Below are 45,999 nucleotides of genomic sequence, written 5' to 3'. Positions count from 1 at the left end.
TCGGCGGGGGGCGTCGGTGTACACGCGGTCCCCCGCCCTGCAAAACCCAAACAAGCCACCCCCCCGCGGCGCGCCCCCCCCCCGCGGCCCCCCCCCGCGGGGGGCCCCCCCCGCCCCCCGCCGCGCCCCTCCCGGCTCTTCCGGCCCCCGGCCCCCCGGCCCCCGGCCCCCGGCCCCCGGCCCCCGGCGTCTCCGCCGAGAATTCCCGCCGCCCGCCATGGAGTTCCCGAACCGCCCGATGGGCCGTCACACGCCGTTCACGTCCCGGTCGCTGACTTTCGGATGAATGAGGGCCGCCCACAGTTGTACAGCCAACTGCCGGGCCCTCCCTTCCCCAGCCTCCGTGACCAGCCGCGCGCGGACCCGGCGCCGACCCCCGGCGGACCGGGCCCCGGGCGGCGGACAGGACAACCGTGGCCGCAGGCAGCGCCCTGACCCTCACCTCCTCCGCCAACCCCACCGAAGGCGACCGGCTCACCTTCCACTGGACGACCGACGCCCCCGACGCCAAGAACTGGGTCGGCGTGTACGACGGCGACCGCCAGCCCGGCAACGGCGGCTCCCTCCTCTGGAAGTACGTCCCGGGCACCTCCGGCGACCTCCAGCTCGACACCTCCGCGCTGACCGGCGGCCCCTACACCGCCTACCTGCTCGCCAAGGACGGCTACGGCGTCCTCGCCCGGACGGCCCCGTTCAGCTTCCGCGCCAAGCCGGCCGTCGTCCGCCCGCACAGCGCCGTGGACGCCCTCACCACCGCGCCCGTCGCCCCCGGCGCGGCGGTCTCCGTCAAGCTCGGCGGCCTCTGGTCCCGCCCGGTCGGCAACCCGGCGGGGATCGCCGTCTTCCGCAAGGTCAGCGGGCCGTCCTGGCTGAACGTCACCGCCGACGGCACGCTCACCGGCACCGCGCCCGCGGCGGGCAAGAGCCCCGAGCTGGCCGTCGTCGGCGTCAAGGACAGCGCGGGTGCCGTCGACACCGTCACCGTCCTCATCCCCGTGGTCGACCCCGCCGCGCCGCCGCGCCTCAAGGCCGCCAGCTGGAACCTGCACGACGCCGGCGCCGGGTACACCGACGCCCTGGAGAAGCAGCTGCGGGTCGTCCTCACCCAGGGCCTGGACGTCCTCGCCCTCCAGGAGACCGCCGGTGAGCGGGCGAAGACCCTGGCCGACGCGCTCGGCTGGTACGCCTACCAGAGCCCCGGCAGCGTCGGCATCCTGAGCCGCTACCCGCTCGCCGACGTCACCCCGCCGACCGCCGACCTGCCCGCCGCCGGGGCCACCGTGCAGCTCCCCGGCGGCCGGACCGTCCGCTTCTGGACCGCGCACCTCGACGAGGCCGGCTACGGCCCGTACGCGCTCCAGGACGGTCGGACGGCCGCCCAGGCGGAGGCCGCCGAGACCGCCTCGCTCCGCCTGAAGCAGGCCAAGGCCCTGGCCGCCGCGGTGCGCGCGGACATCGCCCGGCGCACCCCGGTGGTGCTCGCCGGCGCCCTCTCCTCGCCGTCCCACCTGGACTGGACGGCCGCCACCGCCGCCGCGCACGGCGGCGTCGGGGTGCTCAACTGGCCCGTCAGCGTGGCCCTTCAGGGCGCGGGGCTGACCGACACCTTCCGCGAGGAGCACCGCGACCCGGTCAAGTTCCCCGGCGCGACCTGGTCGCCCACCCGCAAGCAGCGCGGCGCCAAGCCCGAGCCGCAGGACCGCATCGACTACGTCCAGTACGCCGGCCCGCTGAAGCTGGTCGAGGCGCACACCCTGGTCGCCGACTGGCCGCAGCCCGAGCCGAACACCGCCGCCAACGAGTGGCCCTCCGACACCGCCGCCGCCGTCGCCACTTTCCAGCTCTGAGAGGCCAGTTCGTGATGTCCGAGCTCTCCCGCCGCACCTTCGTCGGCGCCACCGCGGCCGTCGGCGCCACCGCCCTGACCGGATTGGGCGCCGCCCCCGCCGAGGCAGCCCCCGCCGCCGCCCCTGCCGCCTCCGGCCGGCTGACGGGCACCATCAAGGACGTCAAGCACGTCGTCGTGCTGATGCAGGAGAACCGCAGCTTCGACCACTACTTCGGCACGCTCAGCGGCGTCCGCGGCTTCGGCGACAAGCAGGCGCTCCAATTCCCTTACGGCGCAGACGTGTTCCGCCAGCCGGACAGCCGTCGCAGCGACGGCGGCGCCATGCTGCCGTACCGGATGGACACCTCGAAGTACAACGCGCAGAACGCCGGCGGCCTGCCCCACGACTGGGCGACCGGCCACCAGGCGATCAACAACGGCGCGATGAACAAGTGGATCGCCGCCAAGGGCGAGCGCACCATGGGCTACTTCACCCGGGACGACATCCCCTACCAGTACGCCCTGGCCGACGCGTTCACCCTCTGCGACGCCTACTTCACCTCCCTCGCCGGCCCGACCGACCCCAACCGGCTCTACCTCTGGACGGGCACCTCCGGTCCCGGCCGCGACGGCACCACCGGGCCCTGGATCGACAACACCCCGGTCACCGACAACCCCGTCGCCGACTGGACCACCTACGCCGAGCGCCTGGAACAGGCCGGCGTCAGCTGGCGGGTCTACCACAACCCCAGCAAGGACGACCGCACCGGCGACTACGACGACAACGCCCTCTCCTACTTCAAGCAGTTCCACAACTTCCCTCCCACCGACCCGCGTTACATCAACGCGATGACCAAGTTCGACCCGGCCGCCTTCGACCGCCACTGCAAGGACGGCACCCTGCCGACCATCTCCTGGCTGGTCGCCCCCTACCTCTTCTCCGAGCACCCGGAGGCCGGCCCGGCGTACGGGGCGCACTGGGTCGACCAGGCCCTCCAGTCGCTGATGTCCAACCCGGCCGTGTGGCAGCACACCGTCTTCCTGGTCATGTACGACGAGAACGACGGCTACTTCGACCACATGGTCCCGCCCACCCCCGAGCCCGGCACCCCCGAGGAGTTCACCCAGGGCCGCGCCATCGGCCTCGGCAACCGCGTCCCGCTGTGGGTCGTCTCGCCCTGGTCGCGCGGCGGTTGGGTCAACTCCCAGGTCTTCGACCACACTTCCGTGCTGCGCTTCATGGAGCTGGTCACGGGCGTCGCCGAGCCGAACATCTCGGCCTGGCGCCGGTCCGTCTGCGGTGACCTCACCAGCTGCTTCGACTTCGCCGCGCCGAACCCGTCCGTCCCGTCGCTGCCCGACACCACGGCCCTGATGGCCAGGGCCGACGCGGGCACCAAGCTGCCCGGCGTCGCCCTCCCGGCGGTCGGAGCCCAGGCGATGCCCGTCCAGGAGCGCGGCGAGCGCCCGCACCGCCCGCTGCCCTACCAGCCGTGGGCCGACGTGGAGGTGGACCGCAAGACCGGCAAGGTCACCTGCACGATGAGCAACGACGGTTCGGTGGCCTTCCCGTACACCGTCTACCCGAACATCGCGCTGCCCTTCGCGGGCACCCCGTACACCGTCGCCCCCGGCGCCACCGCCCGGTACGTCTGGGACGCCGCCGCCACCAACGGCCGCTACGACTTCACCGTCCACGGCCCGGACGGCTTCGTCCGCCGCTTCGCCGGCACCGTGGTCCGGGACGGGCAGGACGGCCAGAACGACATCGGCGTACCGATCGTCACCGCCGACCTGCACGGCAGCGTGCGGCTCACCTTGCAGGTGGCCAACGACGGCATGACCGACGTCTCCTTCACCGCCGCGCCCAACGACTTCGCCGGCACCGCGCAGACCGTCCGGGTCAAGCCCGGGCAGCAGGCGAACCTGTCCTGGCCGCTGGACAAGCAGGGCCGCTACGACGTCGTCGTCACCGCCCACACCGGCCTGCGCTTCGTACAGCGCTACGCGGGCTGGGTGCACTGACCCGGTGGCGGCGGGCCGCGGGCCGGGGGCGCCGAACCGGTGACCCCCGGCCGTGGCTCGGCCGTCCGGGCGGGGCCCGGGGCTACCGTCGGGCGCATGCAGAAGATCACCACCTTCCTCTGGTTCGACGACCAGGCCGAAGCGGCCGCCACCTTCTACACCTCGCTCTTCCCCAACTCCCGCATCACGCAGGTCACCCGCTACCCCGAGACCGGCCCCGGCGGAGCCGGCTCGGTCATGACCGTCGCCTTCGAACTCGCCGGGCGGGAGTACGCGGCCCTCAACGGCGGCCCCGAGTTCCACTTCACCGAGGCCATGTCGCTACAGGTGGAGTGCGACGGCCAGCAGGAGGTCGACGAGCTCTGGGCCAAGCTCACCGCCGACGGCGGCCAGGCGGGCCCGTGCGGCTGGCTCAAGGACCGCTTCGGCCTCTCCTGGCAGATCACCCCGCGCGTCCTGCTCGACCTGATCGCCGACGAGGACCGGGCCAAGGCCGGCCGGGTGATGGCGATGATGATGCGGATGCAGAAGATCGAGGTCCAGCCGCTGCTCGACGCGGCCAGGGGCTGACGCGATGGCCGCGCCCGCCCTCCGCAGCACCCTCTACCTGCGCGCCACCCCCGAGCGGGTCTGGCACGCCCTCACCAACGCCGACGAGTCCGGCCTCTACTGGGGCCACCGCAACGTCTCCACCTGGCTGCCCGGCGCGCCCTGGGAGCACCAGCGCGCCGACGGCTCCGGGACGGCCGACGCGATCGGCGTCGTCGAGGCCGCCGACCGCCCGCACCGGCTGGTCACCACCTGGGCGGCGCCCGGGGAGCGGCGCCCGGGCGGTCCCTCCAAGGTCACCTTCGAGCTCCGGGGCTGGCACGACCTCACCCGGCTCACCGTCACCCACGACCAGCTGGCCGACGAGGCCGAGCGGGCGGACGTCGAGCGGGGCTGGTCGGCGGTGCTGTCCAACCTGAAGACCTACCTGGAGACCGGCCACCCGCTCCCGCAGGAACCCTGGTCGATGCCCTGAGCCCCCAAGCCCCCCAAGCCCCCGCCCCCCGGAGTCCGACGCGGGCTCAGCGCCCGGCCCGCACCGCCGGGCGCGCCCGCTCGCCCCGGACGAACCGGCGCAGCCCGGCGAACCGCGAGAACCGCTCCCGGCTCGCCACCGAGGCCCGGTCCAGCTCCTCCATCAGCCGCCGGCTGCGGTGCTCCAGGTCCAGTTCGTCCAGGATCCGGTCCACCTCGGCCAGTATCGAACCGTGCAACTGCCACGCCTCGGGGTGCTCCCGCACCTTCTGCAGCAGCACCTGGGCGACGTTCTCCCGGCAGGTCCAGGCCGCGGCCAGCTCGGCGGTCAGCCGCCGCTCCGCCTCCTCGGCGCTGCGGCTCACCTGGGTGGTGACCAGCACCGCGAAGCTGACCATGGCCCCGCCGACGTGCGCCAGCAGTTCCTCCAGGCCCACCGCGACGTCCGGCGGGAACAGCCGCTCGCCGGGCGCGCGCCGCTTGGCCAGGTCGGTCAGCGAGCGCGCCAGCACCCGGATCACCACCACGCAGATCTCCAGGGTGTCCAGCCCGGTGCGCAGCACCAGCCGGGACAGCAGCCCGTCGTTGATCCGCGGATTGAGCCGCAGGCTGTCCTCCGCCTGGCGCAGTGCCACGTCCACGTCGGCGATGGCGTGGTCGAGCCGGCGGGCCTCGTGCAGCTGCTCGGCGGCCCGGGCGACCGGGGTCGGACGGCCCAACTGCTCGGCGATGTCCAGCAGCAGCTGGCGGGCCCGCCGGGCGAGGTCCTCGATCGATTCCCCGGCGGTGTCCACCCAGACCGGCGGGGCGAACAGCAGGTTGAACAGCAGGCCGACGGCGGCGCCGATCAGTGTCTCCAGCACCCGGTCCCAGGCCTGCGAGGCGAGCCCGCTGACGCCGAGGATCAGCATGGCGCTGATCGCGACCTCCTGGACGAACTCCTCGACCCGGACGAACCGGCCGACGACCAGCGAGGCCAGGATGATCAGCCCGAGGCTCCACCAGGAGAGCCCCACCACGGCGCTGAAGCCGGTCGCGATCAGCACGCCGACCACCACCGAGTTGACCCGGCGGATGCTGGTCTTGAGCGTCGAGTAGACGGTGACCTGCACCACCAGCAGCGCGGTCAGCGGGGCCGTCAGCGGGGCCGGCTCGCTGCTGAGCCGGGTGGCCACCGCGAAGGCGAGGGTGGCGGCCACGGTGGCCCGCACGGTCTGGACGACGAAGGGTTCTCGGGCACCGCGGCGGATCAGGGCCGTGAGGGACTCCGGGAGAAGGGCCATGTCGCCCTTCTTTCCCCGTGGTCGCCCTTCACACCGCCGAGCCGTCCGACCGGCACCCGTATGCCCGGGCCCTGGCTCTGACCCGGGTGAGGGTCACGGCCCGGTGGGCTACGGCCTACCGCGGGTCCTGGCGGTTCAGCCGCAGCTTCCAGGGCGCCAGCGCCGACTCGACCTGCACCCCGATGCTCATCTTCGACGCGCCCTCGATCCGCTCCTCGAAGCGGATCGGCACCTCGCGGATCGTCAGGCCGCGCTGGACGACCCGGTAGTTCATCTCGACCTGGAACGAGTACCCGCTGCTCTGCACGGTCGGCAGGTCGATCGCCCGCAGGGTGCTCGCCCGCCAGGCCTTGAAACCGGCGGTGGCGTCCCGGACGCCCAGGCCGAGGATGGTGTTGACGTAGAGGTTGGCCCAGGCGGAGAGGGCCTTGCGGTGCCAGGGCCACTCCGCGGCGGTCGAACCGCCGGGCACGTAGCGGGAGCCGAGCACCACGGCGGTGTCGTCGGCCAGCAGGGCCTGGACCATCGCGGGTATCGCCGAGGCCGGGTGCGAGAGGTCGGCGTCCATCTGGACCACGACGTCGGCGTCCTCGTCCAGGGCCCGGGCCATGCCGGCCAGGTAGGCGCGGCCGAGGCCGTCCTTCTCGGTGCGGTGCAGCACGCCGACGGTGCCGCCGGACTCCGCGGCGAGCTTGTCCGCGATCTCGCCGGTGCCGTCCGGCGAGTTGTCGTCGACCACCAGCAGGTGCAGGCCCGGTACCGGGAGGTCCGCGAGAAGACCCGCGAGGACCGGAAGGTTCTCCCGCTCGTTGTACGTGGGGACGACGACAACGACCTTCGGGGAGGCCTCGACCATGTTCTGTTTCCCTCGTGCCCTTTCCGGCCGGCACCCGTGCCACGCCGGACGGTTGTCCTTGACGACCTGCTGTGGATGAGACCGTGTGAGTGTATCGGTGCGGCGGACGGTTCCTCGCCCCGGGTGACGGGCTGGGCACGGCCGGCCACGGCCCGGAAATCCGTTCGACCGCGATGCGTGCCCGGGGCGCCGCGGCACCGCCCCGATCCGTCGTTCCGGGAAATTTCTGCGACGGCCCCTCGCAGACGGTCCCTCGCAGCCCCCGACGGGCTACGCCCCGTCGTAGACGGTCGCGAGGTTGTCCCGGGCCGGGTGGGTCAGGCCGGCCGGGCCGGCGGCGAAGGTGCGCAGGACGTTCTCGGTGACCCGGCGGACCAGGTCCCCGGTCCGGGCGTCGATCCCGTGGTCGGCGCTGCCGCCCCCGGGCCCGTGCGCGTCCAGGGCCTCCACCCAGCGCATCGTCCCGGAGGCGAACACCCCGGCGCCGCCCGGCACGGTGTAGTACGCGGTGTCGGAATGCGAGCGGCGGCCCTCGCAGACCACGGGGGAGTGCGCGATCACCTCGATCGGACGCGGGGTGGGGAAGGCGGTGTCCACCCGGTCGTACTCGACGCCGACCAGGTGCGGGAACGACGCCCCGGCGGCGACGCCGGTGCCCTCGAACGCCCAGTGCTCCGGCGAGCCGACCACGTACGGGGCGTCCACCGGGTAGCCGTCGTAGATCACGCCGAGCATCGAGCTCTCCGGGTCGGCGCCCGGGCCGGCCCGGAAGTCGGTGGTCGCCGGGGCGCCGGCCTGGTGGCCCGGGTCCTGCGCCCACGCGTCCTTGTAGCAGACCACCGTCCGGTCCGGGCCCAGCTCCGAGGGCTCGAAGCGGACCCGGCGGAAGCAGCAATTGGCCCCCAGGACCGCCAGGTTGGTGCCGACGTCCCGGGCCGCGACCACCTGGGCGCGCTGCTCGGGGGACCAGTACTCGTCGTGGCCGAGGGAGAGGACGGCACTCGCGCCGTGCAGCAACCCGGGTTCCCGGGCCACGTCGATCCCGGTGGTGTAGGCGAGCGGCAGCCCGAGCCGCTCGGCGAGCGCGACCAGCGGCGCCTCGTACACCAGGAACAGCCCGGCGCCGTGGTCGTAGTCGTAGGGCCGGTCGAAGACCACCCGCAGCGAGCGGGTGGCCAGACCGCCGGTGGGGCCGTTGTAGAGGCTGTACCCGCCCCACTCGTTGTACGCCTGCCAGGTGGCGGGGGCGCTCATCACGACCGTCCGCCCGGCGGTGGCGGCGGAGCGGACGGTGAGCGGGACGTAGCGCTGGCCGGAGCCGTCCTCGGCGTCCAGGCGCAGCAGGTAGGCGCCCTCGGGCCAGCCGGTGGTGTCCACGGCGAGGGTGCGCTGCCAGCCGGTCAGCACAGTCCTGGTCGCGGGGTCCACGCGCGGGGCGGGCTGCCGGCCGCCCGGGACGTGCTCGCGGCGCCAGACCAGGCGGGCGCGGGCGCCGTCGTACCAGCCGGTGCGGTAGGCGGAGACGGTGAAGGCGGCGGCCGGGGTGGAGACGTGCAGGCCGAACTGCTCACCGGGCAGCACGCTGACCCGGTCGGCGAAGCCCTCGATGGCGTCGGCGGGGCCGGGGTCGGTGATCTCCCAGTCGGGCGCGCCGGGTAGGGACTGCTCCGGCGGGACGCCCACGTGCTGGGCGGCGGCGGTCGGGGCGGCGTCGTCGGGGGAGGGGCGCGGGGCGGGACCGTCGGACGAGGAGTGCGGGGCGGGGTCCGGGCGGTGGGTGCCGCAGGAGGCGGTGGCCGCCGCCAGCAGGCCCAGGCCCAGGATGCCCCGCCGACTCGGTTCCGCCACCGCTGCCTCCCTGGTGTCCGTTCTCGGCAAACCTGCACGCATCCGTCGATCGCGCGGATATCCTCGCCCGTTCCGGGCAGTGCGTGCGGCCCGCCGCGCCGGGACGGCCGGCACGACGGGGCGCCGTCCGCCACCGCTGAGGGCCGTCCGGGGCACCCCTGGCGTGTCCGGACGCGCTGCTCCCCGGCGGCACCGGTCCGGTCCCCTAGCCTGACCAGGCCCGCCGTCCGGCGGCCTTTGGGGGGCCGGAGCCGAGCGCGGCCGGCCGACTGGTGGACAGGGGTGCACGTGGTGTCGTCGGGTTCGGCCGATCCGGGGGTGGCACCCGCGACCCGCGGCGCGAGGTTCCGGGCGTGGATGCTGGAAGGCCTGTCGGACATGGCCAAGCAGCACCCCGGCCCGCATGCCGAGGCGCCGTACGTCAAGGGCCAGCGCTGGTGGCGGGTGATGTGCCTGACCGGCCTGGACTACTTCTCCACGCTCGGCTACCAGCCCGGCATCGCCGCCCTCGCCGCCGGCCTGCTCTCGCCGCTGGCGACCATCGTGCTGGTGATCGTCACGCTGCTCGGCGCCCTGCCCGTCTACCGGCGGGTCGCCCAGGAGAGCCCGCACGGCCAGGGCTCGATCGCCATGCTGGAGCGGCTGCTGTCGTTCTGGCAGGGCAAGCTCTTCGTGCTCACGCTGCTCGGCTTCGCGGCCACCGACTTCATGATCACCATCACCCTGTCGGCCGCCGACGCGACCGCGCACCTGGTGGAGAACCCGCATCTGCACAGCCTGCTGACCGGCAAGCAGGTGACGATCACCCTCATCATGGTGGCCCTGCTCGGCGGGGTCTTCCTCAAGGGCTTCAGCGAGGCGATCGGCATCGCCGTCGTCCTGGTCGCGGTCTACCTCGCGCTGAACGTCGTGGTGGTGACCAACGGACTCTGGCACGTGCTGAAGGCCCCGCACGTCGTCGGCGACTGGACCGACGCGCTCACCGCGGAGCACGGCAACGTGATCGCGATGATCGGCGTCGCGCTGATCGTCTTCCCGAAGCTGGCGCTCGGCCTGTCCGGCTTCGAGACCGGCGTCGCCGTGATGCCGCACATCGAGGGCGACCCGGACGACACCGAGGAGAAGCCCACCGGCAGGATCCGCGGCGCCCGCAAGCTGCTCACCACCGCGGCCGCGATCATGAGCTGCTTCCTGATCACCACCAGCCTCATCACCACCCTGCTGATCCCCGCGGACGCCTTCAAGGCCGGCGGGCAGGCCAACGGGCGGGCGCTCGCCTACCTCGCCCACCAGAACCTCGGCAACACCTTCGGCAGCGTCTACGACCTGTCCACGATCGCCATCCTCTGGTTCGCCGGCGCCTCCGCGATGGCCGGACTGCTCAACCTGATGCCGCGCTACCTGCCCCGCTACGGCATGGCCCCGCACTGGGCCCGCGCGGTGCGGCCCACCGTGATCGTCCTCACCCTGATCGCCTTCCTGGTCACCTGGCTGTTCGACGCCAACGTGGACGCCCAGGGCGGCGCGTACGCGACCGGCGTGCTGGTGCTGATCAGCTCGGCCGCCATCGCCGTCACCATCGCCGCCCACAAGTCAGGGCAGCGCCGCAGGACGGTCGGCTTCGCCGCGATCGCCGGGGTCTTCCTCTACACCACGGCCGTGAACATCGCCGAGCGGCCGGACGGCGTCAAGATCGGCGGCTGCTTCATCGCCGGCATCATGCTGGTCTCCTTCCTCTCCCGGCTCAAGCGGGCCTTCGAACTGCGCGTCACCGACGTGGTGCTCGATGTCGTCGCCGAACGCTTCGTCCGGGACTACACGTACCGCCCGCTGCGGCTGATCGCCAACGAGCCGAACAGCCGGGACCTCGCCGAGTACCGCGACAAGATCCGCCAGATCCGCGCCGACAACGACATCCCGACCGAGGACGACCTGGTCTTCGTCGAGGTCACCGTGCTCGACCCGTCCGACTTCGAGGCCGAACTGACCGTGCGCGGCGAGGTGTTGCACGACCGCTACCGGGTGCTGACGCTGCAGAGCTCCAGCGTGCCGAACGCGCTGGCCGCCCTGCTGCTGCGGGTGCGGGACCTCACCGGGCAGCAGCCGCACATCTACTTCGAGTGGACCGAGGGCAACCCCTTCGCCCAGTTCCTCAGGTTCTTCCTCTTCGGCCAGGGCGAGATCGCCCCCGTCACCCGCGAAGTCCTGCGCGAGGCCGAACCGGACCGCAGCCGCCGCCCGGCCGTCCACGTCGGCTGACGGCGCCTCCCCGCCGAACGGGTCGGCCGCCTCCGCCTCCTGCCACCGGCGGTCCGGGGCGGCGGCAGCCCGGGTCGTCCGGGTCAGCGGCTCGGGTGGGACTTGCTCCAGGCCGGGGCGACGAAGGCCACCAGGGCGACGGCGAAGCCGAGTTGGAGAAGGTGTCGGATCCAGTCGATGCCCGAGGTGTGGCGGACGCCGATCCATCCGGAGACGGCGTTGCCGAGCCAGGCACCGGCGGCGCCGAGCAGCATCGTCAGCCACCAGGGGATCGACTGCGGCCCGCGCAGGATCAGCTTGGCCAGTACGCCCAGCACGAAGCCGATGAGCAGAATCCACAGGAGCTGGAACATCGCAGTCCACCTTCCGGGCGCGGCCGGACTGACACCGGTGCGCCGAATCGCCGAGACGCGGTTCGTCCCATGATCGCCCGGATCGGCCGAACGGGCACGTCGGGAGCTTCTACGGCTCCGGCCGCGCCTGCTCGGTCCCGAGCCTCACCGACGACTCCTGGCAGCGAAGCGCGTCTCCTGACGGCCGGCCCTCAGCGCTCCAGCGCCGCCTCGACGGCCTCGCGGACGTCCGGGTGCGGGTCGTTCGCGAGGCCGTCGAGCAGGGCGGCGACGCCCGGGGTGGACCAGCCGGCGACGGCCCACACCAGTTCCTCGCGCACGGCCGGGTCCGGGTGGGCGGCCAACCGGGCGAGGCGGTCCAGTGGGCCGCGGCGGCGGCGCCCGAAGCTCTGCAGGGCGGCGAGCAGTTCGGCGGGGTCGCCCGGCTCGCCGGCGGCCTCGATCCGGGCGAGCAGGACGGGCACGGGCGGCGGCGGGGCGTCCAGCGGGTGCTGGTGGCGCTCGCGCAGCCGACGGCTGCCGTACCCGCCGACGGGCTGGCAGCCCATGCAGGGGCACGGCCGGGTGCCGTGGGCGTTCGGCTGGTAGCGCCAGCCGGCGACCTGCGGCACGCCGCGGATCCGGTGGACCTCGCGGGCGCCCACCGCGCGCGGCACGAACACCTCCCAGCCGCGCGGGTCCGCCAGTTCGGCGACCCGCCGCACCGCCTCGGCGGCGGGCACCCACTGCTGGGCGCCCCTCGCGCGGTCCCGGTAGTGCCCGGTCAGCACCTGCTGTGCGTCGTCCAGCCGGAGGTGCACCGCGACCAGCGAGCCCCCGGTGCCGAACCGGGCCAGTTCGCGCAGCCACTGGTGGGTCAGCGGGTACGAGGGCAGTACCGGGAAGCAGTACAGCCCGCGCACCCCGCCCTGCCCCCGGCTGTCGGCCCGGATCCCGGCACGGCGGATCCGCGGCGCGTTCGCCGCGGTGGTCAGGTGCACGAACATCGCCATGGTCCGGGATGCTAGCGGCTGACCGAACGCAGGCCCATCGGATTTCCTCGCGAGGCGCGGCGGGGCAGGTGGCGTCAGGCGGTGCCCGTTCGGCGGGTGATCAGGGCGGCGAGGCCGTCCAGGATGCGGTCCAGGCCGAAGTCCAGGGCCTGGTCGCGCCCGTCCTCCCCGGTCATGGCGGCGGCCAGGGCGGGGTAGCGGTCGGCGTGCTGGTGCACCAGTGTGCCGAGGGCGGTGAGGAGTTCGGCTTCGGGGGAGCCGTCGGGCCCGGCGGCGCGGGACTGCTGGGCGATGCTGCGGACGTGTCCGGCGAGCAGGACGGCGGCGTCCATCCGCTCGGGGCCGGTCAGTCCGTGGCCGTCGAGGGCGGTCACCACCCGTTCCAGCCAGGTGAGTTCCTTCGGGCCCATCACCCGGGGGCCGACGGTGGCATCGAGCAGCCACGGGTGGCGGCCGAACGACTCGGTCAAGTGGTGTGCCCAGGCGGTGAGTTGGGCCCGCCAGTCGTGGGCGTGCCGGCCCTGCGGGGGCTCGCCGACGGCGGCCTCGACCATCAGGGCGACGAGTTCGGCCTTGCCGGGCACGTAGCGGTAGAGCGACATCTTGGTGAAGTCGAGCAGCCCGGCGACCTTCTGCATCGAGACCGCGCCCAGGCCTTCGGCGTCCGCGATCTCGACGCCCGCCGCCGCGATCCGCTCCAGGCTGAGGGCCGGTTTCGGCCCGCGGGTGGGCTTGGCCGGGGGGCCCCAGAGCAGCCGCACCATGTCGTTCGCCGCCTCGCTCACAGTCCGCTCCCGTTCTGGGGGTTGCTCGTCCGACCTAACTGCGTCTACCGCACACAGCAGAAAACGGTATCCACCGGACACAGTTTCTCGACCCTCTCGGACGGAGTGGTTCCCATGAGCACCAAGGTCCTGATCTCGGGCGCGAGCATCGCCGGCCCCGCCCTGGCCCACTGGCTCGGCCGGTACGGCTTCGAGGTCACCGTCGTCGAACTCGCCCCGGCGCTGCGCGGCGGCGGCCAGAACGTCGACTTCCGCGGCCGCACCCACCTGACGGTGCTGGAGCGGATGGGCGTCCTCGACGAACTGCGCGCGCTCGACACCGGCGGCAGCCCGATGACCTTCCTCGGCGCAGACGGCCGTCGACTCCTGCACCTGCCCGCCGAGTTCGCGGGCGGCGAGCTGGAGATCCCGCGCGGCGAACTCGCCCAGCTGCTGTACCGGCACAGCCGCGCCCGCGCCGAGTACGTCTTCGGCGACTCCATCACCGCCCTGGAGGAGACCCCGGGCGGTGTGCGGGCCGCCTTCCGGCACGGCGCGCCGCGCGAGTTCGACCTGGTGATCGGCGCCGACGGGCTGCACTCCAACGTCCGCCGGCTCGCCTTCGGCCCCGAGCAGCGCTACGTCCGCCACCTCGGCTACTACGCGGCCACCTGGCAGTTCCCCGACGACCTCGGCCTGGCGCCCGGTTCGGTCGGCCTCAACGTCCCCGGCCGGCTCGCCTCGATCGGTGCCGACCACCGCGACCCGGCCCGCGCGGGCGCCTTCTGCCTCTTCGCCTCGCCCGAACTGCGCTACGACCGCCATGACCCGGAGCAGCAGAAGGCCCTGGTGCGGGACGCCTTCGCGGGCCTCGGCTGGGAGGTGCCGCGCCTGCTGGAGAGCCTGCGGCACGCCCCCGAGCTCTACTTCGACTCGATCAGCCGCACCGACGTCCCCACCTGGTCCAGTGGCCGGATCGCCCTGCTCGGCGACGCGGCCTGCGGCGCCACCATCGGCGGCATGGGCACCGGCACCGCCGTGGTGGCCGCGTACGTCCTGGCCGGCGAACTGGCCCGGGCCCGCGGCGACCACCGCACCGCCTTCGCCCGGTACGAGCGGCTGCTGCGCGGCTACGCCGAGGGCTGCCAGAAGGGCGGGGACCGCACCGGACCGTTCCTGGCGCCGCGCACCGCCACCGGCCTGCGTGTGCGCAACGGGCTGCTGAACCGGCGCTGGGTGCTGAACCGGATGCTGGAGCTCGGCAAGCAGGTCTCCAGCGTCGAGCTGCCGGACTACGAGCTGCCGAAGAGCGAGCTGCCGGGCAACGAGCTGCCGAAGAGCGAGCTGCCGGAGTACGCGCGCGAGTCGGCCGGCCGGTTCAGCGCGGCGGGCTGATCCGGGTGCCGCCGTCCAGGGCCGCCTCCACCTGGACGGTCGCCCGGGCCGGGCGCTCGACGGCCAGCGTGTGGTCCGGGACGGGCCGGTCGGCGGACCAGTCCGGGCCCTTGACGGCGAGCCGGGTGACCCGCCGGCTGCCCGCCGCGAGCAGGAACTCCGCTCCCTGCGGGGAGCGCCACCAGGCCCAGCCGACGACGTCCTGCTCGAACCGGCTGCACGCCCGCCCCGGGCCGCCGCCGGTGCGCTGCGGGCCGCGGGCGGTCGGCAGCAGGACGGCGGTGGCGGCGCTGCCCTCACCGGTCCAGCGGTCGGCGCGCAGGCAGACCCAGGACGCCGAGCCCGCGTTCTGCGGCAGCGGCTGCACCGCGAAGGCCCACAGGTTGAGCTGCTTGACGCCCGGCGTGCCGTCCGGGACGGCGCAGCCCGCGCTGGCCCAGGCCAGCAGCGCGTCCTGGCCGGTGGCCTCGCGCGGCTCGCGGGCCGGCTGGGCGCGGTCCGGCGGCGGGGAGTAGGTGAGGTGCGCGGGGACGAGCCCGCCGAGGTCGGTCAGCAGGAAGGCGTGCTTCTCGGCGATGGCGGGGGAGGAGTGCAGCTGGAGAACCGTGGCGCCGTGGCAGTCCGCGAGCCCGCCGCCCGGGACCGCCGCCGTGACCCCGTCAGGGTGGTCCAACGGCCGCGCGGGGGAGTCGGGTTGGTCGATCCGGCGGGTCTCGGCGGCGTCCACCCAGGGGGCCAGCAGATAGCGCACGGCGGTGCCCTGGCGACGCAGCACCACCGCGCCCGCCGTGGTCACGTCCGAGTCGTCGGCCCGGGCGAGGTCCAGGCCGCCGTCGCGCCCGTCGGCGTAGCGGGCGAGCCGCCGGCCGTCGAACAGCACCACCAGGGCGGTGCCGTCGACCGTCCCGGCGAACAGCAGGGCCGGCGGGGCGACGGGCGGCGTGGCGTCCACGCCCGGCTCGCCGCGGGTCTGCGGGCCGGGCCGCTCCCAGGCGGCCAGGGCGCGGCCGAGCAGCGCGCCGTCGTCGCGGCGGTCGCCGCGGGCGGGCCAGGCGGTGAAGTCGACCCGCGCGGTGTGCTGCCACCGGTCCGGCTCGACCCGGGTCAGGCGGGCCGGGTCGGCCGCGGTGCCGGACGGGGCGGGCGCGGGGCGGGCCACGGGCGCGGCCGGCCCGGAGTCGGCCACCACGGCCGCCGTCGTGCTGAGTCCGAGCAGGCCGACCAGCAGCGCGGCGCTCCACGTCCGGCGGCGGCGCAGCAGGTCGGTGGGCTGGACCCGCACCGCGCACGGGTCGAAGGCGGGGGGCTCCGGGTCCGCCCCGGCGGTCACGCCGGCCGCCGCCGCGACGGCCTCCTCGGGGTGCTCGACCCCGGCCCGTCGCAGCGCCCCGGCCGTCTGCTCCGGCGTCAGCCCCTCCACCGCGCGTAGGGCGAAGGCCGCCCGGGCGGGGGCGTCGAGGGCCGCGAGTGCGCGGTCCAGCGCCGCGTCCTCCTCGCCGCCGTGCGGGGTGAACAGCCGCAGTCCCCAGATCCGGGGAGCGGGCAGCCGCCGCGCGGGGTGCGGCCGCAGCGCGGCGCGCAGCACCCGCAGGCGCAGTGCGGCGTACACCGGGTCCTCGTCCGCCGCCGGCGGACCGGCCGGGCGGGTCCAGCGGGAGGGCAGGGCGCGCTGGACGGTCGCGTGCGCGGCCAGCACCCGGCTGTGCCGGTCCCGGTCGGCGGGCAGCGCGAGGTACGCCAGCCGGGCCAGCCGGCGGTAGTGGCGCACCAGCGCGGCTTCGGCCTGGGCCACCGGGCGCGCCGCGGCGCCCTGCGCCGACGATGCCGCGCCCATCGTCCGTCCTGCCAACGTGCCCTCCCCGGATGCCGTTCGTGCTGTCGTGGTGGACGGTCCAACGAGTCGATCATGTGATGGTTGCGCCGTCCGGGTCACCGGGTCGCCGGATCGCAGGGTCGGTGGTTTCGGCGAGGCGCCGGGCGGGCGGTGGTTCGGCACGGTGTCGGATCCGCGTTCGGCGGGCGGGCCCAAGGTCCCACCCGTTCAGCCCCTTGGCCCCTGGCGGCCCGTGCCACCGGGCGCGATGCTGCCGGTACCGGTCGGGACGATCCGCGCCCGGCCGCAAGAGTGTCGTGGACGAGGTGAACCGGCGTGCGGCATGCCACCGTCGAATCTGTGATGACCAGCCCCGTGGTCCGGGTTGCGCCCGAGACCGGCTTCCGGGAGATCGTCGCGCTGCTGACCGAGTACGACATCACCGGGGTGCCGGTGGTGGACGCGGAGGGGCGGCCGCTCGGGATCGTCTCCGAGGCCGACCTGCTGCGCACGCTGGCCGCGCAGGAGGATCCGGGCGCTCTGTTGCCAGCCCCCGAGGCGGCGCAGGCCGGCCCGGGCGGTGCCGTGACCGCGGCCGACCTGATGACCGGGCAGCCGGTCTGCACGACCCCCGGGACCAGCGTGGTCGCGGCGGCCCGGTTGATGAGCCGGCACGGGCTGAAGCGGCTGCCGGTGCTGGACGAGGACGGGCGGGTGACCGGCATGGTCAGCCGCGGGGACCTGCTGCGGGTCTTCCTACGCGAGGACGTGGTGATCCGGCGGGAGATCGTCGAGGAGGTGCTCGGCCGGATCGACGGGGTGAGCCCGGCGGAGATCGGCGTCGAGGTCGATCAGGGCCGGGTGGTGCTCAGCGGTACGGTGCCCGAGCCGTACCTGGTCCCGATCGTGCTCAACCTGTGCCGCTCGGTCGACGGCGTGGTCTCGGTCACCGACCGGCTCGGTGCGGGCGGGACGGCCGCTCCGGTGGGCTGATCCGTCGATCCGTCGATCCGTCGATCCGTCGATCCCGAGATCCTGCGATCCGACCGCTGCGCGCTGCTCCGGCCCGGGCGTTCCGCTCCGCATACTGCGGAGCGTATCGGGTAACTCACCCTGTGTGCCTGGCGGGTCGAACTGCCGGGGCGCCGGAGCACAGGGGAGGCGGCCGTGGCGGTCGTGTTCGACGCGGACTTCACTTCGGCCAGACAGTGGACCGCCGGGCGCAGCAGTGCCTACCCCCGGATGGGGCCGACCAACCGGAGCGACCACAAGCTCGACTATCTCGGCCGCGGCTACTGCCCGGGCGGCGTGTTCAGCGCCACCCGGCGGCTCGTCGGCGGGCTCTGGACGTGCAACCTGCTCACCACCGAGGGCAGTCCGGACGGCTTCCAGGCCCGCACCGGCGACCAACTGTCGGCACGCATCACGCTGCCCGTCGGGCTGGGTGCCTGGCCGGCCGTCTGGACCTGGCGGGGCGGCGGCAACGAGGTCGACCTCTTCGAGTACCACCCCGACCATCCGGACCTGTTGGAGTTCTCCAACCACGTCCGGGGCGGGTACCGGTACTGGCACGGCGCCGGCTCGGGGATCGCACCCGGGGCGACCTTCGACCTGCGGGTCGTGCTCGGCGCGAACTCGGTGGACTGGTACGTCGGGGACGAGCTGGTCTACGCGGACCTGCACGGGGTCGGTCCCGCCTGGCAGGCGTACCTGATCGTCAACCTGTCGGTCGCGGACGGCACGTACCACGACCGGCCGCCGCTGCAGGGGCCGGACCGGCTCAGCTGGGTCTGCCACAGCCTTCAGGTCGAGCGCTGAGCGTCCCGTCTCACGGGGCGAAGGTGGCGGTGACCGGGCCGCGCGGGCCGGAGCGCTGGAACCAGACCGTCCGGCGGTGCGCACCGATGTGCGCGGGGTGGGCCACGTACAGGTCGTCGCGCGGGGCGCGTTCGTTGCCGGGGGCCAGGGCCGCGTCCACGGCGCGTGCGGCGATGGCGCGCAACAGGGCGGTGGCGGTCGCTTCGGCCGCGGGCGGTGCGATGGCGAGCACGGTGAGTTCGGCCCAGAGCGCGGTGGAGACGTAGCTGATCGGGGAGTGGCCGAGCGCGGGGTGGGGGCGGTGGTCCCCGTGGCGCCGCAGCACCCCGGCCGCGACGAGCTGCTCGGGCGAGCGGTCGTCGGCCGGCGGGTGGTGGTTCATGGGCGGCAACGCTACCCCGGTGGGCCGGGCGCTGAGCGCCGGAACGTTTTCTCAGGCTTTCTTCAGGGCGCTTCGGTCCGGTGCGGGCGCACGATGGTGGTGAGGCGCTGGTCACCTCGGCGGGCCCCGGCTACGGGGCCGGAGGAGGAGGTCCCGATGAGGTACTGGCACGGACACGGCCACGTTCTGGGTGGCTGGGGCATCGGCGTGATGGCGATCTTGACTCTGCTGGTCCTGCTGGTCCTGGTGCTCGCCGCCATCGCCCTGTTCCGGTACGTGTCGCGGTCGCGCCGGCCGCTGCCGCACGGCCCGGCGGGTCCGGGTGCGGCGGCTTCGGGTGCGGCGGGGCCGGGGTGGGGCGCGCCGCACGGCGCGGTGGCCGGGCCGACGCCCGAGCAACTGCTCGCGGAGCGGTTCGCGCGTGGCGAGATCGACACCGAGGAGTACCGGCACAGGCTCGACACGCTGCGCTCGGTGAACGGGCCGGGTGACGGCTGAGCCGGGGCGCGGGCGGGCCCGCCACACGGTGGTACGTGTGGCGGGCCCGTCTGTGGTGGCGGCCTGGCCGGCGTTTGCGTAGCCCGTTCGGCCTACTCGGCGTGCGTGGCCTGCTGGGCCTATTCGACGACCAGCTCGACCGGGATGTTGCCGCGGGTGGCGCGCGAGTACGGGCAGACGTCGTGCGCCTGCTTGACCAGCTGCTCGCCGGTCCCGTCCGCGAGCGCCTCGGGCAGTTCGACGCGCAGCACGACGGCCAGGCCGAAACCGGCGCCGTCCTTGCCGATGGACACCTCGGCGGTGACCGAGACCTCGCTGGTGTCGACCCGGGCCTGGCGGCCGACCAGGCCGAGGGCGCTGGCGAAGCAGGCCGCGTAGCCGGCCGCGAACAGCTGCTCCGGGTTGGTGCCCTGGCCGCTGCCGCCGAGAGCGGGCGGCATCGCCAGCGCGAGGTCCAGCTGCCCGTCGGAGCTGACGGCGCGGCCCTCCCGGCCGTTGGCGGTGGCGGCTGCGGTGTAGAGCGCGTCCATGGTCGGTTCCCTTCGTGTGTTCCGGCGGCCGCCCGGGCCGCCCTCTGGAGATAAGTAGAGCACGCAATTCAATTGCGCACAACTAAATGGCGTGAGGGTGATCGGTACCATGGAGCCATGACCACGCTCCCCGGCATGGCGGACGAGGAACTGCTCCGCCTCGACCAGCAGATCTGCTTCTCGCTGAACGCGGCCTCCCGCGCCTTCGGCGGCGTCTACCGGGTGCTGCTGCGCGACCTCGGGCTCACCTACCCCCAGTACCTCGTCCTGCTCGTGCTCTGGGAGGACGGCGACCTGCCCGTCAAGCGGATCGGCGAGCGCCTGCGGCTCGACTCCGGCACGCTCTCCCCGCTGCTCAAGCGGCTGGAGGCGGCCGGACTGGTACGGCGCGAGCGCAGCCCGGAGGACGAGCGGTCGGTCACCGTCAGCCTCACCGCCGAGGGCTCCGCCCTGCGTGAGCGGGCCGGACAGGTGCCGCGCCGGCTGTTCGACGCGACCGGGCTGCCGGTCGAGGACCTGGCCGCGCTGCGCGTACTGCTGGAGCGGGTGACCGCCGCGCTCGACTCGGCGGTGGTGGAGCCGGCGTCGTAGTCGCGGCATTCGCCCTGTCAAGTCGGACGGCCCGCAGCCTGTGACGTGGGTCACGTGCGCCTGGGTCCCGGGCTCCTGTCGGGGCCGAACCGGCAGGTCAGCGCCGGTGTTCGAAAGTGAACGGAAACGGTCGCCAATTGTCCGCCCGATCCGGTCAACAACCCGGGCCGCCCGGACGGTTACACCACGAGCCCCCAGGGGCCGTCGGCGTGCCACCCGGTGGGCCGGCCAGCTGACCCACGAAAGGGGGGCGCGTGTGCTGAACACCCCCGGGCCGGGCGAGAAGCGGGACCTGCGGGCGGACCCGCTCGGCGCGCTGCCGGCCGACTTCGAGGCCTTCTTCACCCGCGAGCACCCGGGCTACCTCCGGTACGCCCAGCAGCGCCTGCGACATCGCGAGGACGCGCAGGACGCCGTCCAGAACGCGGGCGCCACGCTCTACAAGAACTGGCGCCGCGCCCTGGCCAGCGCCGACCCGCAGGCCTTCGCCTTCAAGATCGTCAAGGACGCGGTGGTGGACCTCCTGCGCGAGCGCCGCCGCGCCGAACGCAAACGGCTGCGCGTCATCGCGCAGCGCCGGCCCGACACCAGCCAGGACGAACTGGACCAGCTCGCCGAACTCGATGCGCTGGACTGGGCGATGGAGGAACTCGCGCGCGCCGCCCCGGTCCAGGCCGACGTCGTCCGGCTGCGCCAGGCGGGCCTGTCCTACCCGGACATCGGCCGCAGCCTCGGCATCGCGCACACCACCGCCCGCACCTACTACAGCCTCGGGCGACGCCACCTGGAGTACCTGCTGGAGCAGCCGGACGACGGGCAGGCGCCGTGAAGGTCACCGAACTGCTGCGGGCGGACGCCGCCCTGCTGGAACGCGAGTTCCGCGACCACGACCCGGCCGCCTTCACCCGTCGGCTGGCCGAGCGGCTCGCCGCCGCCCGCCGGCCCGCGCCGCCCGCCCGCGAACGCCCGGCCCGCCCGCCCGCGAACGCCCGGCCGCCGCACGCCTTCGGCGAACCCCCGTGGGCCGGCGGCCGGACGGAGCTCCGACGCGACCTGCGGCACCTGTGCGCCACCGTGGCGGGCGCGGTGGAACCGGGCGAACTGGCGCTGGACCTCGAACTCGCCGAGAAGACGGCCTTCCGCACCCTCGGCTGCCTGCTCTACGGGATGGGCCGCACCGCGGACGGCGTCTTCTGGTGGCGGATCGCGACGCAGTACGGCGACCGGCTGGCCGTGCACTGCCTGGCCGTCCACTACGCGGCCGAGGGCGAGACCCGGGACGCGGCCCGCTGGGCCGCCCAGGCCGAGGACCTCAGCGCCCCCGGCCACCTGCCCGCCCTGGCCCCGGACGCCGGGCCGGGCGGTGCCGCGCAGCTGGCGCGGGAGCTGGCCGAGCGCTACGACGGCGAGATCCTGCTGACGCTCAGGGACGTGCTGGCGGTGCGCCCGGGGACGGACGGCGGACGGCTGGGCCTGCGGTCGGTGCGGGGGAGAGGGGTGGTGCGCATCCGGTGAGCCGGGCGCTGGTGGGTGGAGGGCTGTGGTGGTGTGGGGCCCGGCGGCTCTGACAGCGGGCCGGCCGCCGAGGGGCGGCTCACGCGAGCCCGGTGATGAGGGAGGGCTCACGCGAGCCCGGTGATGGCGTCGCCGACGTACTCGGCCCCGATCACGGCCAGCACGGTGGTCGTGATCGCCGTGCTGTGGGTGGCCAGCCAGGCCTTCCACTCCCCGAGGGTCCGCGCCGAGCGGTCCCCGCGGAGCAGGTGGACCCCGAGCGGAAGCAGCGTGCACAGCGAGCCGATCAGCACCATCAGCGCGGCGGCCACCACCGTGCCGCCGATCCCGGCCGTACTGGCGGCGATCGAGGCCGCGCCGCCGACGGCCAGTGCCAGGTTCTTCGGGCCGGTCGTGACCAGGGCCACCGCGAGACCGGCCGACCGGCCCGCGCTGAAGCGGCCCACCTCCCGCATCCACCTCGGCGGCGCGGTGACGCGCCCCGCGCGGGGCCGGTCGCGCCACCGCTTCCAGGTCATCAGGACGAACAGGACGCCCAGCGCGAGCTCCAGCCAGTACGGCCAGTCCGGCCGGCCGCCACCCGAACCCAGTGCTCTGCCCGCCGCCACCACGACCGCCACCACCGCCGCCAGGCCGGCCGCCCAGCCGGCCGCGAAGGCGAGCCCGATGGTCCGCCCGCGCGGTGCGGCCAGCATCAGGACCACCGCGACCAGCGCCGGCGGGCTGATCGCGATGCCCACCGCCGACGCCAGCATCGAACCGACCGCCTCGCCCATCCCGCTCCCGCCTCCTCGCCGTCGCCCGGGCTCGCCCGGCGGGGCCGCCGTCCGGGCCCGCCTCCGGTGGAGCCGCTGCCCGGGGCGTCCGGTGAAGCCGTCGCCCGGGCCCTGCTCCCGCCGGGCACACGTCTGCCCCATTCAGCTACGCCCGGGGCCGCCGTGCACGGCCGGGGCCGCTGTGCGGGTGAGGCCCGGAGGGCTCAGGCCCGGAACGGCCGCAGCTCGCCCGGAACCGCCGAGGGCCGCCGCACCGGTGTGGTGCGGCGGCCCTCGGACGTGGTCACGGCAGCGGATCAGTCGTTGCCCGACTCGATCGCAGCGCTGTCGAGCGCGGTGGACTTGGCCGCCAGCGCCTCGGCGTCGGGGCCGGCGGCGGCGATCGGTGCCGCCCCGCCGGGCGCCAGCTCGCCGATCAGGCCGCTCCACGGCGCCAGCTGGCCGTGCACCGCGTACTGCTCCAGCTTGCTGCGCGAGTCGGCGATGTCGAGGTTGCGCATGGTCAGCTGGCCGATGCGGTCGTCCGGGACGAACGCGGCGTCGACGCTGCGCTCCATGGACAGCTTCTCGGGGTGGTAGCTGAGGTTCGGGCCCTGGGTGTCGAGCACCGAGTAGTCCTGGCCGCGGCGCAGTCGCAGCGTGACGCTGCCGGTGACCGGCTGGCCGACCCAGCGCTGGAGGCTGTCGCGGAGCATCAGCGACTGCGGGTCGAACCAGCGGCCCTCGTACAGCAGCCGCCCGAGCCGACGGCCCTGGGTGTGGTAGGTGGCGACGGTGTCCTCGTTGTGGATCGCGTTGAGCAGCCGCTCGTAGGCGGTGTGCAGCAGCGCCATGCCGGGGGCCTCGTAGATGCCGCGACTCTTGGCCTCGATGATGCGGTTCTCGATCTGGTCCGACATGCCCAGGCCGTGGCGCCCGCCGATCCGGTTGGCCTCGTGCACCAGCTCGACGGCGTCGGCGAACGCCCGGCCGTTGATGCGGACCGGACGGCCGAACTCGAACTCGATCGTCACGTCCTCGGTCTGGATCTCGACCGCCGGGTCCCAGAAGGCCACGCCCATGATCGGGCTGACGATCTCCATCGAGGTGTCCAGGTACTCCAGCCGCTTGGCCTCGTGGGTGGCGCCCCAGATGTTGGCGTCGGTGGAGTAGGCCTTCTCGGCGGAGTCGCGGTACGGCAGGTCGCGCTCGGAGAGCCAGGCGGACATCTCCTTGCGGCCGCCGAGTTCGGTGACGAACCGCTGGTCCAGCCACGGCTTGTAGATCCGCAGGCTGGGGTTGGCGAGCAGGCCGTAGCGGTAGAACCGCTCGATGTCGTTGCCCTTGTAGGTGGAGCCGTCGCCCCAGATGGAGACCTCGTCCTCGCGCATCGCGCGGACCAGCAGGGTGCCGGTCACGGCGCGGCCGAGCGGGGTGGTGTTGAAGTACGTCTGCCCGGCGGAGCGGATGTGGAAGGCACCGCAGGCGAGGGCGGCCAGGCCCTCCTCGACCAGCGCCGCCCGGCAGTCGACCAGCCGGGCCTGCTCGGCGCCGTAGGCGCGACCGCGGGCCGGGACGTCGGCGAGGTTCGGCTCGTCGTACTGGCCGATGTCGGCCGTGTAGGCGTAGGGGACGGCGCCGTGCTCGCGCATCCACGCGACGGCGACGGAGGTGTCCAATCCACCGGAGAATGCGATGCCGATCCGTTCACCGACCGGCAGCTTGCTCAAGACCTTCGACATGCATGCACCCTTGACCCGCGAGGCGCGGGCTCCTGACTTAGCGACGTGTGAGGGGATTCGGCGTATCCGATGCCCGCACTCTGGCATAGGTTTGCAGAGTATCGCAAGAGCATACGATCGGCTCGGCGAGGGGTGGCCGCTCCTGTTGCCGCCCCTCGCCGTGGCCGATCGGTGGTCGCCTGGCCTCAACCCGGCTTTCTCCCAGGCGCGTTGGGTGGCCGGACGCCGGGGAGAGGAGTCAGGAGGCGCTGTCGGCGTCCGGCCCCTGGGCGCGCAGGCGGCGGACGTTCTCCAGCGACTCGCGCAGTTCGGTGAGCCAGGTGTCGGAGTGGCGCTGCACCAGGCGGACGCACCAGGCGAGCGCCTCGCTGCGGCTGCGGGCGACTCCCGCCTCCACCAGGGTGTCGAGCACCTGCCGTTCGGGCTGGCGCAGCCGGGTCATGACGGGGGCGGAGACGGTGGTGAACATGCCCCTCAGGTCGCCGCACTCGGCGCCCCAGGAGACCTTGCGGCCGTAGCGGCGCTCGGCCTCCCGGGCGACGGCGATCCGGGCGTCCCTGGTCCGGTCGCGGAACTCGGCGATCCGGCCCTCGGACGCCGCTTCGCGCTCGGCGTCCGAGGCCGTCCGGTCGAGGGTGGGCTCGGTGATGCGGCCGACGACGGTGATCTCCTCGCGGTCCGCGGTGATCTCGACGAGATCGGTGAACAGGTCGGCGGGGAGGCGGCCGGTGAACCACCCCCGGAGCTCTTCGGGTGAGGTTGTAATCATGTAATCAGCATTACTCGGGGTGGGGGTGATCGCAAGACCCCGGGGAGGAGCGCCGGGGGGAGTGTCGGAGGGCCGTCAGCGTGCGGCGGAGACCGGCATCCGGGCCCGGGCCCGGATGCGCAGCCAGGGCGTCCGGGCGGCCAGTGCGCCGAGGCCTAGCGCCACCAGGTGCCCGGCGTCGGCCAGTTGCTGGTCCAGCGCCCAGGTCACGGCCAGCCCCAGCCCGAGCGCGGGCAGCCCGAACCGGCGCAGCGGGGCCGGGCCCAGGGCCAGCAGGCAGCCGGCGGTGCCGACCAGCCCGTAGCTGATCCCGACGTCACGCGCCCGGGACAGCGCCCCCGGGATCCGGGCGGTGAGCATCACCCACATGGCGCCCTCGGTGAGCAGGGTGGCGCCCAGGTGGCCGAAGACGAAGACCGCGCCGGCCCGGGCCGGGCCCCAGCGCCACTCGGCCAGGCCCAGCACCACGGCCACCGCCGCGATGCCCGCCCAGGCGGGCACCCCGTCGACCACCAGCCCGCTGGTGAACATCGTCCACCACTTGCCGACCTCCATGTGGTGGACGTTGCTGCTGTTGTGCCGGACGAACCGGGCCCGGGCGCCGTGGCTCTGGCCGGCCAGCCAGCAGGCCGTCGCGGTCAGCAGCAGCACGTACACCGTGGTCAGCCGCAGTCGGTCCGCCACGCGCAGCGCCGGGTGCCGAGCTCCGGGACCGGCGTCGATACCCGCAGGTGCGGTCGTCGTGCCGCGCTCGCTCATCGTGCCCGTCGCCCTCGCTGTGCGGTCCCGGTGGTGCCGCCCGGCAGCCCCCGGCGGCCCGTTCCGGGCGGTCAGAGCGCCAGCGTACGCCAGCCCCGGGTGATCTCCTCGCGGACCGAACTCGCGTTCGGTGCCGGGACGCCCGGGGCCGGAGCGGCCGTCAGCAGCTCCAGCAGCGCCGCGCCGTCCGCCGGGCGCCCGGCCGGGTCGGCGTTCAGCGCGCGGACCACCACGGCGGCCGGCGCCGGGTCCAGGGCGTGGACGGCGGCCGGCGCGGCGGGCTCGGGCCCGGTGTCCACGATCCGCCGGATCACCGCGCCCGTGCTGGTCGCCGCGAATGGGCTGGCGCCGTGCGCCGGGTCGGCCTGGGTCGGGACGTGCGCCGGGGGTTGCTGGGCCCCGGCGGCCGGTGCGTAGACCGTCCGCGAGACCCGGTCACTCGAAGGGCGCACCGCGTAGACGCGCCGGGGGCCGCCCCGGGTGAGGGTGAAGGGAACCGTCGAGGAGGCGCCGATGACCGGTGGCACCACCAACGCGCCCGGACACCGGCGCCCCTGGTGGGCACGCCTCGCGCACGCGGTCCGGACCTACGTCCGCCGGGCCCCGGGCACCTACGTCTGGCTGGCGATCCTGCTCGCCACCACACAGGTGATCCGCCACGTCGACAGCGCGACCGCCGACCGGATCCTGGAACGGCGCTCGACCAACCTGCACCACCTCCAGGTCTCACCGGTGCGCGTGCTGATCACCAGTGCGCTGTGGATCGCGGGCGGCGGCTGGCTGAGCTACTTCCTGCTCTACAACCTCTTCCACGTACCCGCCGAACGCTGGCTCGGCACCCTGCGCTGGATCTCGGTGGCGATGATCGCGCACGTCGGCGCGACCTACCTCAGCGAGGGCCTGCTCGGGTGGGCGATCCACCGCGGCATCGCCCCGCCGAGGGCCGTCTACACCCTCGACTACGGCGTCAGCTACGCGCTCGCCGGGGTGGTCGCGGTGCTCACCTACCTGATCGTGCGGCCCTGGCGGTACCTGTACGTGGCCGTTGTGCTGGTCTTCTACGGCCTGGGCGTCGCGCAGAGCCGGGACTACACCAGCATCGGCCACTTCAGCGCCGTGCTGATCGGCCTGGCCTGCTACCCGCTGACCCGGGACCGCCCGGGCTCCTGGGACCCGGTTGCCACGGGCCGGCTCGTCCGACGGCGGCTGCGCCGGCGTTGACGGTGGTGGTGGTGGTGGCGGCGGTGGTGCTTGGTGGCTGCTCCGTGGTGGTGGCGGCGTCGACGGATCAGCCGGTGCGCGGGGGGTCCGGGGCGGGCGTGCCCAGGTAGACGTTCAGCGGGGGCCCCTGGGCCAGCACCGCCCCCGCCGTGACGGAGAAGGTGACGGCGGCGCAGAGCGCGATCAGCCAGGACAGCAGTATCAGCACCAGCCCCAGCGAACCGTACTGGGCCAGACTGCGGTTCAGCGCGCCCGGCATGTAGACCCGGGCGGTCAGTGACATCGCGGTGGCCGCGGCGGCCGTCAGCAGCGCGCCGGGCAGCAGCGGCAGCCAGCCGACCCGGGCGCTCAACAGCAGGTGGGTGGTCCACCACCAGACCACCAAGGACGCCGCGAAGGTGAGCGGCAGGCCCAGCCAGAAGCCGACACCGAAACCGTCCCGCAGCGAGCCCTGGAAGAGCAGCACCGTCAGCCAGGCCACGATCCACAGCAGCCACCGCCAGGCCGCCGCCCGGGTACCGGCCTTCGGCAGCCGCCAGGCGTGCTCGCAGACCCGGGCCACCGCGCGGCTGCAACTGGTCGCTGACAGCAGTGCCATCAGCACGCCGATGATTCCGGTGGTGCCTCGCAGGTCCCCGGTGCCGTACAGCGCCTGGCGCAGCTCCTGATCCGAGGCGCCGGAGACGCCGAACAGCGCGCGGAGCGAGGCCACCAGCTGGTCCCGCACATCGGGCGGGGCGAACGCGGCCACCGCGAACAGCAGTGGTACGGAGGTCAGGAAGATCTGGGAGGCCATCCGGGTGGCGGCGTCCAGCAGTCCGGGGGAGAGCAGCCGGGCCGTCAGCTCGGTGATCACCGGGAAGCGCCGCTCGGCCTCGACCCGTGCCCGCTCCCACTGCCCGCGGCCCCGGGCCAGCCGCTCCCCCCAACGGCCGGCGGCCTCCCTCACCGACCTCATCCCTCGGTCCTCCCGCAGCGGGGCAACGATCCGCCCCAGTCAAGGCCAGCCCGGCCCGTCCCGCCACCGGAGGTGTCCGTCCGCAGGCGGGTGGGCGGCGTCGGGCGGCGGCATCGGGTGTGGGGATCGGGGACGGGGATCGGGGACGGGGAACGGGTGTGGTGTGGTGTGGTCGTGGGTCTACCGTCGGGGCGGCGGGCTCATGGGGCTCGTGGGACTCCGCCCGATGAGCGTGTTGAGCACGTTGAGGGCCGCCTTCTTGCGCTGGGCCTTGCGCGACCAGACCGCCGGGCAGACGACCCCGAAGAAGAACAGCAGCACCACGACGAGGCTCGGGGTCGCCGAGATGATCGCGATGGTGTTGTTGCTCTGGAATCCGGCCGCGACCGGGCCTGCGCCGGTCGCGGCGACTCCGGCCGGAGCGAGCCAGCGGGGGCCCGGTGCGGGCGGTGCGGTGCCCGTGGCCTGGACGCTTCCGCCCGACGCGGGAATCCCCGTACCCTCGTGCATGTAGTTCTCCGGGTGTTGATGGGGCTACGAGTGATGACGGCTTCCTGTTGACGCAGGGAGCCGTCGCTCCGTTGTGGGGCGTACGGCTCGTACCGACAGTGGCTACGATGACAGAGCCGTGGAAGGCCAAAAAACCGCAGAAAACATCGCGGGACTTGAGAAAGTTGATTTTGGTCCAGGTCAGAGGCGCACTGGCGTCATCGATGTGACTCACATCACAGGAAATGGGAGAGGAACTGTGAGGAATCTCACGGTGGGGATATGGCGCGCAGGCTCCCGCTGAGTGGAACGGGCCCGCTGGTCTCCTTCGCCCGCGAGCTCCGCGAACTCAAGGAACGCTCCCGGGGCACGGTCGAGACGGTCGTCGCGCGAGGCGCCTCGCGGACGGCGGTCTACGCCGCCCTGAACGGATCCCGCCTGCCGAGCGCCAAGAACCTGGACGCCATGGTCGAGGCGTGGGGCAGCGGCAGCGAGCTCGAACGGCGGCAGTGGCACGACCGGCGACGTTCCGCCGAGGAAGGCCTCGCGGAGGCGGCCCGGCGGCAGGGCGCGGCGACGGCCGGCCGCACACCCGAGGAGGAGGACTTCACTCGCGCGCTGCGCGGACTGTGGAGCAAGGTCGGCGACCCGTCGACCGAACGGGTGGCGCGCCACTGCGACCTGAGCGCGCGAACCCTCGACTCCTACCTGGACGGACGGACCATTCCGACGGAGTCGCGGCTTCGCGAACTCTTCGACGGGCTGTCCGCGCTGCGCGCCGATGACAGCGCCTGGCTGGCGGCCACCCGGGACACCTTCATCGGGGAGGTGCTCTTCCGCGCCCAGACGGCGCGGCAGGAGGAGCGGGCGAGGGTCAGGGAACTGGCCACGGCCCTCCCGGAAGGGCAGGCTCCCGTCGAGTTCGGCCCGTTCCCCGACGGCATCGGGCCGGTGCCGGGCGTACGACTGGGCCAGGAGTTCGACAACCGGCGGACGCTCTCGCTGGCCGGTGTGCACCGGCCGCTCCAGGCCGGTATCTGCGGTCTGCGAGAGCTCGGCGCGGAATCGATCGTGGTCTCCGGTGGGTACGAGGAGGGCGAGGACCTCGGTGATGTGATCCTCTACACCGGGGAGGGCGGGCGAAGCCCGCAGACGGGGCAGCCGGCCCGGAACCAGCAGCTGACGCGCGGCAACGCGGCCCTGGCGACGAGCGCGGCGACCGGGGCCCCGGTTCGCGTGGTCCGGGGAGTCACCACCGCGACCCGCTCCTTCTACCGCTACGACGGGCTCTTCCGGGTCGAGGACCTCTGGTCCGAGACCTCCTCCGACGGTTTCCTCGTGTGGCGGTTCCGCCTGGTCGCCCTTCCCCCGGCCGAACAGGCTGCGGCAGTCGCCCGGGTATCGGATCGGGTGACGGCTCAGGTAGCGGCTCCGGTGACGGATCGGGTATCGGATCGGGTGACGGCTCCGACGGATGAGGACGGCCGGGAGACGGGGCCGGTCCGATCCGCGACATCGATCGAGCGCGTCGTCCGGAACACCGCGATCGCCACCCACGTGAAACGTGCGCACGACTACACCTGTCAGGTGTGCGGTGTCCGCATGGTGGTCCCGGGCGGCGCCTACGCCGAGGCCGCACACATCACACCCCTGGGGAGACCGCACCACGGGTCGGACACCGTCGACAACGTTCTCTGCCTGTGTGCCAACCACCACGTGCTGTTCGACTTCGGCATGCTGATCGTCAACGACGACCTCACGGTGGTGAGCCGCGACGACAGCTCCGTGCTGGGCCGGCTGCGAGAGGCGGCGGATCACGTCGTCGACCGGAAGCGCCTCGCGGAGCACCGGCTGCGGCACGGGGTTCCCCGGCACGAGGGCATGCGCTGACCCCTGTCCGGGCCGGGCAGGAGCAGAACCGGTTGTGCTGGCCCAGCCGTTGCGGGTGGGGGCCGGTCGTCCGGCGGTCGCGAGGCTGCTGCCCCGCCCGCTCGTGGTGAGCGGGCGGGGCAGCGGATTCGGCCCGGGGGGGATGGGGGGTTGCGCTACCGGCTGACGGACTGGGCCAGGCAGAGGATGTTGCCCTCGCTGTCCTTGAACCAGGCGGCGCGGAGGTTGTCGCGTTCGGCGATGCCGTTGACGGTCTTCAGCCCGGGGAAGTCGTACTCCTCGAACGTGATGCCGCGCTCACGCAGGGCCGACATCGCGCCGTCGAGGTCGGCGACCTTGAAGCTGGCGAGGGTGTGGGCGGCCTGTCCGCCGCTGGGGGTGTGGTAGATCGTGAACTGGGTGCCGCCGCAGTCGCAGACCAGTTCCTCGTCGGTCTCCTCGGCGAGCTTGAGGCCGAGGGTGTCGGTGTAGAAACTCCTCGCGCGGGCGAGGTCGGCGGCGGGGATGACGGCCTGCAGTGGTGCGTCTCCAAGCATGGTGCTTCGCCTCCTCCTGCTTCCAGGCTAGGGACGTTGGCGGGCGGGCGCCCACGGGGGCGGGGGCGGCGATGGGAAGTGGTGGGCGGCGGCGGGGCGGGCTGGAGCCGGCGGAGCCGGGGCGTGTGCGGGCGGTCGCCGGGTGTCGCCGCGCTCGGAGAGGTGCGGTCGAGCGGGACGAGCGGGGCGCGGAGGGTTCTGCACGGTCGTTCGTGTGCTTTCGCGGGTGGCGGCCCCGTTCGGCGATCGGGTTGTCGCGTCCCGCCGCCCGGTCTCAGCCGCGTTGTGGCCAGTCGTGTGGCACCCGCTCCAGCACGCCGGCGCCGAACAGCTCGTACAGCGGCAGGGTCTCCAGGTGGACGTAGCCGATGTGGCAGTCGCAGACCGGCAACGGGCAGCCGCGCGCCCGCAGCTGGGTGCGGTAGGAGCCGTCGTACAGGTTGCCGAGGACGTCCCGGACGAAGTGGCAGCGGCGGACGGTGCCGTCGCCGTCCACGGAGAGCACGGACTCGCCGGTTCGGCAGGGGCGGTCGGCGCTGGGGTGGGCGTGCCGGCTGTAGCCGAAGTGCGGGTCGACGGCCGCCCAGTCTGCGGCCTCGGCGTCGGTGTAGGTGCGGCCCTCGGCGGCGTTGACCCAGAGGTAGACGCCTGCGGCGAGTTCGGCGCGCAGCCGGCGGGCCTCGGCCAGGTGCTCGGGCTGGCCGACCACGCCGACGCTGTAGCGCACGCCCATGGCGTCCAGCTCCCGGCACTTGGCGAGGAAACGCTCCCGGGTGACCTGGCCGGGGTGGTACGTCACCCAGAGCGCGAGGGTGTCGGGATCGGCGTCGGCGAGCCAGTCGGTCCGGCAGCTGAGGTTGGTCTGGATCGCCACCCGGCGTACGTGCGGGAGCCGACTCAGCTCGACCAGCGCCCGTCGGTACCAGGACCGCACCAGGCCCTCGCCCCAGGGCGTGAACAGCAGGGCGAGGGTGTCACCGCTGCCCGCCCGGCCGGCCGCCCAGCCGGTGAACCGCTCCAAGGCCGCGCGGTCGGCGCGCAGTTGATCGGGTGTGTCGCGGCGCTTGGCGAACGGGCAGTAGGGGCAGTCGTAGTCGCAGGAGGCGAGCGGGCCACGGTAGAGCAGGGTGAGGTCGCGCCCGCGGTCGGCCGCGTCGGTCGGTGCGCTCTCGGCGCTCGGTGTGCGCGGTGCGGGCGGGGTGGTGGACGGCAGGCCGAGGAAGGTCATTTCGCCTCGTAGGCCGTCATCAGGGCCCGGACCTCGGGCGAGAACAGCATCGGCCCGGCCGCGTCCGAGTGCGCCAGGCCCTCCGGGCTGAGCACCAGGCGGTCCCGGTCATCGGCGAGCCAGCCGCGCGCGGTGAACTCGGCCAGTTCCGCCGGGAAGTCGGCGGCCGGTGTGCTGCCGAACCGGGCCCGGTAGTCGGCCAACGGCATGCCCTCGGCTTGGAGCAGCGACTGCACCAGGTGCCGCCGGCGTGGTTCCCCGCCGCTCATCCGGTGCCCCACCTCGGCGTGGTGGAAGTCCTCGGTGGCGACGAAGTCGTCGATGATTCCGCGCACCTCGGTGGCGTTCACCGCGTAGTCGAAGGAGTAGTGCAGCCGCGAGGTGTAGGAGCGGGCGCCGCAGCCCAGGCCGACCATGCCGTCCGTCTGGCAGGCGTACTCGCTCGCCCCGGCCTGCGGGGAAGCGGCGCGGCGGAACATCCGCATCGACACCTGCTGATAGCCCTGGGCCAGCAGGTGGTCGCGGCCGGTGCGGTAGAGCGCGAGCCGGCGGGTGTCCCAGGCGGAGTGGCTCTCCTGCTCGCCTCGCCGGGCCAGGCCGGTGAGCGGGCGCACGTAGAGCGGGTAGAGGTACAGCTCCTCGGGCTGCCAGGCGAGCGCGGCGTCCAGCGAGTGCAGCCAACTGGCCTCGGACTGGCCGTCGATGCCGTAGATGAGGTCGATGTTGAGCACCGGGAACCCGGCGGCACGGATCCGGTCGAGGGCGGCCTCCACCTCGGCCCGCTTCTGCGGGCGCACGGCGGAGCGGGCCTCGGCGTCGACGAAGGACTGTACGCCCAGGCTCAGCCGGGTGGTGCCCCGGGCGGCCAGGACCTCCAGCCGGTCGGCGGTAGAGGTGGCGGGGGAGGCCTCCACCGAGAGCGGTATCGCCCGCAGGTCGGCGCCCATCCGCCGCTCGGCGATGTCGCACAGCCGCTCCAGCTCGCGGGCCGTCAGGTAGGTGGGTGTGCCGCCGCCGAAGGCGGCCAGCGCGAAGCGCGCGCCTTCGTCCAGCGCGGTGCGGACGGCCACCGCCTGGCGCTCCAGGGCGTCCAGGTACGCGGTGGTCAGGCCCTCGGGGCTGCCGATCCTGGTGAACAGGTTGCAGAAGCCGCAGCGGACCTCGCAGAACGGGATGTGCAGGTAGAGCGAGAGCGCGTCCTGCGCCTCGCCGGCCCACAGCTCGCGCAGCCCCGGGCGCTCGGGCAGCGGGCGGTAGGCGGTCTTGTGCGGGTAGGCGTAGACGTAGGACTGGTAGGGCGAGTCGGGGCGCGGGGGTGCGGTGGTCATGCGCGCTCCTCGGTGGTGGTGGTGGCGGTGGTGGCGGTGGCAGGGACGGCAGCGGCGGCTGGGCTGGCCGCAGGAGCTGCGGGGGCGGCGGGGTCGGCGGGGGCGGCGGGGTCGGCATCGGGGACGGCCGCGGGGATGGTGAAGTGGGCGTACGGGACGGTCCAGACCACCTCGTGGCCGATCCGGTGCCCGGTGTAGCCGTCCTCGCCGTACGCCGTGCCGTGGTCGGAGCAGACGATCGCGAAGCAGGGGCGGCGGGAGCTCATCGCCGCGAAGAGCCGGCAGATGTGGGCGTCCACGTACTCCAGGGCGGCGGCGTGGCTGGCCCGGGAGTCGCCGTGCTCACGGGTGGCGCCGGGCAGGTGGAACCAGTTGGGCTGGTGCAGCGCCGAGACGTTCAGGAACAGGAACAGCGGTTGCCCGACGGGCTGTTCGGCGGCGACCCGCTCCGCCCGGGCGACCTGCTCCTCGAAGGACGTCGGGGACGGCACGCCCATCCCGGGATTCCAGTGGCTCTCCTGGAACAGGCCGGGCAGTACCGAGCCGAGCGGGCCCTGCTTGTTGAAGAAGCCCACGCCGCCGATGCAGACCGTCCGGTACCCGGCGGCGGCGAGGGCGGTCGGCAGATCCGGTGCGTCGAACACCCAGGTGCGCGGGGCGGTGCTCTCGGAGCCGGCGAAGCGGGCCGCGAACAGGCGCGGGTGGGGGCCGTCGGGGGAGGCCGGGGTGGGCAGGAAACCGGCCAGGATCGCCTGGTGGGAGGCGTAGGTGAAGCTGCCGGGCGCGTGCCGGCGCTCCCAGCGGCCGCCGGGGAGGAAGGCGGCGAGGTGCGGGATCCGGCCTGCGGCGGCCAGCTCCTCGGCGACGTCGAAGCGGAGCGTGTCGAGCGTGACGAGCAGCAGGTCGTGCGTGCCGACGACCGCGTTCATGTCGGGGGTCGGAGCGGGAGCCTGGGTGTGGGGGGAGGTCTGGTGGTTCATCGGGAGGGTTCCGTGATCTGGTGGTCCGTCGGGGTGGGGAGGGGCGTTCCGGTGGTGCGGCCGGTGGCCCCGGTGAGGGCGGCGAGCTGGGCGCCGTAGGTGTCGAGGCCCTCGGCGGGGCCGCCGGGCAGGCCGGTGAGGTTGGGGAGCAGGTCGCCGAAGGCGTTGACCTCGCCGACCAGGGCGCGCCGCCAGCCGGCCGTGGGCAGGACGTCGACCCCGACCATCAACGAGCCGGGGAAGCAGGCCGCCGCGCGCTCGGCTGTCTCCAGCAGGGCAGGCCATGCGGGCCCGGCGGCCTCCCGGGCCAGGTCGAGGCTGCCCCGGGCGCCGCCGAGGTGCAGGTTGGTCATCGGTTGCGCGCTCGTGCGCACCACCGCGTGGGTGGCCCGGCCGGCGACCACCACCACGCGCAGGTCGGCCGAGCGGCCGGACTGCGCGGCCTTCGGGATCCACTGCTCGACGTGCAGCCCGTCCGGTGCCAGCCGGTCGATGATCTCGGCCACCTCCCGCTCGCCGCGGTACTGGCGGACCCGCAGCGAGTTGTGCAGCAGCCCGTCGGCCAGCTCGACCGAAGTGGTGGCCAGGACCTGCCCGCGCGGCCCGAACTGCAGGGCCGTCACCCCGGAGGCGGAGGAGCCGTGTGCGGGCTTGACGAAGACCCGTCGCAGGCCGGCCGTGGCCAGCCGCCCGCGCAACTGCTCCCAGCCGGTGACCTCGCCGCCCAGCGCCCGGGGTACCGGCACCCCGGCGGCGGCGAGGAGCGCGTGTGCCCGCCGTTTGTCGAACATCACGGCGATCTCCTCCGGATCGCCCAGCAGCCGTACGTCGGGGCGCCCGGCCAGCTCGCGCAGCGCGGCCGTCACCCCCGCGTACCAGGCGGCCGTGCCCTCGACCCGGGTCGGTGCGTAGGACGGGCCGAGCGCCGGGCCGCGCAGCAGTTCGTCGACCAGGGCCTCCTCGCCGGGCGACTCGATCCGCAGCAGGCCGTCCTCGGGCAGCCGGTAGTCGCCGCGCAGCACGTCCAGCCAGGGCAGGACGGCGGGCTCGGGCAGCCCGGCGGCCCGGGCGGCGGCGGCGAACAGCGTCACCCGCCGGTGCCCGGGATTGCCGAGGACGGTCAGCCGCGGTGTCATCGTGCCGTCACCCGCCTACTCGGCGACCGCGACGTAGCGGTCCCCGTCGTCCTCGTCCTCGTCGGGGTCCTCGGCCTCGGAGAGGTCGAGCGCGACCCCGGGCAGGGCCTCGGTGAGGCGCTGCTGCATCTCCTCGCCGACGTAGTGGTGGTGCAGGTCGAGGGCGCGCAGGTGGGTGAGCGGCTGGCCCTCCAGCAGGGCGGCGGCGCCGTCGTCGGAGAGCACGCCCATGGACAGGTCGAGCGACTCCAGCCGGGCCACCACGGGCGCGTGCGCGACGGCCGAGGCGATCTCGTCCTGGAACTCGCTGTTGGCCAGCCCGAGGTGGCGCAAGCTCGGGAGGCGGGCGCCGTCCAGGAAGGGGGCGAGGTCGTCGATCGTGGCGTCACCGCCGTACTCGTCCACGCCGAGCCAGAGCGTCAGGCGCTCCAGTGCCGGCAGCTCGGAACCCGCCACCGCCCGCACCACCCGGGCCGGCAGGCCGCCGGCCTCGAAGCGCAGCGCGGCCAGCCGGTCGTGCCGCACGGGCTGGAGGCTCAGGTCCGTGCCGCCGCGGACGGTCAGCTCGGTCAGCCCGGGGAAGGCCGTCAGCAGGGGGGTGACGTCGCCCATCTCCATCCAGGAGATCTCGCACTCGTCGTAGGTCACGTCCCCGAGGAAGAGCGCTTCCAGGGCGGGCAGGCGCTCCGCTTCCGCGGTGATGGCGGCGACGGTGGCGGCCACGGAGACGTAGTCGCCGCGCCACCAGGGGCCGATCACCAGGGCGCGGACTCCGGCAGGGTCGACGGTGTCGAGGAAGGTCTGCCAGAGCTGCGCGAAGTCGTGCTTCGCGTCGTAGTCCAGGGCGAGCCGCCAGGCGACCGAGCCGGCGGCGGGCGGCGTGCGGGTGCCGTCGTCGGGGGTGAAGTCGTGGATCGGCAGGTCGTGGAAGCGGTCGGGGTGGAGGGAGACGGTCATGTCGGTTCCAGACGGATGGGCGTGGTGGGCTGGTCGGTGCGGCGGTGCGGCGGCGTCGGGCGCGCGCGGTCGGTGACGGCTACTCGGCCACGGCGACGTAGCGCCACCGGTCGTCGGGCTTTCCGGCCTCGGAGAGGTCGATCTCGACGCCCGGCAGGGCCTCGGTGAGGCGCTGCTGCACCTCCCCGGTGAGGAAGTGGTGGTGCAGGTCGAGGGCGCGCAGGTGGGTGAGGGGCTGGCCCTCCAGCAGGGCGGTGGCGCCCTGGTCGGTCAGCACGCCCATGGCGAGGCTGAGCGACTCCAGCCGGGCCACCACCGGCGCGTGCGCCACGGCGGCCGCGATGTCGTCCTCGAACTCGCTGTTCTGCAGGCCCAGATGGCGCACCGCGGGGAAGCGTGTGCCGTCCAGGAAGGGGGCGAGGTCGTCCAGCGTGGCGTCGCCGCCGTAGTTGTCGACGCCGAGCCAGAGTTCGAGCCGCTCCAGGGCGGGGAAGTCGCAGCCGGCCACCGCCCGCACCACCCGGGCCGGCAGGCCGCCGGCCTCGAAGCGCAGGGCTCGCAGCGCCTCGTGGCGCACGGGTGTCAGCTCCAGGTTGTTGCCGCCGCGCACCACCAGCTCGGCCAGCTCGGGGTAGGCCGTCAGCAGCGGGGTGACGTTGCACATCTCCAACCAGGAGATCTCGCTCTCCTCGTACGTGACGTCGCCGACGAAGAGCCCTCGCAGCGCGGGCAGCCGGCCCGCCGCCTCGACGATCGCGGCCAGGGCGGCGTCGAGTTGCTCCGGCTCGTCGGAGAACCACGGGCCGATCACCACGGCCGTCACGCGCTCGGTGTCGACCGTGTCGAGGAACTGCCGCCAGCGCTCGGTGAAGGCCTCCTCGGAGTCGTAGTGCAGGCCGATCCGCCAGGCGGCCGACGCCGGCTCCGGCAGGGTCACGGCTGCCGCGTCGCCGCCGTCGGCGGCCTCGTCCAGGGCCTGGACGAAGTCGAAGACCGGGAGACCGTGGAACTGCTCGATGTGGTGGTTGACGGTCATGCGCTGCTCCTCAGGGGTCGGGGCCGAACACGTGTCTACCAGTCGGGTCCGACAATCCGGTGGCCGGGTGGCGGGCCGGGCGCGTTGTCAGACCCATGCCCTACGTTCTGGTCGTGGCTCCGGAACGTGACCGCGAACAGCGCGGCGGAGCCCGGGATTCCGGCAGCCGCCGGGGTCCGGCCGTACGGCGAGGGGGACTGATGTACCGCCAGGGTGATGTGCTGATCGTGCCGGTCGAGGAGGGCGCCGTGCCGCCCCGGGTGGCCGCGCTGGCCGTCCAGCCCCGGGACGGCCGGGGCCGGATGGTGCTGGCCCTCGGGGAGGTCACCGGCCACGCGCACGCCGTGGTCGGTCCCGGGGAACTGCGCCGGGAGGCCGGTCCGTTCGGCGCGGGCTGGCTGCACCTGCCCGAGGGCGGCCGGGTGGTGCACGAGGAGCATGCGGCGATACCGCTGCCGAAGAGCTGGTACCGGGTGGTGCGCCAGCGCGAGTACACCCCGGGCGCAGTGCGGGTGGTCGCGGACTGACGCGGGGCCCGACGAGCGGACCGGTGGCTGATGGGCGGGTGACCGGGCGTCGGGCGACGGCAGGCGGCGCGCAGACGGGTGGGCGGGCGCGGCGTGCAACGCGGAACGTGCAGCGTGGAACGCGCAGTGCCGAACGGAACGGAAGCAGGCGGCCGGGCGGGGAGCCCGGCCGGGAACGGAGCAGACGATGGAGACGACGATTCCCGACCGCCCGGCGGGCGCGGTGACGGCCGGGCCCGCCGAGGTGACGGCCCGCTGGCGGGCCGCTGCGGCGGCCACCGGTCCGGCCGACCGGTCGGCGGCCGAGCACGCGGTCCGGGCCGCCTACCGGGCGGCCGGGCTGCCCGAGCCCACGGCCGTCCGCTGGTTCGGCTCGCCGTTCGCCGCCGCCGAGGCGGCGTTGCAACTGCGGGCCGCCGGCGCGGTGAGCGTGCGCGAGGCCGTGCGCACCGGGCCCTGGGAACAGGCCCGGCGGCGGGCCGTCGAGGAGGTCGGCGCGGCCGGGTGGGCGGCGCACTGGGCACTCACCGGTGGCGAGCTCGGCCCGGTCACCACCCCGTTCGCCGACCGCATCCGCACGGCGGTCCTCGACCGGCTCGCCCCCGAGGTCGACCGTGAGGAGGCCTCGGACGACGTGGCCGCCGCCGCCCGCGCCCGGCGCACCACCGTACGGCTCGCCCTGCTCGACGCCGTGCGCGGCCAGCACGACGCTCCCTGGTTCGCCGCCTTCGAGGCCGCCTCCGACGCGGGCGGGGGCAGCGCCGAGGCCGTCGCGCCGCTCGCCGGGGTGGCCCGCGAGGCCGGCTGGTGGTGGCCGTACCAGGGCGTCGCGCTGGTCAGCGAGCGCCCCGTCGCGCTGCACCGCGACGAGGCCGGGCGGCTCGACCGGGCGGACGGCCCCGCCCTGGAGTACGCCGACGGCTTCGCCCTGCACGCCTGGCGCGGCATGCCCGTGCCCGCCGAGTTCCTGGCCGGGCTGGCCGACGTCACCGTCGAGCGGATCCGCACCGAGGAGAACGCCGAACTGCGCCGCGTCCTGCTGGAGCACTACGGCTACGAGCGCTACCTGGCCGACTCCGGTGCCGAGCCCATCCACCGCGACGAGACCGGCGTGCTCTGGCGGATCACCCTGCCCGACGACGAACCGGTGGTCATGGTCGAGGTCGTCAACTCGACCGCCGAGCCCGACGGCACCTTCCGCACCTACTGGCTGCGCGTCCCGCCGAGCACCCGCACCGCCCGCGCCGGGGTCGCCTGGACCTTCGGCATACCCGAGTCCGAGTACCACCCGCAGCGCGAGACCTGACCGGCCCGGCCCCCGGCGCAGGCCGCTGAGCTGCGAATCTCGGCCCCTACCCCATGTCAGGCCGCACGGTGGGGCACAGCGGCACGGCACGGCCCAGGGAAGAACGATGAGCTGGTCGGCAGGGCAGGTCTCCCGATTCGCCGGAGTCACGGTGCGGACCCCGCACCACTACGACCGATCCGGGCTGCTGCCGCCCAACGACCGCAGCCGGCCGGTTACCGCCTCCACGATGCTGCGGACCTCGCCCGGCTCCAGCTGAGGAACCGCTGCTCTCGGCGCCGCCCTCGGCGGGGCGTCGGACCCACGCCATCCCGGTCCACCACCTGTGGCCTGCGGGCAGGTGAGGATCAGAACGCAAGGACGGGTCGGCCGGGATCAGGGGGTGCGGGCGATGAGCACGGGTTGGAAGAAGCCCGTTAGGGCGGGTGGTTGCCAGCGGGAGGCGGTGAAGCCGGCGTCGGAGGCGAGGGTGATGAGCTGGGGCTCGGGGAGGGCCCAGTAGGTGGAGCCACGGATGTCGGTCTGCGGGACGACCCGGCGGGTGAAACCGTTCGCCGGGCGGGCGGGCCACGGGGATGATGCCGGTATGCGCACCTTCGAAGAGCTGATCGCCGAGGCCGAGGCGGTGTCCGTGGACGGCTGGGACTTCTCCTGGCTTTCCGGCCGCGCCACCGAGGAACGGCCGTCCTGGGGCTACCAGCGGCTGCTGGCCGAGCAGCTGGGCCGGGCCTCGGCGGCCTTGGACATCCAGACGGGCGGCGGCGAGGTGCTGGCCGGCGCGGCCCGGCTCGCCGCCGCGAAGCCCGTCGCAGGACAGCCCGTCGCAGGAAAGTCCGCCCCCGGCGCGCCCGCCCCCGCGCAGCGCGGAGCGCTTCCGGCCACCATGGCGGCCACCGAGTCCTGGCCGCCGAACGTCGCGCGCGCCACCGGCCTGCTGCACCCGCTGGGCGTGGTGGTAGTCGCGGACCCGGACGAGCCGCCGCTGCCGTTCGGCGACGGGGCCTTCGACCTGGTCACCAGCCGTCATCCGGTGAAGGCCTGGTGGTCGGAGATCGCCCGGGTGCTGCGGCCCGGCGGTACCTACTGCGCCCAGCACGTGGGACCGGCGTCCGGCTTCGAACTGGTCGAGTACTTCCTCGGCCCGCAGCCCGAGGCACGCCGGGCCCGCCGCCCGGAGGACGAGAGCGCCGCCGCGCGGGCCGCCGGGCTGGAGGTGGTGGACCTGCGCTCCGAGCGGCTCCGGATGGAGTTCCTCGACATCGGCGCGGTGGTGTACTTCCTGCGCAAGGTGATCTGGATGGTCCCGGGCTTCACCGTCGACGCCTACCGGGACCGGCTGCGCGAGCTGGACGCCCGGATCCGAGCCGAGGGCCCGTTCGTGGCCCACTCGGCGCGTTTCCTGATGGAGGCGCGCAGGTAGATCGACTGATCCGGTGTCCGCATCGTACAGATATGGAAGAGTCGAGGGAAGTCTGGAAGGTCCGGCTGGCCGCCCCTGCCAGTGTGAGCACCGTTTGTCCGGGAGACAGCTCGAAAAGTGCTCTGAACTGGAGAGATGTCCCGTGCAGTCCCGCGTCGAGAGCGATTCGATAGGTGTTGGGCGGCCTGCTCAGCCAGTGCGATGGGACCCATGGGCCTCCAGCTGGGGCCTCCGCGGGTAAGGGTGCTGACAGTGGCCGAGTCTCGCGTCCGGGCTTGTTGGGCAGGGTCTGCTCGTACCTATGCTGACCTCTTGCTGACCATATCTGATGCACCATCAGATATGCGCTGTGGCTCACAACAGGCCGGGCAGACCGGCGGTGGTGGCGCGGCGAGGATGGCGACCTGGCGGCCGTCGAAGATGCGTTGGCCGATGCCGGGGTGTTCCTCGATGTGGTGCAAGGCGTCCGTCCAGCGGCCGGTGGAGGTGAGGGCGCGGGTTCCGTCGGCGATGATGACCCGCCACAGCCACTGGCGGACTTCACTGCGCTGCTCTCCGGTCTCGGTGAGGTGGGCGGGGACGGTGATGCCGTCAAGGGAGGACTTGGTGGCGGTGGTGACGGCGCGGTAGAGGCCGAGGAGGAGTTGGCGGCCGCGGCGGTGGTGGCCGGCGCGGATGTGGAGGCGGGCGAGGTTGACGATCGGCTCCAGGCCGCGGATGGCGCTCGTCGAGGGGAGCGGGCCGCGGGTGAGGTAGAGGGCGGCGTGGCGGTGGCACAGGTCGCGGGCGTAGTCGGGCAGGGCGAGGTCGGAGGCGAGGAGCGCGGCCTGGTTGAAGACGGTGGAGGCGAGGCCCGGATCGTTCTGCCGGGGGCCGTGTCGGCCAGCCCGGTGAGTCGGCCGACACGGGCGTCGAGGGGTTCGAGAGGACACCGCATCGCGCCCGTACCCGAGGCCTGGCGGTGCACGGCTCCGTCACCGAAGTCGAGTGACGCTTCCACAAGCACCACTCACGGATCCTCGCGATGAGCTCTTCATCGGGCCACGCCGCGGATTCGGGTCACAACCGGCACGGTGGAAGCAGCCGGTGACATCGATCCGAGAACGTGGACCCGTCGAGTGCGGGACCGGCGGAAGTCCCGGCGCCGATGGTCTTGGTTGGGCTGCAGGCTGCGCTGGTCACCTGCGTGAGCGCTCCCGGTGGCGGTCCCGGCACGTCGGGCATTTCCTGGAGGGGGCGAGCCGATCGTCAACCATCTCGTCCAGGACAGTTGACCCAGGGAGTATGTGATGCCCGCCGATGCGTCAGGGCCGGATCCGGGGGGGATCGGGGGACGCGCGGCCGCCGGACGGCAAGGGCGAGCGGTCGGCTCACGGCGGGCGGCCCGAGCCGGCCGAGCTCTCGACGGGCGAACGCAGTGAGCTGGACCAGCTGCGGCACCGTCTCAGCGCCCTGGAGGCGTCCGCACAGCCGTCAGGGGACCGGCACCACCGGCTTCGTACGTCGGGCGCGGTCGTCCTGATCGTCATCTCCTCTCTACTGGCGCTGCTCTCGGTCATCGCGGTCTGGACGAACTCGATCGTCGGCGACACCGACCGGTACGTCGCCACGGTCGCGCCGCTGGCCGGCAATCCGGATGTCCAGGCCGCGCTCACCGATCGGGTCACGTCGGAGGTCCTGGCCCAGATCGACGTGAAGGCCGTGGTGAACGAGCTGTCCCAGGCAGCCGTCCAGCAGGGTGCGCCACCCGAGCTCGGCAAGCTGATCGGCGGCCTGAGCGGGCCGATCACCAGCGGCCTCACGCAGTTGGTCAGCACCACCGTGAACAAGGTGGTGACCAGCGATCAGTTCGCGACCCTGTGGGTCGACGCGAACCGGGTGGTGCACTCCTCGCTGGACAAGGCGCTGACGGGCAAGGGCGGGGGAGCGGTCTCGCTGGAGAACAACCAGGTCGCCATCGATATCGGGCCGATCGTCGCCAAGGTCAAGGACCAGTTGGTGAGCTCCGGCTTCGGACCCGCCGCGAAGATTCCGGAGGTGCACACCAGCTTCGTGGTGTTCGCCTCGAAGGACATCGGCAAGGTCAAGAGCTACTTCCGGCTTCTGGAGATCATGGGGTCCTGGCTCCCGGTCATCGCGGTGCTGATCGCCGCGGCCGGCGTGTTCACCGCCGTGAACCGGCGTCGCGGCCTGATCGGTGCCGCCCTCGGGGTGGCCGTCGCCATGCTCCTGCTGGGAGCCGTGCTGACGGTCTTCCGGTCGTTCTACCTCGATCACCTGCCGCCGGGGGCATCCCAGGCCGCCGCCGGCGCGATCTACGACGCACTGATCCGCTTCCTGCGCGCAGGCATCCGGGTCGTCGGCGTGACGGCGCTGGTGGCGGCTGCCGGCGCGTTCCTGATCGGCCCGTCCAGGGCCGCCGTCGCTGTCCGCAGCGCCTGCAGCTCGTCGATCGGCGCGTTGCGCGAGGTGGCGACGTCACACGGCATGCGCCTCGGGCCGGTGGGCCGCTTCGTGCACCGCTGCAAGCTCTGGATCGGCGCCGCCATCCTGGTTGTGGCAGCGGTCGTCCTCGCCACCTGGAACTACCCGACGGCGGTCGTGGTTCTGTGGATCGTCGTCGTGGTGCTGGCCGGGTTCGCGATCCGGGAGTTCCTGGATTCCGAACCGGGAGGCTCCCCTCCGGTGCCGTCGGCACCCACGGTCGAAGGCGGCCCATCCGCAGGTGGTTGAGGCTCCGGGACCAGGGACGCGACGCCGCGCCCAAGACGCTGCCGGCAGCGTTCAGCGCGGATCGGCACCAGTGCCGGGTGCGCGTCTGCCGCCTCCCCGAAATGCTGCCCGTGCAGTCGGGATGCGTCTCGGCAGGAGTGTTCCTAGAGTTGAAACAGGGGGTGCGACGCAGGGTTCCTTCTCGCTACTGACGGGTCGGCTCCGGCGCACCCTGGAGATGGCTCAGCATGACGACATCGTCCGAAACCCCCGTCCTCGACACCCTGGCCGCCATGACCCTCGACTCCGTCGAGCGGTGCGGGCTGCCCCCGGACATGCTCATCCTCACCCGTATTGCCGCACTCGCGGCCATGGACGCACCGGCGGTGTCCTACCTCGCCCACATCGATCCGGCCATCCAGACCTACCTGACCCCCGCCCAGATGCAGGACGTCCTGGTCGCGATCGCTCCGATCGTGGGAACCGCCCGGGTCATGTCCGCGGCCACCCACATCACCGAGGCCCTCGGGTACGTCATCGCCGTGGCCGAAGGCGAAGCCGGACTCGAAGCGTAGGCGGCCTCTTCGGAATCCGGGCCGCCTGGGCTCCCGACAGCGGTCCGGCCGTGCGCGCCCCGCGTGGGGCCGGGCCTCGGCGTCGCCGGCGACGAGCTCACCGCCCGCTGAGACGGTTGTCGGCCGGGGTGCGGCGGATGAGGCGTCGCTCGGGGATTTCGGCCGGCGAGGCGGGCGTTCCCTGTGGTGCGGCGAGGCGCGGTCCGTAGCGCTTGGCCAGCGGGTCCGCGCTGAGGCCGTGCGCTAGGACGCTGAGCAGCACCGTGAAGGCGATCGCGGTGACAGCGGGCCGAGCCACGGGCCCGGCGAGGTCTTCCAGTGCGAGCAGTCCGAAGACGACGGATGCCAGGCCGCGTGGTCCGAACCAGCTCAGGAACAGGACGGCGGGCCGGCCGAGACGGGTCCCCGCCAGTGCGAGTGCCACCGGCAGCATCCGGACGACCGTCAGGCTAAACACTGCGTACAGCGCCGTCTGCCAGGTCAGAGCCTCCATCGCCGGTACCACCGCGATCACGCCGAAGATCAGCCAGACCAGCAGGGAGAGCAGGGCACCGGTCTCCTCGACGAAGGGGACCAACGCGGCCGCCGGGCCGCCCGCGGCGGTGAAGCGCCGGATCGACCATGACAGCCGCACCCAGAGCCGCGTCGGTGGGCGCCAGCGCCGAGCCGACGAGCAGGGCGAGCCAGACGGTCCCCACCCCGGGGCAGGGCGAAGGCGGCAAGTGTGCCCAGTCCGATGGACAGCGGCAGCCCGAGGAGCAGCAAACGCAGGCACAGCCCCAGATCCGGGCGTAGCTGGCGCAGCCCGACCCGGGAGGCGTCGGAGAACAGCACCAGCGCCAGAGTCGCCTCGGCCAGGACCTTCACCATTTCCGGGCTGGGGGTGATCCCGAGCGGCGTCAGCGGGCCGTGGGTCAGCAGGACGCCGGCTGAGGTGAACACGATGGGCGCGGTCATGTCCAAGCGTTCCAGTCGTGCCGAGAGCATCCCCCAGACGAAGACCAGCCCGGTGATGATCGCCAGATCCGCGGAGGTCATCGCGTCACCTCGGATCTGCTGCCGCGATGGCCGACCGGACTGGACGCGCGACCGGTGCGGGCCGGTGGGCGGGCGGTGGGCGAACGGCGGCGGGGCCGATCCTGCTCCGTCCCTTCCTCTGTCATGGCTGCAGTGTGGCAGCCGCGCCGCAGGGCAGGTCGCAGGCGTACACCCACCGTGGCGGACGTGTCGGGCCCTCTCGGCGGCTGACCGTTCGGACGTCCGACCCGGGCATTCCCGATCAGGGCCCGACGTGAGAAGGCGCCGCCCGTGCGCGGACGGACGGTGCTTCGCGGCCGAGCCGGTCCAGCGCCGAGGGCGGTCCGCCTCCGGGCCGCCGCCGAGGCACGGGGTGCGGGCTACCTCGTGGCCGGTGCCTTCGGGGCGGCGTTGTACGGGGTGTGGTGGTCGCCGATGTGCAGCTGCTCCCGGAAGCGGTTCTCGTTTCGGAAGCCTCTCCGTGACCGGCCTCCGCGCCTTCGGCCCGGTCAGAGCCAGCCGCGCCGGGCGGACTTCAGCCCGGCCTCGAAGCGGCTGGCGGCTTCGAGGCGTTCCATCAGGGCCGCCATCTGGCGCCGGACGGTGCGGACCGAGACGCCGAGCCGCTTGGCCACCGCTTCGTCGGTGAGTCCGGTGGAGAGGAGGCGCAGGACCTCGCGCTCGCCGGGGCTGAGGCCCACCGGCTCCCCACCGGCGCGGTCGTCGGCGATCGGGACGGCGGCCTCCCAGGTCCGTTCGAACAGGGCGACCAGTGGGGCGACGATCCCCGGCTCCCTGGTGCACAGGGCGCCGGCCCGGGTGTTCTGCGGGTCGATCGGTACCACCGCGGTGCTCCGGTCGAAGACCAGCATCCGCGGCGGCAGG

General features: G+C 73.8%; 46 protein-coding genes and 1 pseudogene (1 of these 47 cut by a window edge). 20 read left to right on the top strand and 27 right to left on the bottom strand.

Annotation, left to right across the window (positions count from 1 at the left end):
* The first annotated feature begins 413 nt into the window (after positions 1-413).
* From ACIOGZ_RS05320 to ACIOGZ_RS05305, 4 genes are all read left to right on the top strand, one after another.
* The gene (locus ACIOGZ_RS05320; RefSeq protein ID WP_400984963.1) at positions 414-1,847 is read left to right on the top strand and encodes an endonuclease/exonuclease/phosphatase family protein; all 1,434 of its coding nucleotides are present in this window, start codon (positions 414-416) and stop codon (positions 1,845-1,847) included.
* A 14-nt stretch (positions 1,848-1,861) separates the two neighbouring features.
* Positions 1,862-3,853, top strand: a complete 1,992-nt coding sequence (locus ACIOGZ_RS05315) for a phosphocholine-specific phospholipase C (protein WP_400984961.1) — start codon at positions 1,862-1,864, stop codon at positions 3,851-3,853.
* Between the two features lie 96 nt (positions 3,854-3,949).
* Entirely contained in the window at positions 3,950-4,423 is a 474-nt protein-coding gene (locus tag ACIOGZ_RS05310) for a VOC family protein (protein WP_400984960.1), read from the top strand.
* A 4-nt stretch (positions 4,424-4,427) separates the two neighbouring features.
* Positions 4,428-4,877: an SRPBCC domain-containing protein gene (locus tag ACIOGZ_RS05305; protein ID WP_363582597.1), complete on the top strand. Its 450-nt coding sequence runs from the start codon at positions 4,428-4,430 to the stop codon at positions 4,875-4,877.
* 46 nt (positions 4,878-4,923) lie between these two features.
* Here ACIOGZ_RS05305 and ACIOGZ_RS05300 read toward each other — a convergent pair whose 3' ends face one another.
* The 3 genes from ACIOGZ_RS05300 to ACIOGZ_RS05290 all read right to left on the bottom strand — a co-directional run bounded on the left by ACIOGZ_RS05300 (position 4,924) and on the right by ACIOGZ_RS05290 (position 8,905).
* On the bottom strand, positions 4,924-6,159 hold the full coding sequence (locus ACIOGZ_RS05300) for an aromatic acid exporter family protein (protein WP_363374742.1): 1,236 nt from the start codon (positions 6,157-6,159) through the stop codon (positions 4,924-4,926).
* Positions 6,160-6,274: 115 nt separating this feature from the next.
* Positions 6,275-7,015 (bottom strand): polyprenol monophosphomannose synthase, encoded by a 741-nt coding sequence (locus ACIOGZ_RS05295; protein WP_063350695.1) that lies wholly within the window; start codon positions 7,013-7,015, stop codon positions 6,275-6,277.
* Between the two features lie 270 nt (positions 7,016-7,285).
* The gene (locus ACIOGZ_RS05290; protein ID WP_400984959.1) at positions 7,286-8,905 is read right to left on the bottom strand and encodes a N,N-dimethylformamidase beta subunit family domain-containing protein; all 1,620 of its coding nucleotides are present in this window, start codon (positions 8,903-8,905) and stop codon (positions 7,286-7,288) included.
* Positions 8,906-9,220: 315 nt separating this feature from the next.
* On the opposite strand from ACIOGZ_RS05290, the gene ACIOGZ_RS05285 reads away from it, so the two are divergent.
* Positions 9,221-11,122, top strand: coding sequence for an amino acid transporter (locus ACIOGZ_RS05285; RefSeq protein WP_400984957.1), 1,902 nt, complete (start codon positions 9,221-9,223; stop codon positions 11,120-11,122).
* Between the two features lie 83 nt (positions 11,123-11,205).
* Here ACIOGZ_RS05285 and ACIOGZ_RS05280 read toward each other — a convergent pair whose 3' ends face one another.
* The 3 genes from ACIOGZ_RS05280 to ACIOGZ_RS05270 form a co-directional block, all read right to left on the bottom strand.
* A complete protein-coding gene (locus ACIOGZ_RS05280) occupies positions 11,206-11,475 on the bottom strand; it encodes a GlsB/YeaQ/YmgE family stress response membrane protein (RefSeq protein ID WP_363582603.1) in 270 nt (89 codons plus the stop codon).
* A 191-nt stretch (positions 11,476-11,666) separates the two neighbouring features.
* A complete protein-coding gene (locus tag ACIOGZ_RS05275) occupies positions 11,667-12,467 on the bottom strand; it encodes a HEAT repeat domain-containing protein (protein WP_363582605.1) in 801 nt (266 codons plus the stop codon).
* A 74-nt stretch (positions 12,468-12,541) separates the two neighbouring features.
* On the bottom strand, positions 12,542-13,231 hold the full coding sequence (locus ACIOGZ_RS05270; protein ID WP_400985120.1) for a TetR/AcrR family transcriptional regulator: 690 nt from the start codon (positions 13,229-13,231) through the stop codon (positions 12,542-12,544).
* Between the two features lie 135 nt (positions 13,232-13,366).
* Here ACIOGZ_RS05270 and ACIOGZ_RS05265 point away from each other — a divergent pair, with 135 nt between their 5' ends.
* On the top strand, positions 13,367-14,626 hold the full coding sequence (locus ACIOGZ_RS05265; RefSeq protein ID WP_400984956.1) for an FAD-dependent monooxygenase: 1,260 nt from the start codon (positions 13,367-13,369) through the stop codon (positions 14,624-14,626).
* Here ACIOGZ_RS05265 and ACIOGZ_RS05260 read toward each other — a convergent pair.
* The gene (locus tag ACIOGZ_RS05260; protein WP_400984954.1) at positions 14,610-16,460 is read right to left on the bottom strand and encodes a hypothetical protein; all 1,851 of its coding nucleotides are present in this window, start codon (positions 16,458-16,460) and stop codon (positions 14,610-14,612) included. The genes ACIOGZ_RS05265 and ACIOGZ_RS05260 overlap by 17 nt on opposite strands.
* Before the next feature lie 342 nt (positions 16,461-16,802).
* On the opposite strand from ACIOGZ_RS05260, the gene ACIOGZ_RS05255 reads away from it, so the two are divergent.
* Together ACIOGZ_RS05255 and ACIOGZ_RS05250 are read left to right on the top strand one after the other, a co-directional pair.
* Complete coding sequence (locus tag ACIOGZ_RS05255) at positions 16,803-17,432, top strand: CBS domain-containing protein (protein WP_363582613.1); 630 nt, start codon at positions 16,803-16,805, stop codon at positions 17,430-17,432.
* Between the two features lie 174 nt (positions 17,433-17,606).
* Entirely contained in the window at positions 17,607-18,257 is a 651-nt protein-coding gene (locus tag ACIOGZ_RS05250) for a beta-glucanase (RefSeq protein ID WP_363582615.1), read from the top strand.
* 10 nt (positions 18,258-18,267) lie between these two features.
* On the opposite strand, the gene ACIOGZ_RS05245 is transcribed toward ACIOGZ_RS05250, so the two are convergent.
* A complete protein-coding gene (locus ACIOGZ_RS05245; protein ID WP_363582617.1) occupies positions 18,268-18,639 on the bottom strand; it encodes a hypothetical protein in 372 nt (123 codons plus the stop codon).
* 156 nt (positions 18,640-18,795) lie between these two features.
* On the opposite strand from ACIOGZ_RS05245, the gene ACIOGZ_RS05240 reads away from it, so the two are divergent.
* Complete coding sequence (locus ACIOGZ_RS05240) at positions 18,796-19,137, top strand: SHOCT domain-containing protein (protein ID WP_363582619.1); 342 nt, start codon at positions 18,796-18,798, stop codon at positions 19,135-19,137.
* 119 nt (positions 19,138-19,256) lie between these two features.
* On the opposite strand, the gene ACIOGZ_RS05235 is transcribed toward ACIOGZ_RS05240, so the two are convergent.
* Positions 19,257-19,667, bottom strand: coding sequence for an organic hydroperoxide resistance protein (locus tag ACIOGZ_RS05235; RefSeq protein ID WP_363582621.1), 411 nt, complete (start codon positions 19,665-19,667; stop codon positions 19,257-19,259).
* A 117-nt stretch (positions 19,668-19,784) separates the two neighbouring features.
* On the opposite strand from ACIOGZ_RS05235, the gene ACIOGZ_RS05230 reads away from it, so the two are divergent.
* From ACIOGZ_RS05230 to ACIOGZ_RS05220, 3 genes are all read left to right on the top strand, one after another.
* Complete coding sequence (locus ACIOGZ_RS05230) at positions 19,785-20,258, top strand: MarR family winged helix-turn-helix transcriptional regulator (protein WP_400984953.1); 474 nt, start codon at positions 19,785-19,787, stop codon at positions 20,256-20,258.
* Between the two features lie 256 nt (positions 20,259-20,514).
* Positions 20,515-21,087, top strand: a complete 573-nt coding sequence (locus ACIOGZ_RS05225; RefSeq protein ID WP_063350704.1) for an RNA polymerase sigma factor — start codon at positions 20,515-20,517, stop codon at positions 21,085-21,087.
* Positions 21,084-21,773, top strand: a complete 690-nt coding sequence (locus ACIOGZ_RS05220; protein WP_400805759.1) for a hypothetical protein — start codon at positions 21,084-21,086, stop codon at positions 21,771-21,773. Before ACIOGZ_RS05225 ends, ACIOGZ_RS05220 begins: the two co-directional genes overlap by 4 nt.
* Before the next feature lie 107 nt (positions 21,774-21,880).
* On the opposite strand, the gene ACIOGZ_RS05215 is transcribed toward ACIOGZ_RS05220, so the two are convergent.
* From ACIOGZ_RS05215 to ACIOGZ_RS05195, 5 genes are all read right to left on the bottom strand, one after another.
* Positions 21,881-22,549, bottom strand: a complete 669-nt coding sequence (locus ACIOGZ_RS05215; protein WP_400984950.1) for a GAP family protein — start codon at positions 22,547-22,549, stop codon at positions 21,881-21,883.
* Positions 22,550-22,845: 296 nt separating this feature from the next.
* Positions 22,846-24,270, bottom strand: coding sequence for an argininosuccinate synthase (argG, locus tag ACIOGZ_RS05210; protein ID WP_063350707.1), 1,425 nt, complete (start codon positions 24,268-24,270; stop codon positions 22,846-22,848).
* A gap of 238 nt (positions 24,271-24,508) precedes the next feature.
* Positions 24,509-25,039 carry a hypothetical protein gene (locus tag ACIOGZ_RS05205; protein WP_363582629.1) on the bottom strand — a complete coding sequence of 177 codons (531 nt, stop codon included), beginning with the start codon at positions 25,037-25,039 and terminating at the stop codon, positions 24,509-24,511.
* Between the two features lie 75 nt (positions 25,040-25,114).
* On the bottom strand, positions 25,115-25,723 hold the full coding sequence (locus tag ACIOGZ_RS05200) for a rhomboid-like protein (RefSeq protein WP_363582631.1): 609 nt from the start codon (positions 25,721-25,723) through the stop codon (positions 25,115-25,117).
* Between the two features lie 146 nt (positions 25,724-25,869).
* Positions 25,870-26,325 carry a hypothetical protein gene (locus ACIOGZ_RS05195; protein WP_400805756.1) on the bottom strand — a complete coding sequence of 152 codons (456 nt, stop codon included), beginning with the start codon at positions 26,323-26,325 and terminating at the stop codon, positions 25,870-25,872.
* Between ACIOGZ_RS05195 and ACIOGZ_RS05190 the strand changes: the two genes are divergently transcribed.
* Entirely contained in the window at positions 26,312-27,019 is a 708-nt protein-coding gene (locus ACIOGZ_RS05190) for a rhomboid-like protein (protein ID WP_400984948.1), read from the top strand. The genes ACIOGZ_RS05195 and ACIOGZ_RS05190 overlap by 14 nt on opposite strands.
* A gap of 67 nt (positions 27,020-27,086) precedes the next feature.
* Here ACIOGZ_RS05190 and ACIOGZ_RS05185 read toward each other — a convergent pair whose 3' ends face one another.
* Positions 27,087-27,977 carry a YhjD/YihY/BrkB family envelope integrity protein gene (locus ACIOGZ_RS05185; protein ID WP_363582637.1) on the bottom strand — a complete coding sequence of 297 codons (891 nt, stop codon included), beginning with the start codon at positions 27,975-27,977 and terminating at the stop codon, positions 27,087-27,089.
* Positions 27,978-28,157: 180 nt separating this feature from the next.
* Entirely contained in the window at positions 28,158-28,487 is a 330-nt protein-coding gene (locus ACIOGZ_RS05180; RefSeq protein ID WP_363617109.1) for a hypothetical protein, read from the bottom strand.
* A gap of 261 nt (positions 28,488-28,748) precedes the next feature.
* Here ACIOGZ_RS05180 and ACIOGZ_RS05175 point away from each other — a divergent pair, with 261 nt between their 5' ends.
* On the top strand, positions 28,749-30,356 hold the full coding sequence (locus ACIOGZ_RS05175; protein ID WP_400984947.1) for a YDG/SRA domain-containing protein: 1,608 nt from the start codon (positions 28,749-28,751) through the stop codon (positions 30,354-30,356).
* 155 nt (positions 30,357-30,511) lie between these two features.
* On the opposite strand, the gene ACIOGZ_RS05170 is transcribed toward ACIOGZ_RS05175, so the two are convergent.
* From ACIOGZ_RS05170 to ACIOGZ_RS05140, 7 genes are all read right to left on the bottom strand, one after another.
* Positions 30,512-30,892 (bottom strand): VOC family protein, encoded by a 381-nt coding sequence (locus ACIOGZ_RS05170; RefSeq protein ID WP_363582641.1) that lies wholly within the window; start codon positions 30,890-30,892, stop codon positions 30,512-30,514.
* Between the two features lie 274 nt (positions 30,893-31,166).
* Positions 31,167-32,120: an STM4011 family radical SAM protein gene (locus ACIOGZ_RS05165; RefSeq protein WP_400984945.1), complete on the bottom strand. Its 954-nt coding sequence runs from the start codon at positions 32,118-32,120 to the stop codon at positions 31,167-31,169.
* Positions 32,117-33,448: an STM4012 family radical SAM protein gene (locus ACIOGZ_RS05160; RefSeq protein WP_400984943.1), complete on the bottom strand. Its 1,332-nt coding sequence runs from the start codon at positions 33,446-33,448 to the stop codon at positions 32,117-32,119. Before ACIOGZ_RS05160 ends, ACIOGZ_RS05165 begins: the two co-directional genes overlap by 4 nt.
* On the bottom strand, positions 33,445-34,377 hold the full coding sequence (locus tag ACIOGZ_RS05155) for an STM4013/SEN3800 family hydrolase (RefSeq protein WP_400985119.1): 933 nt from the start codon (positions 34,375-34,377) through the stop codon (positions 33,445-33,447). Before ACIOGZ_RS05155 ends, ACIOGZ_RS05160 begins: the two co-directional genes overlap by 4 nt.
* 47 nt (positions 34,378-34,424) lie before the next feature.
* Entirely contained in the window at positions 34,425-35,564 is a 1,140-nt protein-coding gene (locus ACIOGZ_RS05150) for an STM4014 family protein (RefSeq protein WP_363631347.1), read from the bottom strand.
* A 15-nt stretch (positions 35,565-35,579) separates the two neighbouring features.
* Positions 35,580-36,521 carry an STM4015 family protein gene (locus tag ACIOGZ_RS05145; protein ID WP_363631346.1) on the bottom strand — a complete coding sequence of 314 codons (942 nt, stop codon included), beginning with the start codon at positions 36,519-36,521 and terminating at the stop codon, positions 35,580-35,582.
* A 79-nt stretch (positions 36,522-36,600) separates the two neighbouring features.
* Entirely contained in the window at positions 36,601-37,557 is a 957-nt protein-coding gene (locus ACIOGZ_RS05140) for an STM4015 family protein (protein ID WP_363631344.1), read from the bottom strand.
* 200 nt (positions 37,558-37,757) lie between these two features.
* Between ACIOGZ_RS05140 and ACIOGZ_RS05135 the strand changes: the two genes are divergently transcribed.
* The 3 genes from ACIOGZ_RS05135 (at position 37,758) to ACIOGZ_RS05125 (ending at position 39,649) form a co-directional block, all read left to right on the top strand.
* Positions 37,758-38,084 carry a hypothetical protein gene (locus tag ACIOGZ_RS05135; RefSeq protein WP_063350717.1) on the top strand — a complete coding sequence of 109 codons (327 nt, stop codon included), beginning with the start codon at positions 37,758-37,760 and terminating at the stop codon, positions 38,082-38,084.
* Positions 38,085-38,271: 187 nt separating this feature from the next.
* Positions 38,272-39,390: a DUF6745 domain-containing protein gene (locus tag ACIOGZ_RS05130; protein ID WP_400984941.1), complete on the top strand. Its 1,119-nt coding sequence runs from the start codon at positions 38,272-38,274 to the stop codon at positions 39,388-39,390.
* A 106-nt stretch (positions 39,391-39,496) separates the two neighbouring features.
* On the top strand, positions 39,497-39,649 hold the full coding sequence (locus ACIOGZ_RS05125; RefSeq protein ID WP_400984939.1) for a MerR family DNA-binding transcriptional regulator: 153 nt from the start codon (positions 39,497-39,499) through the stop codon (positions 39,647-39,649).
* 116 nt (positions 39,650-39,765) lie between these two features.
* Here the strand turns inward: ACIOGZ_RS05125 and ACIOGZ_RS05120 are convergent, their stop codons facing one another.
* Positions 39,766-39,984: a hypothetical protein gene (locus ACIOGZ_RS05120; protein ID WP_400984938.1), complete on the bottom strand. Its 219-nt coding sequence runs from the start codon at positions 39,982-39,984 to the stop codon at positions 39,766-39,768.
* Here ACIOGZ_RS05120 and ACIOGZ_RS05115 point away from each other — a divergent pair.
* Positions 39,977-40,810: a methyltransferase domain-containing protein gene (locus ACIOGZ_RS05115; protein WP_400984937.1), complete on the top strand. Its 834-nt coding sequence runs from the start codon at positions 39,977-39,979 to the stop codon at positions 40,808-40,810. The genes ACIOGZ_RS05120 and ACIOGZ_RS05115 overlap by 8 nt on opposite strands.
* Before the next feature lie 386 nt (positions 40,811-41,196).
* On the opposite strand, the pseudogene ACIOGZ_RS05110 reads toward ACIOGZ_RS05115, so the two are convergent.
* Positions 41,197-41,747, bottom strand: a pseudogene (locus tag ACIOGZ_RS05110) (hypothetical protein); the annotation flags it as partial.
* Between the two features lie 362 nt (positions 41,748-42,109).
* Here ACIOGZ_RS05110 and ACIOGZ_RS05105 point away from each other — a divergent pair.
* Positions 42,110-43,543: a hypothetical protein gene (locus tag ACIOGZ_RS05105; RefSeq protein WP_400805742.1), complete on the top strand. Its 1,434-nt coding sequence runs from the start codon at positions 42,110-42,112 to the stop codon at positions 43,541-43,543.
* A 227-nt stretch (positions 43,544-43,770) separates the two neighbouring features.
* Positions 43,771-44,097 (top strand): carboxymuconolactone decarboxylase, encoded by a 327-nt coding sequence (locus ACIOGZ_RS05100; protein ID WP_400984935.1) that lies wholly within the window; start codon positions 43,771-43,773, stop codon positions 44,095-44,097.
* A 97-nt stretch (positions 44,098-44,194) separates the two neighbouring features.
* Here ACIOGZ_RS05100 and ACIOGZ_RS05095 read toward each other — a convergent pair whose 3' ends face one another.
* Together ACIOGZ_RS05095 and ACIOGZ_RS05090 are read right to left on the bottom strand one after the other, a co-directional pair.
* Positions 44,195-44,731 (bottom strand): cation:proton antiporter, encoded by a 537-nt coding sequence (locus tag ACIOGZ_RS05095; RefSeq protein ID WP_400984933.1) that lies wholly within the window; start codon positions 44,729-44,731, stop codon positions 44,195-44,197.
* An 892-nt stretch (positions 44,732-45,623) separates the two neighbouring features.
* Positions 45,624-45,999 carry the end of a helix-turn-helix transcriptional regulator gene (locus ACIOGZ_RS05090; RefSeq protein WP_363582661.1) on the bottom strand. The gene runs 611 nt beyond the window's last position, so 376 of the gene's 987 nt are visible here — the last part of the coding sequence; the start codon falls outside the window, past its right edge; its stop codon occupies positions 45,624-45,626.

The sequence above is a fragment of the Kitasatospora sp. NPDC088160 genome, from assembly GCF_044741445.1.
GTDB lineage: Bacteria > Actinomycetota > Actinomycetes > Streptomycetales > Streptomycetaceae > Kitasatospora.
This window is presented reverse-complemented; position numbering and strand designations above follow the sequence as displayed.

Coding starts and splice junctions, on each gene's coding strand:
- ACIOGZ_RS05315 (WP_400984961.1), top strand. CDS start 1,862: ATGTCCGAGCTCTCCCGCCGCACCTTCGTCGGCGCCACCGCGGCCGTC.
- ACIOGZ_RS05310 (WP_400984960.1), top strand. CDS start 3,950: ATGCAGAAGATCACCACCTTCCTCTGGTTCGACGACCAGGCCGAAGCG.
- ACIOGZ_RS05305 (WP_363582597.1), top strand. CDS start 4,428: ATGGCCGCGCCCGCCCTCCGCAGCACCCTCTACCTGCGCGCCACCCCC.
- ACIOGZ_RS05300 (WP_363374742.1), bottom strand. CDS start 6,159: ATGGCCCTTCTCCCGGAGTCCCTCACGGCCCTGATCCGCCGCGGTGCC.
- ACIOGZ_RS05295 (WP_063350695.1), bottom strand. CDS start 7,015: ATGGTCGAGGCCTCCCCGAAGGTCGTTGTCGTCGTCCCCACGTACAAC.
- ACIOGZ_RS05290 (WP_400984959.1), bottom strand. CDS start 8,905: ATGCGTGCAGGTTTGCCGAGAACGGACACCAGGGAGGCAGCGGTGGCG.
- ACIOGZ_RS05285 (WP_400984957.1), top strand. CDS start 9,221: ATGCTGGAAGGCCTGTCGGACATGGCCAAGCAGCACCCCGGCCCGCAT.
- ACIOGZ_RS05280 (WP_363582603.1), bottom strand. CDS start 11,475: ATGTTCCAGCTCCTGTGGATTCTGCTCATCGGCTTCGTGCTGGGCGTA.
- ACIOGZ_RS05275 (WP_363582605.1), bottom strand. CDS start 12,467: ATGGCGATGTTCGTGCACCTGACCACCGCGGCGAACGCGCCGCGGATC.
- ACIOGZ_RS05270 (WP_400985120.1), bottom strand. CDS start 13,231: ATGGTGCGGCTGCTCTGGGGCCCCCCGGCCAAGCCCACCCGCGGGCCG.
- ACIOGZ_RS05265 (WP_400984956.1), top strand. CDS start 13,367: ATGAGCACCAAGGTCCTGATCTCGGGCGCGAGCATCGCCGGCCCCGCC.
- ACIOGZ_RS05260 (WP_400984954.1), bottom strand. CDS start 16,460: ATGGGCGCGGCATCGTCGGCGCAGGGCGCCGCGGCGCGCCCGGTGGCC.
- ACIOGZ_RS05255 (WP_363582613.1), top strand. CDS start 16,803: ATGACCAGCCCCGTGGTCCGGGTTGCGCCCGAGACCGGCTTCCGGGAG.
- ACIOGZ_RS05245 (WP_363582617.1), bottom strand. CDS start 18,639: ATGAACCACCACCCGCCGGCCGACGACCGCTCGCCCGAGCAGCTCGTC.
- ACIOGZ_RS05240 (WP_363582619.1), top strand. CDS start 18,796: ATGAGGTACTGGCACGGACACGGCCACGTTCTGGGTGGCTGGGGCATC.
- ACIOGZ_RS05235 (WP_363582621.1), bottom strand. CDS start 19,667: ATGGACGCGCTCTACACCGCAGCCGCCACCGCCAACGGCCGGGAGGGC.
- ACIOGZ_RS05230 (WP_400984953.1), top strand. CDS start 19,785: ATGACCACGCTCCCCGGCATGGCGGACGAGGAACTGCTCCGCCTCGAC.
- ACIOGZ_RS05215 (WP_400984950.1), bottom strand. CDS start 22,549: ATGGGCGAGGCGGTCGGTTCGATGCTGGCGTCGGCGGTGGGCATCGCG.
- argG (WP_063350707.1), bottom strand. CDS start 24,270: ATGTCGAAGGTCTTGAGCAAGCTGCCGGTCGGTGAACGGATCGGCATC.
- ACIOGZ_RS05205 (WP_363582629.1), bottom strand. CDS start 25,039: ATGATTACAACCTCACCCGAAGAGCTCCGGGGGTGGTTCACCGGCCGC.
- ACIOGZ_RS05190 (WP_400984948.1), top strand. CDS start 26,312: ATGACCGGTGGCACCACCAACGCGCCCGGACACCGGCGCCCCTGGTGG.
- ACIOGZ_RS05185 (WP_363582637.1), bottom strand. CDS start 27,977: ATGAGGTCGGTGAGGGAGGCCGCCGGCCGTTGGGGGGAGCGGCTGGCC.
- ACIOGZ_RS05180 (WP_363617109.1), bottom strand. CDS start 28,487: ATGCACGAGGGTACGGGGATTCCCGCGTCGGGCGGAAGCGTCCAGGCC.
- ACIOGZ_RS05175 (WP_400984947.1), top strand. CDS start 28,749: ATGGCGCGCAGGCTCCCGCTGAGTGGAACGGGCCCGCTGGTCTCCTTC.
- ACIOGZ_RS05170 (WP_363582641.1), bottom strand. CDS start 30,892: ATGCTTGGAGACGCACCACTGCAGGCCGTCATCCCCGCCGCCGACCTC.
- ACIOGZ_RS05165 (WP_400984945.1), bottom strand. CDS start 32,120: ATGACCTTCCTCGGCCTGCCGTCCACCACCCCGCCCGCACCGCGCACA.
- ACIOGZ_RS05160 (WP_400984943.1), bottom strand. CDS start 33,448: ATGACCACCGCACCCCCGCGCCCCGACTCGCCCTACCAGTCCTACGTC.
- ACIOGZ_RS05155 (WP_400985119.1), bottom strand. CDS start 34,377: ATGAACGCGGTCGTCGGCACGCACGACCTGCTGCTCGTCACGCTCGAC.
- ACIOGZ_RS05150 (WP_363631347.1), bottom strand. CDS start 35,564: ATGACACCGCGGCTGACCGTCCTCGGCAATCCCGGGCACCGGCGGGTG.
- ACIOGZ_RS05145 (WP_363631346.1), bottom strand. CDS start 36,521: ATGACCGTCTCCCTCCACCCCGACCGCTTCCACGACCTGCCGATCCAC.
- ACIOGZ_RS05140 (WP_363631344.1), bottom strand. CDS start 37,557: ATGACCGTCAACCACCACATCGAGCAGTTCCACGGTCTCCCGGTCTTC.
- ACIOGZ_RS05135 (WP_063350717.1), top strand. CDS start 37,758: ATGTACCGCCAGGGTGATGTGCTGATCGTGCCGGTCGAGGAGGGCGCC.
- ACIOGZ_RS05130 (WP_400984941.1), top strand. CDS start 38,272: ATGGAGACGACGATTCCCGACCGCCCGGCGGGCGCGGTGACGGCCGGG.
- ACIOGZ_RS05125 (WP_400984939.1), top strand. CDS start 39,497: ATGAGCTGGTCGGCAGGGCAGGTCTCCCGATTCGCCGGAGTCACGGTG.
- ACIOGZ_RS05115 (WP_400984937.1), top strand. CDS start 39,977: ATGCGCACCTTCGAAGAGCTGATCGCCGAGGCCGAGGCGGTGTCCGTG.
- ACIOGZ_RS05105 (WP_400805742.1), top strand. CDS start 42,110: ATGCGTCAGGGCCGGATCCGGGGGGGATCGGGGGACGCGCGGCCGCCG.
- ACIOGZ_RS05100 (WP_400984935.1), top strand. CDS start 43,771: ATGACGACATCGTCCGAAACCCCCGTCCTCGACACCCTGGCCGCCATG.